Consider the following 46,008-nt stretch of genomic DNA (forward strand, 5'->3'; position numbering starts at 1 on the left):
CAAGTCCGACGTACAGCTGTCTTTTGACTACTCCGGCTACGAGAACGCGTACGGCGGCGACTGGGCCGCGCGGCTCGAGGTCGTCGCACTCCCGGCTTGTGTCCTCACGACGCCCAAGGCACCGGGTTGTGCGACCAGCACGCCGTTGCAGACGTCCAACGATCCGGCTGCGAAGACTGTCACGACGACCGCGCCGTTGAGTGCGCAGCAGTCGGTCTTCGCGATCACTGCCGGTTCGGATTCGAGCGCTGGTGATTACTCGGCGACGAGCCTCTCGGCGTCCTCGAGCTGGTCGGGCGGTGGGTCGAGTGGTGACTTCACCTGGTCGTATCCGCTGCGGGTGCCGCCCGCCGCGGCCGGGCCGACGCCGAGCCTGGCCTTCTCGTACTCGGCGCAGTCGGTCGACGGCCGGACCTCGGCCTCCAACAACCAGGTCTCGTGGGTCGGTGAGGGATTCGACCTGACGGAATCCTTCGTCGAGCGCAAGTACACGAGCTGCGACGAGGACGGCAAGGTCGGCAAGTACGACCAGTGCTGGAAGTACGACAACGCCACGCTGACGCTCAACGGCAAGTCTAACGAGCTCGTCCGGTCGGCCGGTGACGCGATCGGTGCCAGCACGTGGAAGCTGAAGAACGACGACGGGTCGAAGGTCGAGAAGCTGATCGGCACCGACGACAACGGTGACGCGCTCAAGGAGTACTGGAAGGTCACCACCACCGACGGGACCCAGTACTTCTTCGGCAAGCATAAACTGAAGCCCGGCCTGACCGCCGTCACGAACTCGGTCTTCACCGCCCCTGTGTACGGCGACGACGCGGGCGAGCCCTGCAACACCACCGCCACCGGCTGCAACCTGGGCTGGCGCTGGAACCTCGACTACGTGGTCGACCTGCACGGCAACGCCATGTCGTACTGGTACACCAAGGAGCTCAACAACTACGCCAAGAACGGCGTCGCGTCGCCCGGTACGTCGTACGTGCGTGGCGGTTACCTCAACCGGATCGACTACGGCCTGCGGGACGCCTCGCTTGCCGATGGGGTGAAGGCGCCGCAGCAGGTCGTCTTCACCGCGGCCGAACGCTGCCTCGCGAACTGTTCGGTGCTGAACGCAACGACCAAGGGGAACTGGCCGGACGTCCCGTTCGACCAGATCTGCGAGGGGACGACAGCGTGCACGAACAAGGTCTCGCCGACGTTCTTCACGCGCAAGCGCCTGTACCAGATCCAGACCCAGGTGCTGAACGGCTCGACGTACCAGCCGGTCGACTTCTGGCAGACCAACCTGACCTTCCCGACGCCGGGTGACGTCGCCGACGGCAAGCCGATGTGGCTGAACGGCATCTCCCACAGCGGCAAGGTCGGTACGGCGATCGCCGTCCCCGACGTGACCTTCAAGCCGGTCGGTCTGCCGAACCGGGTCGACACTCGGACCGACGGTCTGCCGGGGCTGGTCCGGTACCGGGTCGGTGAGATCAACACCGAGACCGGCGCCAAGGTGATGGTCAACTATGCCGGTAAGGAGTGCATGTCCGGCGAACGCCCGGCCAAGGACACCAACACCAAACGCTGTTATCCCGTGAAGTGGAAGCCGCAGGGTGAGGTCGAGCGGGAGGACTGGTTCCACAAGTACGTCGTCGACAATGTCGTCACCACCGACCAGACCGGCAACGGCGCGCCCATGGTCACGCAGTACGCGTACTCCGGCGGCGGTGCCTGGCACTACCAGCAGTCGCCGATGATCAAGGACGCCGACAAGACCTGGTCGGACTGGCGCGGCTACAGCACAGTCACGACGTACAGCGGCGACCCGGGCGACAACACCCGCCCGCGCAGCCGCTCGGTGACGAAGTACTTCCGCGGCATGGACGGCGACAAACTCGAAGGCACCACGGCCGTCAAGAACGTCGACGTCACCGACACGGCAGGCGGCGTACGGGCGGATGCCGAGGCGCTGTCCGGTAGCCCACGCGAGCAGATCACTTACCAGCACGCGACCTCCAACACCGAGGTCTCCGGCGTCATCACCGACTACCTCATCACGCCCAAGGCGTCGTACGCCGTCCCCGGCGGCACCCTGAAGTCAAACTTCGTAGGCACTTCGGCAACCCAGAACCGGATCGCCCGCGACGGCGGCCGCCCGGACCTCGTCAGCGCGACCTCAACCACGTACGACCCCGACAACAACCTCCCCAACAAGGTCACCGACCACGGCGACGCCGCGAAAACCGGCGACGAGACCTGCACGATCACCAACTACCTCAAGAACACCAGCACCTGGCTGCTCGCCCTCCCCATCCGCATCGTCACCTCTTCCGGCGCCTGCGACTCGGTATCCCCGAATCCGCCGGAGAGCCGCGTCCTGACCGACGTGCGGACGTTCTACGACAGCAAGGCCTACGGAGTCGCAACCCTCGGCGACGCGACCCTGGTCCAGCGCCTGCACCACTACACCGACGGCGTCCCCGTCTACCAGAACGCCGCTACCAAGGTCTACGACGCTCTGGGCCGCGCAACGTCATCGGGCGACGCGCTCGGACGTGTCACCACAACTGCCTACACGCCTGCACTGACCGGTCCGCTCACGCAGACCGTGATCAGGCAGCCGACGGTCAACAACTACAGCGGTGCGCCGGTCAACTTCACCACGACAACGACGTACAGGGCCGAATGGGGCTTGCCGTCCAAGACGTCGGATGTGAACGGCAAGATCACCGAGCTGGCGTACGACGGGCTCGGCCGGTTGACCGGCGTATGGCTTCCGAGCCAGGCTCCGGCCGCGACGAAGCTCGCCAACACCAAGTACACCTACACGATCTCGAACACCGCCCCCTCGACGATCCGCACCGACACGCTGAACATCCAGGCGAACGGCTACAACACGTCGTACCAGCTGTTCGACTCTTTGCTGCGCGACCGCCAGAGCCAGACGCCGGCGGCAGACGGCGGCCGCGTGATCAGCGAAACGCGCTACGACTCGCGTGGTCTCGCGATCTACCAGAACAGCGACGTCTGGAACTCGGCGGCACCGGCGGCGACCCTCGTCGCGATCCCCAACGCCTCAGTGCCGAAGCAGACCTTCAACGAGTACGACGGTTCCGGCCGCACGGTGAAGACCACGTTCATGAGCATGCTGCAGCCGAAGTGGTCGACCACCACCAGCTACGGCGGCGACACGACGACAGTGCTGCCGCCGGCCGGAAGTCCGGCGACCACGAGCGTGACCGACGTCCGCGGTCGGATCATCGAGCGGCGCGAGTTCAAGGGCAACACCGCGACCGGGACCCCGGACCTGACGAAGTACACGTTCGACGTGGCCGGTCAGATGACGCGGATGGACGGCGCCGGTGGAAGCTGGACCTACAAGTACGATCTCCGAGGTCGCAAGGTCGAAAGCACGGATCCCGATGCCGGCAAGACGACCTCGACGTACGACGAGGGCGACCGGCTCGTCTCGACCACGGACTCGGCGAACAAGACAGTTGTCACGACGTACGACGCGCTGGATCGCGAGACCGGGGTCTACCAGACAAGCGTCGCCCCGGAGAACCTGCTGGCCGACTGGAAGTACGACAAGACGGGTCTGCTCGGCCAGGTCGCCGAGTCTGCGAGTTATCCGACGGGTAAGTCGGGACCGGCGTACCGGACGTTGATCAACGACCGGAACGTGCTCTACAAGCCCACCCAGGTCACTCGGGTGATCCCCTCCGTCGAGGGCATCGAGGTCGACGGCAGCTACTGGACCAACTACGGCTATGAGCCCGACGGCAAGACGCTGGAGATGACGTCCCTGTCAGCCGGCGGCGGACTCGGCGCCGAAGACGTCCACTACGAGTACAACGCACTCGGCCTGCCGCTGAAGATGCACAGCGACCGGACGTATGTGAACGGCACCGAATACAACCCCTTCGGTGACGTCGCGAAGATCATGCTCGGCTCCGCGTTCGACATGGAGATCAACAACATCTACGAGGACGGCACCCGCCGCCTCGCCCGCACCACGGCCGGCAAGGCCGACATCTTCTCCGACCACGTCTACACCTACGACCCGACCGGCAACATCACCAAGGACCACAACCTGGTCCCGTCCGCCTCCGGCGGCGACGCCCAGTGCTTCCAGTACGACGGCCAGCGCCGCGTCACCGAGGCGTGGACACCCGCCAACGCCGACTGTACACAGCCTCCGAGCGCGCTCGGGCTGGGCGGAGTAGCGCCGTACTGGCAGTCCTGGACCTACACCGCGATCGGCCTGCGCAAGACCCAGGTCGACCACTCCACCGCGGGCAACGTCACCAGCACCTTCAACTACAACACCGACCAGCCCCACACCCTGGCCAACGTCGCCCAGACCGGCGCCGCGACCAAGGCCTACGACTACGACAGCCGCGGTAACACCACGGTGCGCCCCGGCCAGACCCTGAACTGGAACGTGCAAGGCAAGCTCGAGAAGCTCTCCGGCCCAGCAGGTGACACCAACTACGTCTACGACGCCGAAGGCGCCCTCCTGGTCCGCCGCAGCCCGACCGAGACCACCCTCTTCCTGGGTGAGCTCGAACTAACCCTCGACAAGGCAAGGCGCAAGGTCACCGGCAAGCGCCAGTACGAGTTCGCCGGCCAGACCATCGGCGTCCGCTCAGCCAACGGCACCGCCACCTCGGACATGTCCTGGCTGGTCGCCGACTACCACGGCACCTCCCAGGTAGCCGTAGACGCCGACACCCTGGTCGCCACCAAGCGCTACGCCAAACCCTTCGGCGACCCCCGCGGCACGCCACCCACGGCCTGGCCCGACGACCACGGCTTCCTGGGCAAACCCGAAGACAAGGACACCGGCCTCACCACCCTCGGCGCCCGCGAGTACGACCCCACCATCGGCCGCTTCCTCAGCGTCGACCCCCTGCTGGACGCCGCCGACCCCCAGCAAATGCTCGGCTACACCTACGCCAACGACAACCCCATCTCCGGCTCCGACCCCACCGGCCTGCTGAACCTCGACGACGGCGACGGGGGCGGCGGCTACACCGACGACGACGTAGACACCCAGTACTGCCCCGGCTGCCCCAACGACAACCCCAACCCCAAAGGCCCCAACGGCGGCTACAGCTACGACGACAACGACGGCGGCACCAACCACCACAAAGAAAAGAAGAAGAAGCGCGGCCTAGGCGGCTGGATCAAGAAACACGTCAACGAAGCCAAGGACAAAGTCGACGAAGCCCACGAATGGGCCAAAGACCACGCCTCCGAAATCGGAACCGGCATCGCGATCGGCGTCGCAGTCGTTGGTGCTGCCGCGTTCTGTGTCGGAACCGCGGGCTTGGGATGTGTCGTCATCGCGGGGGCCGTCGCCGGCGCTGCAGGCGCCGGACTCGGCTATGGCGCGGAGGTCGCGCTGGATGACGACAAGTCATTCAGCACTGCCAGCCTCGCCAAAGAAGTCGCCGTCGGTGGCGCTACAGGTGCCGCAGGTGGGGCCGCGGGCAAGCTCGCGGGTGCGCTCGGCGCCAAGCTGCTGGGGAAGACTGCTGCGGCTGCCTGCTCGTTTGCCGGCACAACCGAGGTTCTCATGGCGGACGGCAGCCGCAAGCCGATCCAAGAGGTCCGGGTAGGCGATGAAGTCGTCGCCACAGACCCAGAGACGGGCGAACAAGCCGCGAAGGCTGTCGAGCGTGTCTTCGTACACGACGACACGGTCGTGGACCTCGAGGTTGACGGCGAAACCATCACGACCACCGAGGACCACCCCTTCTGGTCTGTGACCGACCGGCGCTTCGAACGGGCGGACCAGCTCGCGACCGGCGAACAGGTGCTGGGCGCCGAGGGACAGGTCATCACGGTGTCGGGCCTGAAAGCCGGAACGGAGCACACGGCACCGGCCTACAACCTCCGAGTGCAAGGTATCCACACCTACCACGTGGGTGAGCGCTCGGTCCTGGTGCACAACACCTGCGATGGAGTACACCTGAGTCTGACCTACAAGCCAGGCTGGTCGGCGGCTCAGCGCGCGGCGGCCGATGCCAAGGTCGCAGCCCTCAACAAGGCTAGACTCATCGTGACCAAGGTCGAGCGCGCGGGCACGTCGGCCAGTCGTCGTTACAAACAAGCCGGCGGAACGGTGCCCGATGCACACGACGTGGATCATGTCATCGACCTGCAACTGGGTGGAGCGGACGATATTCTCAATATGAACCCGCTGCATTATTCCGTGAACAGGAGTCTCGGTTCTCAAATTCAGCAACAGATCCGCGGGCTGTCGCCCGGGACCCGGGTTTGCAGCATCTCGATCTGTAGTAGGTGAAAAGTATGTTGCTGGACAAGTTCAGAGCTGCCTTTGAGTTGACCGATGGGCAGGTCGCCGGCGCTGCCGAAGGCACCGCTTCCGGGCCGGTTCGAGTGCTACGAACCCGGTTCGGTGGATGTTCCTTCCGGGCCGGGCTGTACCGAATCCATGGCGACTCGTCGGCAGCAGTTGCGAAGACCTGGGTCGACGATGCCTTTCCGGAGTTCGCGGGCCGTCTTGACATCTTCGGGTTCGACTGGCTCGGTCGCCAGTTTGCCGCCGATCGGAACCGGGGCGACGCGCTGGACCCGGAAGTCCTGCTCCTCGAGCCGGGCACCGGCGAGGCGTTGGAGATCCCGGTGCCGGTCTCGAAGTTCCATGACGAAGAGCTCGTCGACTATTCGGAGGAAGCTCTTGCTGTGAGCTTCTACGAACAGTGGCGGTCGCAGACTCCCGAAGCGCTTGGTCTTGACCAATGTGTTGGGTATCGAGTTCCGCTGTTCCTGGGCGGGAAGGATCAGGTCGAGAACCTCGAACTAGTTGACGTCGAGGTCTATTGGGGCATCATGGGCCAGTTGCGGTCCCAGGCCAGGAAGGCCGGCCTCGGCAGCCCGATCTCGGGAGTCGACCTGAGCTAGGCGCCGGCCAGTGCCCGAGGGACGCCACAGATCCGTTGACTCTCTCGGGGCGCGGATGGAGTATGGGTGCTCGGCGACTTCGGGAGGTTTCGGTGGCGGAGGTTGTGCGGGCGGCGTTGGTGCAGACTTCTTGGACTGGTGACAAGGAGTCGATGATCAAGGCGCATGAGGAGTATGCGCGGCAGGCGGCGCAGGCGGGGGCGAAGGTTATTTGCTTCCAGGAACTTTTTTATGGGCCTTACTTCTGTCAGTTGCAGGATCCCAAGTTCTACGAGTACGCCGAGAGTGTGCCGGGGCCCACCACTGAGCGGTTCCAGGCGCTGGCCGCGGAGCTCGGTCTGGTGATGGTGCTGCCGATGTACGAGCAGGAGCAGGCGGGGGTGCTGTACAACACGGCTGCCGTGATCGATGCTGATGGCAAGTACCTGGGGAAGTACCGGAAGAACCACATTCCGCAGGTGAAGGGGTTCTGGGAGAAGTTCTACTTCCGGCCGGGGAACCTGGGGTATCCGGTCTTCGACACCGCGGTCGGGCGGATCGGGGTCTACATCTGTTACGACCGGCATTTCCCGGAGGGGTGGCGGGCGTTGGGGCTCGCGGGGGCGAAGATCGTGTTCAATCCGTCGGCGACGAGTCGCGGGTTGTCGGCGTACTTGTGGCAGCTTGAGCAGCCTGCGAGTGCGGTGGCCAACGAGTACTTCATCGGGGCGATCAACCGGGTCGGGATCGAGTCGGACTACGGGGACAACGACTTCTACGGTACGTCGTACTTCGTGGACCCGGAGGGGAAGTTCGTGGGGGAGGTCGGGCACGACCATGACCCGGAGCTGATCGTGCGGGACCTGGATCTCGGCCTGCTGGACACGGTGCGGGACCGGTGGCAGTTCTACCGGGATCGCCGGCCGGACGCTTACGGGGACCTGACGAAGCCGTAGAGGGAGCCAGAATGACGTTGCTGGTCAAGGGTGGGACCGTGGTCGGGCCGACCGGGACGCAGTTGGCCGACGTGCTGGTGCAGGGGGAGAAGATCGTTGCCCTGCTCGATCCGTTGTTCAGTGCAACGATCACGCCGGACGAGGTGGTCGATGCCACTGGCAAGTATGTGATCCCGGGCGGGATCGACGCGCACACGCACATGGAGCTGCCCTTCGGCGGTACGGCGGCCAGTGACACGTTCGACACGGGGACTCGGGCGGCTGCCTGGGGTGGTACGACGACGATCATCGACTTCGCCGTACAGAAGACCGGTGAGGTGGTGCAGGACGGCCTCCAGGCCTGGCATGCGAAGGCCGAGGGGAACTGTCATATCGACTATGCGTTCCACATGATCCTGGGCGGCGTGGACGGTGATTCGCTGAAGGCGATGGATGCGCTCGTCAGAGACGAGGGGATCACGAGTTTCAAGCTGTTCATGGCTTATCCCGGGGTGTTCTACTCCGATGACGGCCAGATCCTGCGGGCGATGCAGACCGCGCGGGAGAACGGCGCGATGATCATGATGCACGCGGAGAACGGCATCGCCATCGACGTACTGATCCAGCAGGCGCTGGCGCGGGGCGAGACGGATCCGATCTACCACGGGATCACCCGGCCGGCGGCGCTGGAGGCCGAGGCGACGAGCCGGGCGATCGCGCTGGCGGAGGTCGCGAAGGACTGCCCGTTGTACATCGTGCACCTGTCGGCGAGCGGGGCGCTGGAGGCGGTGGCGAAGGCACGAGATGCCGGACGCAACGTTTTCGCCGAGACCTGTCCGCAGTACTTGTATCTGACGCTCGAGGACCAGCTGGGTGCGCCCGGGTTCGAAGGGGCGAAGTGGGTGTGTTCGACCCCGTTGCGAAGCAAGCACGAGTCGCATGCGAAGGACCTGTGGAAGGGGTTGCGGAGCAACGATCTGGCGATCGTGTCGACCGACCACTGCCCGTTCTGTATGAAGGATCAGAAGGAGCTCGGTCTCGGTGACTTCTCGAAGATTCCAAACGGGATCGGTGGGGTCGAGCACCGGGTCGACCTGATCTACCAAGGGGTCGTCGACGGGCAGTTGTCGTTGGAGCGCTGGGTGGAGACGATCGCGACCACGCCGGCCCGGATGTTCGGGCTGTACCCGCAGAAGGGGATCGTCGCGCCGGGCTCGGATGCGGACCTGGTCATCTACGACCCCAACGGTACGACGCGGATCGGGGTCGGGACGCATCACATGAACATGGACTATTCGGCGTACGAAGGGGTCGAGATCCAGGGCCGGGTGGGCACAGTGATCTCGCGCGGCGAGGTGATCGTGGCTGACGGCAACTACCATGGCCGCAAGGGTCGCGGCCGGTACCTGAAGCGCGGCCTGTCGTCGTACCTGGTTTAGGGGGAGTGGCTGTGGACTTCGGAGTGGTGTTCCAGTGTGATCCGCCGGCGTCCGCGGTGGTGGAGTTGTCGGTGAAGGCGGAGGACGCCGGGTTCGACTACGTGTGGACGTTCGACTCGCATCTGCTCTGGCAGGAGCCGTTCGTCATCTACAGCCAGATCCTGGCGTCGACGCGACGCGTGATCGTCGGCCCGATGGTGACGAACCCGGGGACGCGGGACTGGACCGTGATCGCGTCGCAGTTCGCCACGCTGAACGAGATGTTCGGGAACCGCACGGTCTGCGGGATCGGTCGCGGCGACTCGGCCTTGCGCACGCTCGGTGCTCAGCCCGGCACGATCGCCGACATGAAGCAGTGTGTCGAGGTCGTGCGGTCACTCGCGCGCGGCGAGACGGTGACACATCGCGGTCAGGAGCTGAAGCTCGGCTGGGTGAAGGACGGCGCGCTCGACGTGTGGGTGGCGGCGTACGGGCCGCGGGCGCTGGCGGCGACCGGTCAGGTCGGCGACGGCTACATCCTGCAGCTGGCTGATCCGGATATCGCCGCGTGGATGATCGCCGCCGTACGGCGTTCTGCGGAGGAGGCCGGCCGGGACCCGGACGCGATCAAGTTCTGCGTGGCAGCACCGGCGTACGTCGGCGATGACCTCGAGCACCAGCGTGAGCAGACCCGGTGGTTCGGCGGGATGGTCGGCAACCACGTGGCCGATATCGTCGCGCGGTACGGCGACGGCGGCGGCGTACCGAAGGCGCTCACCGACTACATCGAGGGCCGCAAGGGCTACGACTACAGCCAGCACGGCCGCGCCGGTAACACCCACACCGACTTCGTCCCCGACGAGGTCGTCGACCGCTTCTGCATCCTCGGCCCGGTCGAGAACCACCTCGCCCGGCTGGAGGAGCTCAAGGCGCTCGGGGTCGACCAGTTCGCCGTCTATCTCCAGCACGACGCCAAGGAAGAGACGCTCGCGGCCTACGGCAAAGACATCATCCCGGCCTTCTCATGAGTACGGCGCCTCGCCCGGGCATGGAGTCACTCACCCTGATCCTCCTTCGCCGCCCGGCGAATCCGCCCGACCTCTCCGACGACGAGTCCGATGCTGTCCAGGCGGCTCATCTGACCTTCCTCGACAAGCTCCGCACCGAAGGCGTGATGGGCGCGGCCGGACCCTTCCGCGAGCAAACCGACGAAACGCTCCGCGGACTCTGCGTCTACCGAGTAGGCCTCGACGAAGCCCGCCAACACGCGGCCGCAGACCCCGCCGTACAGGCCGGAATCCTGGTCGCCGAGCCCATCACCTGGTGGTTCCGCAAAGGCGAAATCCACCTGGGCGGAAATATGACTGATAAGTTATAGTCTGCTCTATGGGCTGGACGATCAGACTTCACTCCGCAGTTGAGGCGTGGTACCTGGAGCTCTGTGAAGATGATCCGGAGTCCGCCGGCCTGATCGAGAGGGCAGTTGATCTGCTGGCTCATGAGGGGCCGGCGATCGGTCGGCCACTGGTCGACCGCGTGAAAAGTAGTCGGTTTCACAACATGAAGGAACTGCGTCCGGCATCATCGGGTCAGAGCGAGATTCGGATGCTCTTCGCCTTCGACCCGATGCGCGAGGCCATCATTCTGGTGGCGGGGGACAAGTCGGGTCGATGGGACAGTTGGTATCGCGTGGCAGTTCCGCTGGCGGACGAGCGGTTTGCTGAGCATCTGATCGAACTGAAAGTGGAGGAGTGAAATGAATACATACTCCAACTGGGAAGACGTCAAGGCCAAGGCTCGGGCGATTGATTCGCGGACGCCGGCGGAGCGTGCGGCGGCCAAGCAGGCTGCGCGTGAGCGGACCGAGGCGTATGTGCGCGGGCATCAGCTGGCCGAGATGCGGAAGGCCGCGGGGGTTACCCAGGTCCGGCTGGCCGAGTTGCTTCAGGTCTCGCAGGCGCGAGTCTCGAAGATCGAGAGCGGTGAAGTCTCAGGGATCGACATCGTCCGCGCGTATGTGACTGCTCTGGGTGGCACCGTCGAGGTGGTGGCGACTCTCGGTGAGCGCACCTGGAAGGTCGCCTGACCTCACGGAGCCCAGCGGTAGCCGCCGGGGAGTAGGGCGGTGATGGGGGACCAGCCGGGGCCGTCGGGGGTGGGGAGGATGACGCGGATGCCGGGGTGATAGTCCAGTAATACTTGGCGATCTCGGCCGCAGGGGGCCTGGACGCCGCGGTTTTCGTTGCCTACGGCGACGATGGTGGTGAGGTCGCGGGCGCCGGAGGCTCGGGCGTGGCCTAGGGCAACGAGTTCGGCGCAGGGGCCGCCGGTGAAGTGGTAGAGGTTGATGCCTGCGAACAGGCGGCCGTCGGCGTTGCGGACGGCGGCGCCCATCGTGTAGATGCCGTCGGGGCCGTCGGTGTTCTCCTCGACGGTACGGCGGGCCAGGTCGATCAGCTCGTGGTCTTCGGGCGTGAGGGGGCGCAGGTCCATCAGCCGGCGATCCGCTTCAGTTCCGCGTCGACGACGGACTTGACCGCCTTGATCTCGGTGGCCGGGTCGGAGCCGCTGCGGATGATCCGGTTCAGGGCGTCGGAGTACGCCGTACCGGATTTGGGCGACCACAGGATCGGCGTCTGGGCGTGGCCGTTCTCGTTGACGAACTTGGCGGCCTCGGCGGCCGGGCCGGACTTCAGCTTCTCGGCCTTCTCGACGAGCGACTTGCGGGCCGGGATGTGGAAGCCGTAGGCCTGGGCGAAGTCGAGCTGCTTGTCGGTCTGGTCGACCCACAGCCATTTGACGAACTTCTTCGCTGCCTCGACGTTCTTCGACTTCGAGCTGACGCAGGAACCATAGGCGCCGACCGGGACGCTCGGGGCGCCGGTGGTCGCGTTCAGCTTCGGCCAGGGGAGTACGCCGTAGTCGTCCTTGAACGCCTTCTCGATCGCGGGCAGGGTCCACAGGCCGGTGAGCTGCATCGCGGTCAGGCCCTGCGTGAATGCCGACGGGTCGGACCAGTCGGCGGGTGCGCCGAGCAGCAGCGCCTTCGACGTGAACAGTTCGCGGAGCTTCTTCAGGGACTCGGCCGCGAGCGGGTCGTCGAAGCCGAACTTGCCGTCGTCGGTCAGGTAGTCGAGACCGGCCGACCACAGCGCGGGACCACCCAGTACGCCGACGCCGCCGTCGTTGCCGACGAACAGGCCCTTGACCTTGTCGGTGGTCAGCTTCTTGGCTGCGTCGATCAGCTCGTCGACGGTCTGCGGCGGCTGGACGCCGGCCGCGCTGAGCAGGCTCTTGCGGTACACGAGCAGCTGCATGTCTGCGACCTGCGGGATCGCGTACAGCTTGCCCTGGTACGTCATCCGCTTGATCAGGGACGGCGTGAAGTCGGCGGCAGCCTCACCCGGTACGTCGCTCAGGTCGACCACCTGGCCGGCTTTGATCATGTCGATCGTCGGGCCGTTGCCGTACTCGAAAACGTCGGGGCCCTGCTCGGTGAGCAGTGTGGTGGCGACCTTCTTGTCGTAGTCACCCGGCGACCACTGGACCGTCACGGTCGCATCCGGGTACTCCTTCGCGTACCGCTCAACCGCCTGCTGGGTGCCGGCCTCGCCGTACTGGTGGTACCACTGCGACAGCGTCGCCTTCGAGCCGTCTCCGCCGCTGTTGGGACGGCCTGAGTTGGAACCGCAACCGGCCACGGCGACCGCCGCCAGACCGCCGCCAAGCCCCAGCACTTGCCGCCTGCTGAACCCACCCATCACGCCGCCTCCAGAACCGTAGGGTCCCTCGACCCTACGACTCGTGGGGCTCTCGCCGCGGGGATTTCCGCGACTTGGTCAAACGATTGAGGAGTCAGGCGTCGGAGAGGCGGGCGATGGTGGCGGAGGCGCGGCGGACTATCGGTACCGGGCCGGCGGGCAGGACATCGCCGATGAAGGTGTAGTGCTTGAGGATCTCGGGGTCGACGTCGCCGGGGCGATGCCGGCTGTGGTCGCGAACCCAGTCGATGATGTCGCCCCAACCAGGCGCCGCCAGCGAACCGCCGAAGTGCTGGACGGACAAGCCGGCGCAGAGGTTGCCGAAGGCCAGTCGGTGCGCCAGCGGCCAGCCGCGGAGAGTGCCGAGGACGAGCGAGGCGAGGAAGACATCGCCCGCACCGGTCGGGTCGTACGAACGCACCGGCAGGGCCGGGATGTGCTCCTCTTCACCGGTTTCGGAGTCGATCGCCAGTACGCCGTCCGCGCCGTTCGTGACGACCGCGAGGGGAACCCGCTCGGCCAGTTTGTGGAGCGCAGCCTTCGGGGTGTCGGTGCGGGTGTAGGCCATCGCCTCGGCCGCATTCGGGGTGAAGGCGTGGAACCCGTCCAGTACGTCGAGCACGGCCGGAGACCACTCGTCGGTCGGGTCCCAGCCGACGTCGCCGAACAACAGCGCGCCGGACTGCTTCGCCTGCTGAACCCAGTCGGGCAGGTCATCGGCGACCGGGACGATCGCGGAACGGGCCTTGAGGCCGGGACCGACCAATTTGCTCGGATCGCCGGGAGCCTCGTGCGCGTGCGTGACCATGGCCCGGTCCCGGTCGATCGACATCGACACGGTGACCGGGGAGTGCCAATGGCCGATCCGGCGGGAGTGCGAGAGGTCGACACCCTCTTGGTCAGCCAGGGTCCGCCAGCAGAAGTCGGCGTACACGTCATCGCCGAAGACCGCGGCCAGGCCGCTGCGCAGACCGAGCCGGCTGGCGGCGATCGCGAAGTTCGCGACCCCGCCCGGGCACGACCCCATCCCTTCGGCGAAGATCTCGGTCCCGGTCGTCGGCGCGGACTCCAGTCCGGTCAGCACGATGTCCAGGAACACCGTTCCCTGGACGAAGACGTCGTACGCCTCGGACTCGTCGATCACGGTGACCTCGTTTCGTATCATTCTGGGTCATTCTGGGCCCGACCGCGGGGGCGCGCTTTTTGTCGGTGACGGATGGAATGCTTCTACGTAACATCATCGACCGGTCACCGGCGCCGAACAGGGGAGGAACTCGATGGTTTTGGGGGTGTGTCGGTGATTCCGGTCTGGATCTCCGTGGTCGGCGTGGTGATGACGGTCCTCAGCCCGCTGCTGGCGCTCGGCGGCGTCGCGCTGGGCGCCTACCTGACCCGCAAGTCCGATCGCGAGCTGGACACCTGGCGGCACCGCGAGGAGACGATGCGGATGGTGCGCTGGGCGGTCGAGCAGATCCTCGACGGCGACGAAGCCGGCACCGACGCCGGTGTCGTCACGCTCCGCTCACTGATGAGGTCGGAGCTGTTACAACCCGAGGACTACGACCTCGTCGCCGCGCTGACCGCCGCCGTGGCGATCGACCGTGTCGGCGCGGCCGCGTACGCTGAGATTGCAGACGCCGAGATCGAGGTCGTCGAGGGAGACGGTGAAGATGGCTGAGAAGAAGACCGTGACGGTCTCCCGCCAAGCCGTAGAGCTGGCCCGCCTGCACGTCGAAGCCGCCCGCCGAGCCGGCCGCAAACCCGACGCCGCCGTAGCCCGCATAGCCGGCGCCCGCCCAGCCCCCGGCACCGGCGCCTCCCCCGCCCCGGCCTGATCCACCTGCGGAGTCGGCACTTCGCCGTACGGCGCGCGCACGGCCCCGTACGCCGGGTATCGGACTCCGCTGGTGTGGGTGGTCGGCGGCGCGCCGGGGACGGGCTAGGCTGAGCGCGGCCGCTCCGGTGGCGTACGGTGCACCACGTGGTTACCGCTGCGTCGCTTCCTGTTCCCGACCACGGCCGGATGATCCCGTGATCCGCTTCGAGAATGTTTCCAAGACGTACGAGGGCCAGACCAAGGCCGCTCTGCTGAACGTCAACGTCGAGATCGAGAAAGGCGAGTTCGTCTTCCTGGTCGGTACCTCCGGGTCCGGCAAGTCGACGTTCCTGCGCCTGGTCCTGCGTGAGCACCGGACGTCCAAGGGTCACATCATGGTGGCCGGCAAGGACCTGAACCGGCTGGCGAGCTGGCGGATCCCGCAGATGCGGCGGCAGATCGGGACGGTGTTCCAGGACTTCCGGCTGCTGCCGAACAAGACGGTCGCCGAGAACGTCGCCTTCGCGCTGCAGGTGATCGGCAAGCCGCGGTCGCACATCCGCAAGACGGTGCCCGAGGTGCTGGAGCTGGTCGGGCTCGAGGGGAAGCAGGACCGGCTGCCGGACGAGCTGTCCGGTGGTGAGCAGCAGCGGGTCGCGATCGCGCGGGCGTTCGTCAACCGGCCGATGATCCTGATCGCCGACGAGCCGACCGGAAACCTGGACCCGGCGACGTCGGAGGGCATCATGAAGCTGCTCGACCGGATCAACCGGACCGGGACCACGGTCGTGATGGCCACTCACGACGTGTCGATCGTCAACCAGATGCGCAAGCGCGTGATCGAGCTGGAGAACGGTCATGTCGTCCGCGACGAGTCACGCGGCGTCTACGGCTACCAGCACTGACCGCTGCCGAGTACTCCGGCGAATGACAGGGACTGACTGAACAATGCGTTTGAACTACATCCTCTCCGATCTCGGCATCGGCCTGAAGCGGAACCTGTCGATGACGATCGCGGTCGTCGTCACCATCTGGGTCTCGCTGGCACTGTTCGGCAGCGCGCTGCTGGCCAACGAGCAGGTCGGGCTGATGAAGGGCAACTGGTACGGGAAGATCCAGATCTCGGTCTTCATGTGCACCAAGGACTCCGGCGGCCGCGGCTGCTCGGGCGCCGAGGTGACCCAGGACCAGAAGAACCGGATCCGCCAGGTGATCGAGTCGAACCCGGACACCGCGCCCGACGGCGTGTTCGGCGAGTCGAAGAAGGATGCCTTCGCGCAGTTCAAGAAGCTCTACAAGGACTCGCCGATCGCCTCGACGGTCACCGAGGACCAGATGCAGGAGTCCTTCCGGGTCAAGCTCCGCGACCCCAAGCAGTACCAGAACCTGGTCAGTGCGGTCGCCGGCCTGCCCGGCGTCGACAACGTGCAGGACCTGCGGCAGTACCTTGATCCACTGTTCAAGGCCCTCGAAGGCGTCCAATGGGGTGCCTACATCTCGGCCGCCCTGCTGCTGGTCGCCGCGTTGATGCAGATCTCGAACACGATCCGGCTGGCGGCGTACGCGCGACGCCGGGAGATCGGGATCATGCGACTCGTCGGCGCCTCGAACTTCTACATCCAGCTGCCGTTCCTGCTGGAAGCGATCCTGGCCGCGCTGATCGGCGCGGTGCTTGCCTGCGGTACCTTGTGGCTCGGCGTGTACTTCGTGGTGATGCGACGCGCCCAGGAAACCTTCAAGGTCTGGCAGTGGGTCGGCGCCACCGAAACCTTCCGGGCCACGCTCATCATGGTCGTGGTCGGCCTGGTCCTCGCCGTGATCCCGACATTCCTGACGACGCGGAAATACCTCAAAGTCTGACGTCTGTGACTTATCGTGCAGTGGAAGTCTCATTGCACGACAACTCAAGACGCAAGGGGTCGACCTGTGGTCCCGCACTTCCCCGGTGCAGACCCGCGTAAGCGGGCGAGCATCCAGCGAGACGACAGCACCGGCACCTCGGCCACACCGCGCCCGCGGTCCCGCACGAGACCGCAGGCGCGGCAGACGGTCGTTGCCGCATGCTGCCTTGTCCTGTCCCTGTCCGCCGGAGTCCTGGCGGCGGTTCCGTCTGCCCAGGCGGATCCGCCCGATCCAGCCCAGAAGAAGAAGGAACTCGACGCCCAGCTCGGCAAGTCCAAGGCCGAACTGGCCGAGGCTTCCGACCAGCTCGGCAAGTCGGTCACGGCTTACACCAAGGCCGACGCGAAGCTGAAGGTCGTCCAGACCCGGTACGCCGCGGCTCAGGGCCGGCTCGCGGCCGCCAAAGCCGCCGATCTCGTTGCCGCGGGCAAGCTCGCGCGCGCCGAGCGAGCACTGCGTCAAGCGGTGGCCGATGTCGAAGCCGGGCAGCGGGCACTCGCGGAGAAGCGCGCATTGGCCGGTCGCGCCGTACGTTCGGCGTACCAGCAACAGAACAGTCTGGTCGGGCTGAGCATTGCACTGCAAGGCGCGTCGCCGGCAGATGTTGCCACCGGCATCCAGGTGCAGCGGAACGTGTTCGGCATCCAGAGCAACGCGATCACGAACCTGAACAACGCGCAGGCGCAGCTCGCCAGTCGGCAGGTCAAGGTCGCCGCTGCCGAGCAGTCCGCCGAGGCTGCGCGGGCCGAGTCAGCCAAGACGGTCAAGGAAGTGACCGAGCTGACCCGGCAGGTCGCTGCCGACAAGGCCGAGGCCGAGGCGGTCACGAAGGAGAAGCTCGTCCTCTACAAGCGGGCGGAACGCGAGAAGATCGCCGAGCAGACGCAGTACAACGCACTGCTTGCCGAGCGCAACCGGGTCGAGCAGCTCCTGATCGCCCGGGCTCGCGCCGAGAAGGCTGCGGCCGAGCGTCGCCGGGCCGCCCGGGAGAAGGCCGAGCGCGACAAGGCCCGCCGCGAGGGTCGGCCGCCGCGCCCAGTACCGAACGATCCCGAGGACAATGGCGGCCGGCTGAGCAGGCCGATCGACAGCTACATCACGTCGCCGTTCGGGATGCGGTTCCATCCGATCCTGCACTACTGGAAGCTGCACGACGGCACCGACTTCGGTGGCGCCTGCGGTACGCCGATCCGCGCCGCGGCCAGTGGTCGGGTGACCGACAAGTACTACAACGGCGGCTACGGGAACCGGCTGTTCATTTCACACGGAGTGATCGGCGGCTCGTCCGTCACCACCGTCTACAACCACCTGTCCCGCTACAAGGCGCGCGTCGGCGAACGCGTCACCCGCGGCGAGATCATCGGGTACGTCGGTACGACGGGGTACTCGACCGGTTGTCACCTGCACTTCATGGTGTACCAGGACGGCCGGGTGGTTAATCCGATGAAGTGGCTCTAGCCCGTCTGAGATACTGGTCGGATGGTGAAACAGACCGGCCAGCAGAAGCCGATCGCGCAGAACCGGAAGGCGCGACACGACTACCACATTGAGGACGTCGTGGAGGCCGGCCTGGTGTTGACGGGGACCGAGGTGAAGTCCCTGCGGCAGGGCCGGGCCTCCCTCGTCGACGCGTTCGCCGCTGTCCGCGGTAACGAACTGTGGCTGCAGGGAATGCACATTCCGGAGTACAAGCACGGCACGTGGACCAACCACGAACCCCGCCGTACGCGCAAACTCCTCCTGCACAAGGACGAGATGGCGAAAATGGTGAAGGCCGTCGAGCAGCAGGGCGTCTCGCTGATCCCGCTGTCGCTGTACTTCAAGGACGGTTACGCCAAGGTCGAGCTGGCCACCGCCCGCGGTAAGAAGGACTACGACAAGCGGCACGCCCTCGCCGAACGCCAGGCGAGCCGCGAGGCCCAGCGCGCCCTGTCCGACCGCACCCGCCGCCGCGACTAGGGTCCCCTCAGGGGTGTGTCCGGGGCGCACCCGATGGGGTGGAGGCCGCCGGGCGGAGACAGTGGATGCATGTCCACTTCAGAGCTGCGGGTGACGACCGAACAGCGGGATCGCGCCGTCGAAATTCTTCAGGAAATGTACGCCGATGGCCGGGTCGACAAGTTCGAGTTCGACACCCGCCTCGAGCTGGCGTTGAAGTCGCAGACGCGCGCCGAGCTGAACAGCACGTTCGACGGCCTGATGGCGCGCCCGGTCCCGACGTACGTCCCGGCCGCCTTCAGCCGCCCGGCGCCGCTCCAGCGCTACAACACCAGCGACGGCCGCGGCATGGGCACGGTCGCCCACTGGCTCGGCTACCCGACTTTCTTCGTCGGCCCCGCCCTGGTCGTCGCGACCTCGGGCCAGAAGAACCCCGCCGTACGACGGCATGCCGTGGAAGCGCTGAACTTCCAGCTGACCGCGTTCATGGCGTTCGCCGTACTGGGCATCCTGACCGGCGTGGTCGGCTCGTTCCTGGGCTTCGCGTTCCCGATCCTCGGCGTGATGTGGTTCATCCTGACCGGCGTCGGCGGCATCGCCACGGCGGCCGGCTCCAACTTCCGCTACCCCTTCACCCTGCGCCTGATCAAGTAGGGGAATCCCAGGTGCGAGCAGCTTGTTGGACTTGATAGTGTGGATCTTCCACCCGAGGTCTGGGTGGGAGTTTGACAACTCAACAGGGGGTGAACGGTTTCGACTTTGGACGTTAGTGTCAAGGGAAGCGAGCCGAGGATCCAGGGTTATCTCGTAAACGATCTCTGGAAAACAATAACTGCCAATACATCGCGCAGTAGCTACTCTCTCGCCGCCTGACGGCCTGAGAACTTAAAGTAGCGGTCAGCCCGGGAGTGCTTCCGGCCCGGTTCCTGGCCTCAGCTAGGGAGCTTGCTTTGTTAGCCCGGTCACGGGGTTAGCACGGGACATTTACAGTGACTGAGTCTGTCAGCGACATGTCTGTTTGAGCGCTGGGACTGAGAAAACGCCTTAACAGACTGCGCTCGGAGAAGCCTTGAGGCAACGCTGAAGGACGCGGGTTCGATTCCCGCCACCTCCACCCCCGTCGTGAATCCGCAGATCAGAGAACCTCTGGTCTGCGGATTTTGCGTTGGTGCCAGATGAGTCCGGCGGCGATGAGGCCGAGCGCGGTGGCGGCGACCGCGGTGGTCTTCGGGCCGATCGACGGTGCCGGGGCTTTTGCGCCTGCCAGCAGCCTTCGGGCCTGGCGCAGGTTCGGCACGATGCCGAGGATCGCCGTCGGACTGGAAGTCTCGAAGAATCGAAGCAGTCGTGCCACAGTGCACACCACCACCAGATCGTCGTGGCGGCGGCGGATCCCCTGCAGGTTGAACACCACATGGAGCATCACGGGCACCAGCTCCCCGGTCACACCATTGAGGTCCACGATCATGCGGGCGCCGCGGCGACCCGAAACGTTGCCGAGTACCTGGTTCAGGATCCGCCCGTTGCCGATGTCGACCCTGCCGGTCACGGTGATCAGGTGGATGCCTTCCGGCAGCCAGCGGACGGTCACTCGGAGGTCTCCTGCATCGCGACCCGACATGCTGGCAAGTATGGCTGAGCCGGCCCCCTCGTGGGGGCCGGCCTTTGTTGTGTTTACGAGGTGGTGCAGAAGGTGGCGGTGAGGAGTTTGGTGAGGGCCTTCGGGAACTCGGTGGCGGGGTTGATGTCCTGGTCGCCCATGGTGACGGAGGCGGTCAGGGTTTTGGTGCCGTCGGGGGAGCTGTACATGATGGCGCCGTAGCCGGCGGGCGGGCTGCCGTTGTGCTGGTAGACGATGCCGCCGCAGGTGGGGCCGAGGTCCTGGACGAAGAGGCCGAGGCCGTAGCCGAGTTTGCCGTGCGGGTCGCGCATCTGGGCCAGGAGTGGGGCGGGGAGGAGTTTGCCGCTCATCAGGGCGGAGATGAAGGTGCGGAGATCCTTGGTCGTGGAGATCATGTCGCCTGCGCCGGCCAGCAGGGAGAGGTTCATGCGGCTGACGTCGACCACCTTGGTCTCGCCCTTGTCGGTGTAGCGGTAGTAGCCGTGGGCGTGCGGGCCGGGGAGCTGCGTGCGGTTGCCCGGTACGACGGTTCCGGTCAACCCGAGTGGGCGGATGATCCGGCGGCCGACCTCGTCGGCGTACGAGTGGCCGGTGACCTTTTCGATCAGGAGCAGGGCGACGGTGTAGTTGGTGTTGGAGTAGTTCTGGTCGGTGCCGGGGGCGAAACGCGCCGGCTTGGAGAGGGCGAAGCGGACGAGCTCTTCGGGGGTGTAGCGGCGGAAGCGGTTGTCGACCCACTCTTGACCGACGACGGGGATGCCGGGGACGACTGTGCCGTCGTCGTAGTACTCGCCGGTGTACGCGAACAACCCGCTGGTGTGCTGCAACAGCATCCGCGTGGTGATCCGCCGGTCCAGGCCGAGTCGCGGCAGGTAGCCGGCCACTGGAGCATCCAGCTTGACCTTGCCCTCAGCCACGAGCTGCAGGACGACGGTTGCGGTGACGGTCTTGGTGACGCTGCCGACCCAGAACGACCCGTCCGTCGGCGGCTTCGCCGACGACCCGAGCTTCCGCACGCCGGCGCTACCGACCCACTCACCCTGCTTGTCGTGAACCCGCACCTGAACGCCACCGAACCCGGCGTCGACAAACCCCTGCATCGCAGCCTGCACCTCCGGCCGCGCAGCCGGTACGGCGCTCGCCGCGCCCGGCGCCGCCGTACCGGCCAGCACTGCCATCGACACTGCCGCGACTAGCAATCTCTTCACTCGACTGTTCATGTCGACAACCATCGCGAGCCCCGCAGACGCCGCACTGACACCGTCCTGACACCAGGCCAGAGAGCTAGCGGAGGTCCCCGAGGTCGAGGGTGATGGCCATCGGGGCGGTGCTGGCGAAGGTGCCGCCAACGACCTGGTCGTCGAGATAGCCGAACTTGTCGGTCAGATGACAGGCCAGCAGCGAGACCGGGTCCTGAATGTCGACGATCCAGTAGTACGGGATCCCCGCGTCGGCGTACTCGGCCCGTTTCACCACGTTGTCGGTACGACGCGATCCCGGGGAGACGATCTCGACCACGATGAGCACTTCCGAGGCCCGGATCAGTCCGCCCTCGGTCCGCACACGTGGTCGGGCGGTGCGTCGCACGACGATAACGTCAGGTCTGCGCGAGAAGCCGGGTTGGTCCGCTGGAGCGAGCTCGAGGTCGATGTCCACGTCCGTGATGACCTCGAGATCCGAGGACAGTTGCGGCATCAATTGCAGAGCGATCCGCAGCGCAGCCATCTTGTGATCCGGGCTTGGGTTCGGCGAGAGCACGAGATTGCCCTCCATCAGCTCGGAGCGGCCGGTGTCGTCTTCGCCGAGCGCGGCGTACTCACCCACAGTGAGCAGATGGGCGGGCGGCAGCGGGACTGCTGTCATTGTCTCCTCCTCATCTCCGGGGCCATTGTTCCAGGCGCGTCGTCACCTGAGTTGCCAGCTGAAGGGCCGGAACGGCGGATGTCGACGCCCGAGCTGCCCGAAGGGGCTGGGTGGTGGGGCTGAAGAGGAGCGCCTCGACTTGGTGACCTGCTGATCCGCGGAGGCGACCGTAGCGTGGTGCCGTCCGTCGGTGAGGGAGTGGGGTCAGCTGATGCCGAAGATCCTCGAGTATCGAGGTGTGAGCCTCAACCAACGCACCATCGACATGATCGAGGCTGCCGAGTCGATCAGTGGGTTGAGGTTCGAGCTCACCCAGGGCTCTTACAACGCGGGTGGGGTCCAAGCGTCGGCGGGCACTCATGACGGCGGTGGGGCGGTGGATATCTCGCTCAAGGACCGCAAGACGGAAGTGCTGTTCCCGAAGAGCAGGCGGGAACTCGTTCGCGACTCGGCCCGGCAGGTCGGTTTCGCGGCCTGGATCCGCGATCCGTCCCAGTCGAGTCGGCGTTGGGCGTGGCACGTGCACGCGATCGCGATCGGGGACCGGGATCTGTCGGACGATGCGCGTGACCAGGTCACGGCGTACAGGAACGGCCGTAACGGCCTTGCCTCGAACGGCGCGGACGACGGGCCGCGCACGTGGGTCAAGGTGACGTGGGAGCAGTGGGAGAAGGCGCATCCGAACTGGAAGGAGCCCTTCACTGCAGCTCAGTACGAGAACCTGCTGCGGGAGATGAAGACCCAGGACGCGGCGACCCGCCAGGAGGTACTGCGACAGGCGATCTGGATGCTTCGCTTCAACGCGCAGACTGTCGACGAGCGGGCCGCCGCAGGCAAGGCGTTCGATGATGCGATCGCGGCCGGGCAGTCGCTCAAGAAGGCGATGGCTGCCGCGACCGCGGTGATGTCGCCGATCAATGCTGCACTCGCCGAGGCCGCGAAGAAGAACGGCTAGGACTCGCGTCGGCGGAAGGTTCTTCGGAGGTCGGTGGTCCACTCGGTGGGGAGTTCCCACGGGATGAAGTGGCCGCCGTGGGGGTGCGCGGTGAGGTTGGTGTGGTTGTACCAGGAGGCTCGGTCGCTGGCGAGGAAGTGGTTGACGCGGGCTTCGGGGGTGGTGATGCCGGGTGGGTTCTCGTAGCCGACGAAGGTGATGCCGGTGGGTGCCTCGATCGCGGGTTGGCGGTCGTGGGACGGCGTCCAGGGGTAGCGGTTGTTGTTGGCGTACGTGCGGATCGACGTGTCGATGGCGTTGCCGGCCCAGTAGATGGTGGCGTGGGTGAGGATGTCGTCGGGGGTGAAGGGGTCGCCGTCGGACCAGCTCTGCCAGCGTTCGAGGATCCAGGCGAGCATGCCGGCGGGGGAGTCGGCGAGGCCGAAGCCGAGGGTGCTCGGGTGCAGGACGTGGGCGGCGAGGTGGGCGGCGAAACGACGTTCGAAGGCGATGACGCCGTCGTGGATGGCGGGTGGGAGGTTGTCGGGCAGGGGATTGCCGCCGGTGAGGTCCCAGGCGCGGTCGCCGTTGAAGAAGTCCAGCTTCAACCCGGAGCCGATGTGGATGCCGTGCAGCTCGTCGGCGTACTTGTGGCCGAGCTGACCGGTCACCAGCGCGCCGACGTCGCACCCGGCGGCGGCGTACTGCTGGTGACCGAGGATGCCGGTCATCAGGTCGTGCCAGACGTCGGCGATCTTCCAGAAGTTCATGTCCGGGCTGGTCGGGGTCGAGAACCCGAAGCCGGGCAGGGACGGGACGATGACGTCGAACGCGTCCGCTGGATCGCCGCCGTACGCGCCGGGGTCGGCCAGTTGGTCGGTCACCTTCGACCAGTGCCAGAACGTCCACGGCCAGCCGTGGCTCAGGATCAGCGGGATCGGTGCCGGTCCGACGCCGGGCTTGTGCAGGAAGTGCACCGGTACGCCGCTCACGTCGACGCGATAGTTGTCATAGGCATTGATCGCGCGTTCGGCGGCCCGCCAGTCGTAGCCGTCGGCCCAGTATTCGACGAGTTCCTGCAGATCGGTACGGCGGACGCCGTAGAACCCGTCGTCGTTGCCGATGTCTCGCGGCCACTTGGTTGATCGGAGGCGGCGGCGCAGGTCGTCGAGGACTTCGTCGGAGACGTGGATGGGCGCGGGTTCCAGGTGCATGGTTGCCTCAGGCATCTTCGGCTAACTCGGTCAGGCGGGCGAGGACGTCGATCGACCCGGCCAGTACGGCGCGTTCGGCGTCGGTCAACTGGTCGACGAGCTGGGTCAGTTTGGCGACCCGGTTGGTGTGGCGGGAGCGGACGACGCGTTGGCCGGCTGGGGTGAGCGACAGGAGGATCGCGCGACCGTCGGCGGGATCCGGGCGACGTCGTACCAGGCCGTCCTGCTCGAGTTTCGCGACGAGGCTGGTCAGGGCGGGTTGTTTGAGCTGCTCGGTCGCGAGCAGGTCGGTGAGTCGCAATGGGCCGCTGCGGGACAGGGTGTGCAGGACCGACAGCGTGGAGAAGTTGAACCGCTGCACGGAAGGGAGCCGGATGAAGATCGTGTTGAAGTCCACGATCACCCGGGTCAGGCGTTCGGTGTCCACCTCGGTCATCAGGCGAACATATCAAAAATCGATATTCTTTGACTTGGTGCTAGTTGGTGAGGGGGATGCTGCTGATCACGATCGCGGGGTCGCCGGCGCGGAGGGTGAGGACGGCGGTCTTCTGGCCCTTGGGGAGGTGGCCCTTGAAGACGATGGTGCCCTGGGTGGATTCGCCGGCGGCGAACTCGTCGGGCCAGTTGCTGCGGGAACCGTCGGCGCGGATCGAGTTGCCCTCGGCGCTGGTGAAGGTCGCGTTGCCGTCGAGGGGGAGGCTGACGGAGTCCTTGCCCTTGTTGTTGACGGTGAGGCGGATCCGGGTGAAGTGGCTGGTATTGGTGACGTTGTCGACGGTGATCGTGAGACCGGCGGTGGTTTTGCCGACTGGTTTGATCAGGCGGTCCTCGCCGGACTCGTTGCCGGTGAGGTAGCCGGCCGCGTACTCGGCTCCGGAGGTGATCGCGAAGCCGCCCACGCCGACACCGAGCAGTACGGCGATGATCGCGACGATGACCGAGACGTCGAGCCGGCTCGGTTCGCGTTCGGTGGGGCTGACGGCGTCGAGGATCGCGAACGTCATCGCGCCGAGGAGTGCGAGTGTCGGCGCGATCAACCAGCGGAGGAGACCGCCCGGGCCGTCGGCGAGGAACGTCGCGATCAGGTTGATGACGAGGCCGACGGCCAGCATCGCACCGGCGATCGCTAGGACCCGGGCAAGGCGGACCTGGCCTACCTCGACGGACTCGCTGGTACGGCGTTCTGGGCGGTTCGCCGGACGGGGTGTCGGGCGGGTGTTCCTCGGTTCGTCCGGATAGTCGGGGTGGTCCGGGCGCGCGGGGTACGGGTTGCGCGGGGTGTCGGGTTGGGCGATCTGGGCGCGATCGCCGCCGGTGAGCGGGGAGCGGGCCGACTCGAGGTAGTCAGCCGAGGGGTAGCCGGGCCAGGACGCGCTGTTGCTTGCGTCCGCCGGGTTCGGCTGGCTGATGCTCGCGCGGTCCGCCGGGTACGGGTCGTTCCGCGGCGCGGCGTCCGGCTGCTGCGGGGTGTTGGGGGCGAACGGCGAACCGGCGGGCGCGGAGGCGTCCGAGACGGGCGGGTCTGCTGGGGCTCTTGTGGGTGCCGGGCGGGGGGTGAGCGGCCTGGGCGGTGCGGGAGGTGGTGGGGTTGTCGACGCTGGGTTCAGGAAGCCCGAGTCGTCGGGCTCGCTCCAGCGGTTCGGTTCGGGGGCGGCCGGACCTGAACCCGCAGGTGGTTGGTGGGTGGGCGACGTGTTGGGGGCGCCCGGTTGACTGTGGGCGGCCTGTCCGTCCGGTGCACCCGACGGGGTGCTGGAACGCGCGTCGGTCGACTCTGCCTCGGGTGAGGCGGGTGTGGCGGGCGCGTCCGATGCGGGCGGCTGCGGTGTCGGGGAGGGGGCGGTGGCGGGGGCCGGCGGCGTCCCGAGCGGGGCGGCTGCCGGCGGCTGCGGGGTCCCCGAAGCGGCGGTCGCGGGAGGCTGCGGTGTTGCGGCGGGAGGCGGCGGCGTCGCGGCAGAGGTGGCGGGGGCCGAAGGCTGCCGGGGTGCGGGTGAGGCGGCGGACGCCGGGGGCTGCGGCGACGCGGGTGAGGTGGGGGCGGAGGGTTGTGAGGGCTCGGGTGAGGCGGCGGCTGGGGTGGCGTGGAAGGTTAGGACTGAGCGGCCGATGTGGATTTGGTCGTTGTTGGTGAGCGCAGTGGGGGCGGTCAGGCGGCGGCCGTTGAGGCCGGTGCCGTTGCGGGAGGCGTCGTGGAGGGCCCAGGCGGCGCCGGTGCGGACCAGGCGCGCGTGGATGCGCGAGATCTGGTCGTCGGCGGGGAGGCGGACGTCGGCGTTCGCGGCGCGGCCGAGGGTGATCTCCGTGGCCGTGGAGGGCAGGGGCCAGCGTTGCGTGCCGAGCGACAGCGCGAATTCCGTTTCCACCAACACCCCACCCGGCAGCCGACCCCGTCGGCGCGATTCTGCCTTTCCTACCTACATTCGGTCCAGGGCCCCCGCCCTGGTGAGACTCGCAACACTAGTGCACCAAGGAGGTACGGCGACCTCGCGGGTCAGGCCGCCGTACCGAGACTCCTGAGTCCGAAACTAACCAAGTGTCATCCGCGGCTCGCCGTTCGTCAGGCCGGTGCCCGTGATGGCGCAGGTGCCGCCGCGGTTTTGGGTGTAGGTCTGGCGGAGGCAGGAGCGCAGCGCCAGTTGGGCCCAATAGTTGGGGTGCAGCGATTCCTGGATGTAGTAGTTCGAGCCGACCGTGGTGACCGTACGGATCTGGTTGACCCACTCGGTCTTGTCGACGGCGGTGGGTTGGGTCCAGGAGGTGAGGCCGACCTCCTCGTACAGGCCGACGGTCTTCTCGCAGAGGCGGCGGCCGTTGAAGGCGGACTGGAGTTCGAGCAAGCGGGTGTTCGCGAGGCCGGACTGGGTGATGGCCGCGCGGACCGTGCTGTTGATGGTGGTCAGCGCGGTGCTGTTGGCCCAGTCGGCGTCGGCGCTCCAGAAGCCGCAGCCGCCGACGCTCTGCCGGCTGTAGCCGGTCTGGCCGTAGCGGAAGCCGCTCCCGTTCGGAATCGGCGACGGATAGGTCTGTACGACGAGGGTCCAGGCAGTGTCGCCGTACCCGGCGTTGCGCATCGCGGTCCGGACGTTCTGCAGAGCGGTCGCGATCTTGCCGCGGACTGCGGTCACGTTCGCGGTGGTGAAGTTGGCGACCACAGAGGAATCATCGCGACAGTAGTCCGGCGCCCACGACGGTGAGAGCAGGAAGTCCTGCACACACTGCGTGACGATCGCCGCGAAGTTGAAGTCGTTGCCGCCGATCGAGACCGCGACCTGCCGCACGTTGTGGCTGGTCGCGAACTGCTGCAGCGCCTTCGCCTGACCGAGCCGGCCGGCGCCGTTGTCGTAGAAGTCGATACCGGGCTTGAAGTCGTCGCCGGTCCCGGTCGTGGTCCGCGCGCCGGAACACGAGAGGTTGAGGGCGCCGACGCCACCACCGATGAACGCTTCGGCCGAGCGGCTGCGGTGGCATTTCGGGATCGCTTCCGCGGTACCGCTCGCGTTGTCGTGGTAGGCGTGGGCGCCGAGGGCGTCGGCGGGCGCCTCGGAGTTGTTCGAGCTACCGGCCCAGCGGCCGGCCTCGCCGGAGATGTAGGAGTCGCCGAGCGTGACGACGTACGGGGTGCCGGTACCGGGGCCGTCGGCCTGGGCAGGGGCGGCGACCAGGCAGAGCCCGGTCATGGAGAGCGCAAGGATCAGGGCGAGCCGGAGTGAACTGGGCGGATTCTTCACCGGGGGTCCTCTCTTGCCGGAGGGACCTTTATGTACTCACAGGTAACCGGCGAAGAACAGACCGAGAGTGCTGGCATCTTTGCGCACTGTCACCCCTGCGTCAGTCGAACATCTCCAGCCCCTTCGGATACCGCTCCAGCCACCAGGCGCGCCAGCGCGCATCCACCTCGTCGCGGTCGACGTCGCCGTACAGGGACAGCACCGCCATGGTCGCGCCCTCGGGCTTCAGGTCGCCGGGTGGGATGTGGCTGAGTACCAGCAGGCCGTTGCCCCAGGCATCTACCTCGATGCCGACCTGATGGTCGGAGGTGTAGAACGTGTCAGCTTTGACGGTGGCGTCCGGTAGGGCGAGTACGTCGGTCGGGATGCCGAGTTCGGTGATCGGGTTGATCGTGCCGTTTCCCGAATAGAACAAGGTACGGCGGGGTTCGCCCGGATGGCGTTCGACCGCGAACCGCAGCTGGTGCAGGAAGGTGATCCAGCCCTCGGTGACGTCGTCGTAGTAGGCATCCCAGTCCGGGTTCGCGCCCTTCGGCGCCCGGGTGAGGGTGATCCGGCTGCCGCCCTCGACCGGTTCGACGACGAACTCGTCGCCGTTCCCGAGGGTCAGCGTGGTCCCGTCCTCGGAGGTCTCGGTGAAGTAGATCAGGTCGATCTCCTCCTCCAGACCACCCTGCGGCCCCTCGTACTCCCAGCCGTGCCAGTGCCGAATCTTCTCCTTGTCCCGCAGCGCGTCCCAGACAGCTTCCACGGGCGCTGCCACCGTCACCACGATCCCGGTCATGAGGCCCCGTTTCTGGACTGAGGAGCGCAGGGAGCGCAGCGACTGGAGTGACGAGGGAAGAAATGGAACCAGGCCTCAGGACCCGCCGCGCGGAGCGTGGCAATGTGTACAGTCATGACTCTCCTTCGGTACGACGGGGTGCCGGGTGGCCGCCGGCGATCAGGCGATAGGGCCGTCCGCCCTCGGTGTCGAACTGCTCGACGACCTGTCGGACGGCGTCGGTCAAGGCATCGGTGAAGCGGTGGACGTCGCCGGGTTCGGCGAATCGCGCCTCGGCTTCGAGGGTGAACGTCAGGAGCCGTTTGCCCTCGGCCGCGGTCTGCATCCGGGCCACGTCCCGCACGGTTCCGGCGGCGACATCGATCAGGTGCTCGGCGGCGTACTGGTCCTGGATCCCGGTGAACACCTGGCCCATCACGGCTGGATCGATCACCAGGGTCGCGGCGCGGAAGATCCGCTCGGTGAACCCGCGCCGCTGCCGCTCCTCCACGAGTTCCACCAGCCCGGCCCTCTCCAGCTCACGCAGGTGGTAGCCGACTCGCTGCCGCGGCAACTCCAGCGCGGCCGCGAGCTGAGTCGCCGACGACGGCTCCCGGAGCAGTTCCAGCAACCGCCGCCGGATCGGCGACAACGCCACCCGCACCTTCTCCGGCTCCTCGACCAGCATGCCACCAATCTGTCATTAGACAGAAAAATCTGTCAATAGGTCGGCAATCTGCGGAAGGACAGGAGGTCTGCCCGATTTCGGCGCCTCAGGGGTGCGGGCTGAGCCTGCGGAGGCGGGGTAGTAGGCGTATACGTCCTGTCGGTCGGGGGTGGAACCGGGCTGGGGGAGGATGGCGGCATGTCTGTTGAGGGGCCGCAGTTGCCGGTGGGGACTCAGGTGGTGATCCGGGTTGCTGCGCCCGACGACCGGGGCGGTACGGCGCAGCGTGGGGCGACTGGGCGGGTTGCCGGGGTGACGCCGGACGGGCGGTATGCGGTTCGGCTCGTGGATGGGCGGGAGACGGTGGCCCGGCGGGACCAGTTGAGCCTGCGGACGGCGTACCAGGATGAGGCGCTCGAGCTGGCTCAGCCTGATGGCGATCGGCTGGTCCGGGACCACACGATCTTCGCGGCTGTGGTGGGGTCGCGGGCTTTCGGGCTCGACACTGACGCGTCCGACACCGACACCCGCGGGGTGTACGTCGCCCCGACCGAGTCGTTCTGGTCTCTCGCGAAGCCGCCGACGCATGTGGACGGGCCGGAGCCAGAGTGGTTCTCCTGGGAGGTCGAGCGCTTCTGCGAGCTCGCGCTCAAGGCGAACCCGAACCTCCTCGAGGTCCTCCACTCGCCACTCGTCGTGCAACAGACCGAGCTCGGCACCGAGCTGGTCGAGTTGCGCGAGGCCTTCCTGTCCCAGCTCGCGTACCAGACCTACTCCGGCTACGTGCTCAGTCAGTTCAAGAAACTGGAAGCCGACTTCCGCCGCGACGGCGCTCCGAAGTGGAAGCACGTCATGCACCTCATCCGCCTCCTCCTGTCAGCCCGCTCCCTCCTCCTCGACGCCGAACTGATCGTCGACGTCGGCCCCAACCGCGAGCGCCTCCTCGCCGTCAAACGCGGCGAACTCCCCTGGGACGAGGTCGAGAAGTGGCGCCTCGGACTGCACGGAGAGCTGGATGACGCCCTCCGCCGGACGGTATTACCCGCGACACCGGACGTGGCCCGGGTGGACGATTGGCTGCGATCGGTCCGGAGGAGGAGTCTCGATGACGCGTGACATGAGGACGCTCGACTACGCCGAGCTGCGCGAGATCATGGGGGAGCAGCCCTACTCCTTGCTCTTCGCAACAGTCTCCGGCGCACACCTGTACGGCTTCCCGTCCCGCGACTCGGACGTCGACCTGCGAGGCGTGCACGTACTCCCGGCCGCCGAGGTGGTCGGGTTGCGGACCGGGCCGGAGACCCTGGACCGGACCTGGTTCGAGAACGAGGCCGAGGTCGATCTCGTCACCCATGACCTGGCGAAGTTCGCCCGCCTGATGCTGCGGCGGAACGGCTATGTGTTGGAGCAGGTTCTGTCGCCGCTTGTCGTGTTGAGTACGCCGGAGCACGAGGAGCTGGTCGCGTTGGCGGCCGGGTGTATCACCAAGTGGCATGCGCATCACTACCGCGGATTTGCGAAGACGCAGTGGGAGTTCTTCGGCCGAACCGGTGAGCTGAAGCCGCTGTTGTACACGTTCCGGGTGTTGCTGACCGGGATCCATCTGATGCGGACCGGTGTGGTGCAGGCGGATCTGCGGGAGTTGCTCGACGGGGCGCCGGCCTACCTGCCGGATTTGATGGCGGCGAAGGCCGACGCGGAGCACGGTGTGCTGGAGGGGCCGTCGGTCGAGAGGCTGACCGCTGACGTCGATGCGCTGCAGGCGGGGCTGGATGAGGCCGAGGCGGCCAGTCGGCTGCCGGAGAGTGCGGCGGCTGAGGCCGGGCTGCACGAGTTGCTGGTGCGCGCGCGGCTTTCGCGCTGATTGCAGCGTTGTAGAGACCCTGGCGGACGCTTAGGGTACTTACTTCACTTCGTGAAGCATTGACAACGGGGCTGGCGAGGTAAATAGTTTCGTCCTGAAATCAATCAGAAAGCAGAGTGAATCAACAGTGTCGAACATTGAGGTGCTGCAGCTGCGGGCTGCCGGGGTCAGCTTGGTGCTGGACTGCTCAGGGCCGGCGTTGCCGTCCGTGCTGCATTGGGGCGCGGATCTGGGCGAGCTGAGCGAGCGGGCACTGTTGGAACTGCGGCGGGGTGCGGGGGCGGTTCAGGACGGGAACGGCCTGGACGAGAACCGGCCGATCGCGATCGTGCCGGAGTATTCGGCGGGGTGGTTCGGGCTGCCGGGGCTGAGTGGGCACCGGGACGGACAGGACTTCTCGGCGAGCTTCCGGATCACCAGCGTCGCGCAGACGGACAACACGGTCGTCGTTGATGCCGCCGACACCGAGGCTGGGCTGACGATTCGCCTGACCATCGAGTTGACCGACTCCGGGCTGGTCCGCGTCAAGGCGGATCTCACGAACACGGGCGCGACGCCGTACACGGTTGATGGGCTTGTTCTTGCGTTGCCAGTGCCGACCGAGGCGACTGAGTTGCTCGACCTGACCGGGCGGCACATCGGGGAGCGGCACCCGCAGCGGCACGCGTTCACGCAGGGCGCGCACGTCCGCGACAACCGCCGCGGGCGCACCGGCGCCGACGCGACGCTGTTGCTGCTCGCCGGGACCGAGGGCTTCGGGTTCCAGGACGGCGAGATCTGGGCCGTGCACACCGCGTGGAGCGGCAACCACCGCTCGTACGCCGAGCGCGGGATGAGCGGGTACGCCGTCATCGGTGGTGGCGAGCTGCTGCTTCCGGGTGAGGGTCGCCTGGCGCCGGAAGGCACTTACAGCACCCCGTGGCTCTACGGCACGTACGGCGTCGGTCTCGACCGGATCTCGACTCGCTTCCACGAGCACCTGCGGTCCCGCGAGAACCACCCGCAGACCGACCGGCCCGTCGTACTGAACACCTGGGAGGCCGTCTACTTCGACCTCGACCTGGACAAGCTGAAGGGTCTCGCGAACGCGGCCGCCGAGGTTGGCGCCGAGCGGTTCGTGCTGGACGACGGCTGGTTCCGCGGTCGTCGTGACGACCACGCCGGACTGGGTGACTGGTACGTCGACGAGGGGATCTGGCCGAAGGGTCTGCATCCGCTGGTCGACCACGTGCGCGGTCTCGGACTGCAGTTCGGTCTGTGGGTCGAGCCCGAGATGGTGAATCCCGACTCGGATCTGGCCCGCGAGCACCCGGACTGGATTCTTGCCACCGGCAACCGGGTCCCGCCGACCGCGCGACACCAGCAGGGCCTGAATCTCGGCGTACCGGCTGCGTACGACTACATCCTCGAGCGGCTCGACAGTCTGCTGACCGAATACGACATCGCGTACCTGAAGTGGGACCACAACCGCGACTTCGTTGACGGCGGCAACCAGTTGACCGGTACGGCGGGAATCCACGAGCAGACGTTGGCCGTGTACCGGTTGATCGACGAACTGAAGCGTCGCCACCCCGGTCTGGAGATCGAGTCCTGCTCGTCCGGTGGCGCCCGGGTCGACCTCGGGATCCTGGAGCGCACCGACCGCGTCTGGGGCAGTGACAGCAACGACGCGCTCGAGCGGCAGACGATCCAGCGGTACACGCAGCTGCTGCTGCCGCCGGAGCTCATCGGCTGCCACGTCGGTCCGCCGAAGGCGCACACCACCGGCCGCACCCAGGCGCTGTCGTTCCGTGCGATCACCGCGCTCTTCGGGCACTTCGGCATCGAGTGGGACATCACGCTCGCCTCCAAGGAGGAGCGGGCCGAACTCGCCGGCTGGGTGGCGCTGCACAAGGAACTGCGGCCGCTGCTGCACACTGGCCGGGTGGTTCGCGCCGACCGTGGTCCGAACGACTTCCTGCTGCATGGCGTGGTCGCCCAGGACGCCTCCCGCGCTGTGTACGCCGCCGTTCAGCTGACGCAATCCGTCACCTCGGCCGTCGGCCGCGTTCGGCTGCCGGGCCTCGACCCGCAGCGCACCTACCGCGTGACCCGGATTGTGACCCCTGGTCCGCAACCCCGCTCCCTGCCAGCCTGGACCGAACCCGTCGAGCTGAACGGCGCCGCACTCGCAGCGGCCGGCGTACAGCTTCCGGTGCAGTGGCCCGAGCACGCGCTCTTGCTGGACGTGACCGCGATCGACTGATCCGCCTGCCGTACCAAGAAGGAGATCCCCGTGACCGCTGCTACCAACGCACCACCTAACGTAGAACGAAGTCACGGGGAGCAGGCGCCGACGCCACGGAAGCGACGGCGCTTGGGAGACCTGAAGGTCGCCATGTTCTTCCTCGCCCCGGCGACACTCGGGTTCGTGGTCTTCTACATCTGGCCGACCCTGCGCGGCGCCTACCTGAGCTTCACCGAATACTCGTTGCTTGAGGCCCCGAAATTCAACGGGCTCGACAACTACGAGCGGATGATCCACGACAGCTTCTTCTGGAACGCGCTCGGCGTCACCCTCGAGTACGTCGTGATCAACATCGGCGTCCAGACCGTCCTGGCCGTGGCCATCGCGATGGTGATGTACCGGCTGACCCGGTCCATCACGGTCCGGGCCGCGATCCTGCTGCCCTACCTGGTGGCGAACGTGGTCGTCGCGCTGGTCTGGTACTGGATGCTCGACTTCCAGGTCGGCATCGTGAACCAGGGCCTGACCTGGCTCGGGATCGACCCGATCGCCTTCTTCGGCGACTCGAACTGGGCGATCCCGACGATCGCCGGGATCAACGTCTGGCGGCACATGGGCTACACCGCGCTCCTGGTGTTCGCGGGTCTGCAGACGATCCCGTCGTACGTCTACGAAGCCGCCGAGGTGGATGGCGCGGGGGAGATGAAGACGTTCTGGCGGATCACGCTGCCGCTGCTGCGTCCCGTTCTGGTGATGGTCCTGGTGGTCACCATGATCGGCTCGTTCCAGATCTTCGACACGGTCGCGGTCACCACTCAGGGTGGTCCGATCAACTCGACACGGGTCATCTACTACTACATCTTCGAGCGCGCGTTCACCCGGTTCGACTTCGGCTACGCGTCCGCGATGGCGATGGTGCTGTTCGCGATCCTGGCGATCGTCTCGCTGCTGCAGTTGCGGCTGCTCCGCGCCAAGGAGAGTGACCTGGCATGAGGAAACAACTCAATGTGGGCCGCATCCTCGCCTGGGCGTTCCTGATCATCCTGCTGATCCTGACGCTGTTCCCCTTCTACTGGATGCTCCGTACGGCGCTCTCGAACAACACCGCGCTGGCCGGGCACCCGGACTCGTTGCTCCCGGTGGAAACCACCCTCGGCGCCTTCAAGCGGGTGCTCGGGTTGTCGACCCTCGAAGAGGCCCAGGCCCAGGGTGGATCCGGTGCCGCGGTCAACTTCTGGCTGTACCTGCGCAACTCGTTGGTCGTGGCAACGATCACCACGGTCTGCCAGGTCTTCTTCAGCGCGATGGCGGCCTACGCGTTCGCCCGGTTGCGCTGGCCCGGCCGGGACAAGGTGTTCGCGCTCTTCCTGGCCGCGCTGATGGTGCCGCCGATCTTCACCACGCTGCCGAACTTCGTGCTGATCAAGAACCTCGGCCTGCTGAACAGCTTCGCGGGCATCATCCTGCCGGGTGCGTTCATGACGCCGTTCGCGATCTTCTTCCTGCGCCAGTTCTTCCTCGGCATCAGCCGCGAACTGGAGGAGGCGGCGATGATCGACGGCGCCGGGCACCGGCGGATCTTCTTCGGGATGATCATCCCGATGAGCGCCGCGCCGATCGCCACGCTGGCGATCCTGACCTACATCAACTCCTGGAACGACTACTTCTGGCCGCTGCTGGTCGGCCAGCAGGAGAACGTCCGCGTGCTCACCGTCGCCCTCGGCGTCTTCCGCTCGCAGACCCCCCAAGGCGGCCCTGACTGGGCCGGTCTGATGGCAGCCACGCTGATCGCGGCGCTGCCGATGATCATCCTGTTCCTGGCCTTCGCCAAGCGCATCACCAACTCCATCGGCTTCTCGGGGATCAAATGATGAACGTATCCCGCAGGACCTTGCTGAAGGCCGGTCTCGCCGCGCTCGCCGTACCGTCGGTTGCCGCCTGCAACAACGGGGCCGCGGCGCGGGGGCCGGGTGAAGTCATCTACTGGCTCTGGGACTCGGCGCAGTTGCCGATGTACACCGAATGCGCCAAGGTCTTCCACGAGCAGAATCCGCAGTACAGCGTGAAGATCGAGCAGTATGGCTGGGGTGACTACTGGTCGAAGCTGGTCACCGGGTTCATCTCGGAGACCGCGCCGGACGTATTCACCTCACACTCCGCGAAGTACCCGCTGTTCGCGGACAAGGGGCAGGTGCTGGCGATCGACGACTTCGTCACCAAGGACTCCGTTGATCTGGGCATCTATCAGAAGGGTCTGGCCGAGCGCTGGATCGGTGCCGATGGCAAGCGCTACGGATTGCCGAAGGACTTCGACTCCGAGGTGTACTTCTACAACAGTGCGTTCACCGAGGCGGCCGGGATCACACCCGAGCAGCTCAACTCGATGACGTGGAACCCTCAAGACGGGGGCACCTTCGAGGAGGTTGTACGGCGTCTCACCGTCGACTCCAAGGGTCGTCGCGGCGACCAGCCGGGGTTCGACCCGAAGAACGTCAAGGTCTTCGGACTCGGGTACGGCGATGCCGGTGGTGCGGACGGTCAGACCAGCTGGAGTTGGTATGCCGCGTCGAACGGGTGGAAGTACTCCGAGGGTGAACCGTGGGGGACGAAGTTCTTCTACGGCGACCCGAAGTTCACCGACACCATCGGGTGGTGGCGCGGGCTGATCACCAAGGGGTACATGCCGACGTACGCGCAGGCGAAGTCCGGGGTCGACGTGACCACGTCCTTCGGTGCGGGGAAGTACGGGATGACCCCGAACGGCTCCTGGATGCTCGGCACCTACCAGACCCTGAAGGACGTCAAGACCAAGCTGGCCCGGCTGCCGATCGGCCCGATCGGCAAGCGGGTGTCGATGATGAACGGGCTCGCGGACACCATCTGGGCCGGGACCACCCGGCGGGACGCGTCCTGGGCCTGGGTGAAGTTCCTGGGGTCGCAGACCGCGCAGGACATCGTCGCCAAGGCCGGCGTGGTGTTCCCCGCGGTGTCGGCGAGCCTGCCGGCGGCCAAGGCGAAGTTCGCGGCCAACGGGTGGGACGTGACGCCGTTCCTAGAGACGGTCGAGGCGGGGGATGTGTTCCCGTACCCGGCCAACCCGAACGCGGCCGACGTCACTGCCGTCATGACGCCGGCGATGGACGCGGTGATGTCCTTCGAGGCCGCACCCGCGTCATTGGCCAAGGCGAACGACGACGTGAACCAGATCCTCGCCGCAACCGCCTAGGGGCCGGCAGCTAGGGGATGGCCCCGGTACGCCGTACTCCGTGGGGAGTACGGCGTACTGCGTCTTGTGGGGTGTGGTGCGCCTGCTGGGGTAGCTGAGGAGCAGCCGCCGGGCCGACGCGGTGCGGGGTGCTGTCACGACACGATCGGTGCAGTTGACAACTGCGAACACCGAGGAGTGTCATGAGTGACGAGGGACCGATGCGGATTGGGGACGCCGAGCGGGAGGAAGCCGTTCGGCGATTGGGTGAGCACTACGAGGCCGGACGGCTGACCGCGGAGGAGCACGGCGAGCGGGTCGAGGCGGCGTTGCGGGCGCGCACGGGCGACGAACTGGCGGCGATCTTCGGGGACCTGCCGGCTGATCGCGAGCGTCCGCCGCACGAGGCGCGCACGGGGGCTCCGGGCGGGCGTGGGCCGCGAGGTCAAGGACGGCCGGGCTGGGCTGGGCGAGGGCCGTTCGGGCGGATTCCGGTGCCGCTGCTGGTGGCGCTGGGAGTGATTGCGTTGGTGGCGTCGGTGGGGTGTGTGGTCGGCGGCGGGCATCCGCCGGTGTTGCTGATCGCGGCGCTCGTGGCCGGCGTGATCGTCTACCGGAAGAGGCGGATGGCATGAGGAATGTCTATCGGGTGGTCGCGATCCTGATCGCGGTCTCGGTCGCGCTGCAGGTGGCGTCGATCGCGATGTCCGGGTTCACGATGTTGAAGGACGCGAACGACGGTGCCGCGATCGGGGCCGACTACAGCAACTTCGGGCAGATGTACCACAGCATCGGCGGATCGCTGATCGCGCTGCTGGCGCTGATTCTGCTGATCGTTTCGTTCCTGACCGATGTGCCGCGGGGACGCGCGCTGGCCGGGATCATCGTGGGGCTGGTGGCGCTGCAGTTCGCCCTGGCGGCGTTCTCCTTCGGGCTGCCGGCGTTGGGTGTGCTGCACGGCCTGAACGGGCTCGCGGTCGGTGCAGTGGCCGGAAGCGCCATCGGACGGGCCGCCGCGCCGCGGAAGCTCGCGACCCCGACCGGTGGCTAAGAGGCGAGGCCGGCTGGTCGCTCTGGGGCTAGTCATGGCGGTACTCGTACCGCTGGGCTACTTCTGGGCGACCAGTCTGGTCCCTGGCACCTACAACGCGGCCGACATGGGGTACGCCGACTACGGCGGTGGAGCCGCCGGCGGCCACGAGCACCACGGGATGAGCATTGCCGAGCTGACTGGCCCGAAGACCGGTACGCCGGATGTGTCGGTCACTCTCGTTGCACGCAAGGAGAAGAAGGGGCTGGCCGGGTACACGCTGAACGGCACCTCGCCGGGACCACTGATCCGAGCCGAGAGCGGTGATCTCGTCGAGGTGACACTGGTCAACGAATCGGTCCGGGATGGCGCGACTCTGCATTGGCACGGGATCGACGTACCGAACGCCGAGGACGGGGTCGCCGGGGTGACACAGGACGCCGTACCGGTGGGTGGGCGGCATGTCTACCGGTTCCGTGCGGATGATGTGGGGACCTATTGGTATCACTCGCATCAGGTGTCGAGCGATGAGGTGAAGGGCGGGTTGTTCGGCCCGATCGTGATCGCGCCGAAGACACCTGGTGAGGTCCTCGCCACGATCCACACGTACGACGGCAAGCGGACGATCAACGGGCAGACGGGTTCGCAGCGGGTCGACCTGCCGGCCGGGACGACAGCGCGGGTGCGCGTGATCAACGCCGACAACGCGATTCTGCGGGTCGGGCTGACAGGGGCGCCGTACAAGGTGGTTGCGGTCGACGGGCGCGAGGTCAACGGCCCGACCCCGGTCAGCAAGGCGTATGCGCTGGCGGCGGGCGGTCGCGTGGATCTCGAGGCTGTCGTGCCTTCAGGAGGCATGCGGTTGGTTGCCGGTACGGCGGCGCTGTCGCTGGGGATCGGGCCGGTGGATCCGCCGAGCGCGGAGCTGCCGGGTGAGACGGTCGACCTGTTGAGCTACGGGACCGCGAAGGGGATCGGGATGGATCCCGCCAAGGCGGATCGGCGGTTCGAGTACCGAATCGGTCGGCGGATCGGCTTCCTGGACGGCATTCCGGGGTTGTGGTGGACGATCAACGGGCACATGTTTCCCGACGTACCGATGTACATGGTTGCCGAAGGCGACGTTGTCCGGATGAAGATCACCAACACCAGCGGCCAAGCACACCCCATGCACCTCCACGGCCACCACGCCGTAGTCCTGTCCCGCAACAACGTCGCCGCCACCGGCTCCCCCTGGTGGACCGACACCCTCGAAGTAGGCAACAACGAAACCTACGAAATAGCCTTCCGCGCCGACAACCCCGGCGTCTGGATGGACCACTGCCACAACCTCCCCCACGCCGCCGAAGGCCTCATGACCCACCTCATGTACACCGGCTACACCACCCCCTACCAAGTAGGCGGCCACGCTCACAACACACCGGAGTGATTCTCTTCCGCCAGTGCAGGGACTGGGCGGAGGAGTTGGCCGCGGAGCATCAGGGCCAGGTAGAGGACGGCGGCGAAGATGACCAGGGCCATCAGGAGGAAGATCAGGTGGTAGCTGATCAGGGAGACGAGCATGGCGCCTAGGGCGAGGCTGATGGCTTGGGGGCTGCCCATGACTACTTCGGCGGCGGTGGAGACTCGGCCCATCAGGCGGAGGGGGGTTCGGCGCTGGATGAGGGTCATGAAGGAGACGATGATCAGGGGGATGGCGTAGCCGAGGAGGGGGACGTCGATCAGGAAGATCGGGAGGCTCTCGGTGGCGGCGATGACGGCCAGGGAGGCGGCTAGGGCCAGGGCGCCTACGGCGAAGGCGCCTACTTCGCCGATTCGGCGGACCCACCAGGTGGCGGTGAGGCCGCCTGCGAGGGCGCCGATGCCTTGGATGGTGACGATGACGCTGACGAACTCGACCGGTTTGCCGAAGACGTCGACGATGGCGTAGATCGAGGCTTCGGTGAAGCCTAGGACTAGCAGGAGGAGACCTAGGCCTACCAGGGTGTGGCGGAGGATTCGGTCGGACCAGAGGTGTTTGATGCCGCCGCTCAGTTCGTTGAGCCAGTTGCCTTCGGCGCGTTCGGGTTTGCGGTCGGGCAGCGTCATCGAGCCGATGATGATGGCGGCGATCAGGAAGGAGGCGGCGTCGACGAGGGCGACGGCCCAGCCGCCGACCCAGGCGAACAGGCCGGCGCCGATGATCGGGCCGATCAGGCGAAAGCCTTCCTTGACTGTCTGCAGGGACGAGTTGGCCGAGACCAACTGCTCGTCGGTGACGATCTCCTTCAGCAGGCCGTTCAGGGCGGCAGGCAGGACGATCATCGAGATGCCGTAGAGGAACGCGACACTCCAGACGATCCAGACGTCACCCACGTCGCGGACCAGGGTGAGTGGGAGGACGGCGATCGCCGAGGCCAGGCTGCCCCAGGCCAGGACGCGGCGCGGCGGCAGGCGGTCGACGTACAGGCCGAAGAGGGGTGCGAAGAAGGTCGGGACGACCATCCAGAAGAAGGTCAGGCCGGCTTGGGCGTTGGAGCCGGTGAGGCTCTTCACCCACATGCTCAGGACGAGCAGCATCACCGAGTCGCCGAACATCGACGTCGACATGCCGGCGAACAACCGGCGGAAGGCAGGCTGGGCGAACATCGCGCGCATCGGAATACCTCACTCAGCTGAAGGTGTCGGGTCGGCCAGGCCGTAGGTCGGGACGCCCCAGGACAGGAACGCGCACAGCCGGGACCCCGGCGGGCGGAGCGCGGGATCCTGGTGCCGGTCGAAGTGCTTCATCAGGGCTTCGCGGACGGCCTCGTTCGCGGCCTCGAGTTCCTCGGCGGTCAGCCACATCATCGACTGCGTGCTGGTGGCGGCAGAGCGCCATTCGGGCGGCTCGTCGACGGCCCGGGCCTGGCTCTCCATCAACCGGTCGACCTCGCGGGCGACCAGCACCTCGGTCAGCGCCTGGCCGGCGAGTTGGATGTCCGCCCCTTGCGGGCTGTCCGCCTCATCACCCCAGGTCATCCCGATGTGGGTCACCTGCCACGGCCGCTGCCGCCCGGTACCGCCCGGCGCCTCCTCGACGAACCCGTACTCCGCGAGTTTGCGCAGGTGCCAGGAGCAGTTCGCCGGGGTCTCGTCGAGCCGGTCGCCGACCTCGGTCGCCGTCATCGCCCCGTGGATCGTGAGCTGTTCCATGATCGCGATCCGCACCGGATGCGCGATCGCCCGGAGCGTCCGGGCATCGGTGATCCGCCGCTGAGTACTCTCGTCCATGCGTCGAAAGTACTCTTTCGAAAGAGGTGTTGCAATAGGTCAGCCGGCTTGATCCTCCCGGACGGCAGGCTGCCGCCGGCGCATGGCCGCGATCCGCGTGCAGGCGGCGTCGATCGCGGCCCGCTGGCTCGCATACGAACCACACCACAGCGGGTTGTCGGGTTGCGGGAACAGTCCGTCGTCGATGTCCGCGTACCACTCGTCCGCCGTACGGAAGATCCGTGCGTGCAGGTGCAGTTGCTCGTCCGACTCGTTCACCGCATCACTCCTGGAGTGAGAACCGTGTACTTCTCCAGGATGTGACTGCGGTACGCCGGAATTGCCCAGCGACACGCGGTCAGGTGACGAGGACGGTGATCCGCTGCGCGCTGTTGTTCGCGAACCCACCGCGGTTCCAGGGCGCCTCAACTGGTTGCTCACGGCCACTGCTGTCGACGGCGCGGACAGTGATCACATGCTCGCCCGGAGTCGCCGCCCAGTCATGGCTGAAAGATCGCCAGGCAAACTCATCGTTGCCTGGAGCATCGAGTTTGGCGGGATGCCAAGTGACGCCGGCATCGGTGCTCACGTCGACCCGCTCGATAGGCGCCCACCCCGACCAGGCCTTGCCCTCGAGCGTAACGGTGCCTGCGGCAACGAACCGATGGCGGCTCATGAAGTCCGGGAAGCCAGGCGGGACAAGGAGAGCGCGCGGTTCGATCCGGGTGATCGCGGTCCCGAGCTCACCGGCCTCCTGGCGGATCCGATAGGCGACCGCGTTCTGGAAGCCGTCGAACTCGTGGTCGATCAGCTCGATCGACCGCAACCACTTCACGCTGGCCATCCCGTACCAACCCGGTACGACGAGACGCAGCGGATACCCGTGTTGCGGCGGCAGCGGATCGCCGTTCATCTCCCACGCGATGATCGCGCCGGAGCCGAGTGCCTCGCCGAGCGACAGACCGCGCTGGTAGTCCTGTTCGACCCCGCGCTCGACACCGTGATCCGCGCCGGTGAAGACCACGTCGACGGCGTCCGATCGGATCCCCGCATTCTCCAGCAGGTCGGACAACAGCACGCCGGTCCATTCCGCCGTACCGACTGCTTCGTTCAGCCAGGGCTGGCTGATCGGCCGCGGTTGCAACGCCGCGCGTCCGTTGCCCGCGCACTCCAAGGTCACCCGCACCGTACGACGGCCCATCGCGCGCAACTCGGTCAGTCCGAAGGACATCGGTTGATCGACGCATCCGTCGACCTCCAACCGCCAGGTCGCCGCGCTACCCGCCGGGATGTCGTAGTGCACCAACACGTAGTGCAGTCCGGCCGGCGTCACGTCGTACCGCAGCGCCTCCAGTGGAATCCCGTGGTTGCGGGCCGCCAGTTGCAGCTCGTCACCCGTGATCCCCTCACCGGTGTCCGCCAGTCGCCCCCGCACACTGAACTGCTCGATCGACATGCTTCACCCTAAGACGGCAAATCCCTCAGAGCCAGCCATTGTCGAGGGCGATGCGGGCGGCTTCGGCGCGGGTTCGAGCGCCCGTTTTACCGATGGCGGCGGAGAGGTGGTTGCGAACCGTGCCTTCGGAGAGGTGGAGTTCCTTGGCGATGTCGGCGACCGTGCCGCCTTCGCGGGCTGCTCGCAGGACGTCGGATTCGCGCCCGGTCAGCGGGCTGGTGCCGGCTACCAGGGTCTCGGCGGCCAGCGAGGGGTCGACGACGCGGAGGCCTTGGTGCACCCGCCGTACGGCGTCGGCCAGTTGCGCGGCCGGGGTGTCCTTGACGACGAACCCGGCGGCACCGGCCTCCATCGCGCGACGCAGATAGCCGGGGCGGCCGAACGTCGTCACCATCAGGATGCGCACACCCGGTACGGCGCCTCGCAGGGCGGCCGCGGCCTCGATTCCGTCGAGCCCGGGCATCTCCACGTCCAGCAGTGCGACATCCGGCGTACTGGCCTTGGCAGCAGCGACCACCTCGTCACCGCGACCGACCTCGGACACCACCTCGAGATCCGGTTCGAGATCCAGCAAGGCGGCAAGAGCCCCACGAACCAAGGCTTGGTCGTCGGCGATCAGCAGTCGAATACTCACGGTCCTACCTTGACAGCTAGGCGGAAGCCGCCTTCTGGCGACTGGCCGACCTGGACAGCGGCGCCGACTTGGTCGGCTCGTTCGCGGAGGCCCATCAGGCCGTGGCCGGAGGTGCTGCCGCCGGGGCCCTTGCCGTCGTCGCGGACCTCGATCTGGCGGGCGGAGAGTTTGATCGTGCAGCGTTTGGCGCCGGAGTGCCGGATGACGTTCGTGACGCCTTCGCGGATGACCCAGGCGAAGAGTTCGCGGTTCTCCTCCGGGACCTCGTCCATGGTGGTCGGGAGGTCGGCCTTGATCTCGGCCGCCTGCAACGCGGTGCGGGCCGAGACCAGCTCGCCGGCCAGGCTCAGCTCGCGGTAGCCGGCCACGGCGGCCCGGACGTCGCCGAGGGCTGCCCGGGCGAGGCTCTCGACATCGGCGACCTCGGCCGCCGCCTTCTCCGGGTTGACCTGGATCAGCCGCCCGGCCAGCTCGGCCTTGACCGTGATCACGGTCAGGGAGTGGCCGAGGATGTCGTGCAGGTCGCGCGCGAACCGGTTCCGCTCCTCCTGGACGGCGAGCTCGGCCATGTCCTTGCGGGCCCGATCAAGCTCGGAGCCGCGCTGGATCGCCCGGCGCATGGCCAGGACGGCGACGCCACCGAGGAAGATCGCGAACCCGTAGCTGCTGTCGTCCGACCAGCCGGGGACCACCCGCATCGACAGTTCGACGCCGCCGAGGAGCAGCAGGACGACCAGCACGCCGAGGCGCAGGCTCAGCGAGAGCACCGCGGTCGCGGCGATGTAGACCATGCAGGTGAGCGCGGTCTCACCAGCGGTCAGGGTCAGCAACAGCGCCAGGCCTAGCATCACGGCCAGATAGCCGAGTCGCTGCCACAACGGTGACGCACTCGGCCGGAACTCCTGCCAGCGCAGGATGCCGAAGAAACCGACGTACGAGACACCGAAGGCGGCGAGGTTCAGCAGGCCGAGCAGCCGGGTGATCCCGTGCTGGGTCTGCCAGATCTCGCTCAGTGGCTGGGCCAGATAGACCAGCCAGACAGCGACAGCGAGCCAGCCCCACCGGCTGGGCGGCCGATCTTCGGCGGCCAGCGCAGCCGGCAGGGTTCGCTTCATGAAGCTCACGGTATGCGATCAGGCCCGTGCGGTGTCGGCGCGGAACCGGCGCAGGGCGATGAAGCCGAGGGCGACCGTCCAGCCCAGGACCACCAGCAGCGCCTGGGTGTCGACCCCGCCCGCGGTCAACGCGCTCCGCGAGGTCAGTCCGGTCCAGTACGCCGGAGTCAGCTGCGCGATGTGCTTCATCGCCGACGGCATCTGCTCGACCGGGAACCACAGTCCACCGAAGGCGGCGATCAACATGGTCGCGAGTCCGGTGATCGGCTGCACGCTGTCGGGCTTGGCAACGTACCCGATGACGAGCCCGATCGCGGCGAACGGCAGGGCACCGAGCCAGGAGACGAGCGCAACCGTGATCCAGTGGCCGGCGCTGAGGTGGACATCGCCGACGGTCATGCCGAACAGGAAGACCACGATCAGCGGCGGTACCGCGACCAGCAGCGACAGGATCACCTTGCTGATCACGTAGGCCTGCGGTTTCAGTGGCGTGAGACGCAGTGTCCGGTTCCAGCCGCCGTCGCGCTCGGCCGCGATCACGCCGCCGCTGCTCATCGCGGCGGACATCGATCCGAACATCGCCATACTGACCATCACGTAGGCGATCGCGGAGATCCCGCCCTCGGTCGCGTCCTTGGGGATGTTCAGGCCGAAGACGGCGAACAGCACCAGCGGCATCAGGATCGCGAAAATCATCACCCGCTTGTTCCGCAGCGTGCGGCGGATGTCGAACATCAGGTAGTTGCGGTTCATGCGAGGCTCTCCTCTTGCGCGCTGATCGCGAGTACGGCGTCCTCGAGGTCGGCGGATGTCACTTCGATGTCGTGGGCGGCGGTGTTGCTGAGCAGGTAGCGCAGGGTGTTGTCGGAGTCCGCGCACTGCAGCAGTACGACGTCACCTCGGGTCTCGACGTTGCGAACGCCGGGCAGGGACGCGAGCGTGGCAAGGTCTGCGCCCGGCACGGTGGCGCGGATGGTTCGGCCGGACACACCCGCCTTGATCTGCGCAGCGGTGCCGTCGGCAACGATCTTTCCGTTGCGCATCAGTACCACGCGGTCGGCGTACGAGTCGGCTTCTTCGAGGTAGTGGGTAGCGAACAGGACGGTTCGGCCGCGGGCGGTCTCGGCGTGCATCGACGCCCAGAAGTCGCGGCGCGACTCGACATCCATACCGGTCGTCGGCTCGTCCAGCACGATCAGGTCGGGCTGCGGAATGATCGCCATCGCGAACCGCACCCGCTGCTTCTGACCACCGGACAGCCCCTTCATCTTGCGGTCGTACAGGTCGGCGATCCCAGCCCGGTCGAGCGCCTCGGGCACCGGCATCGGCTTGGTGTGCAGACCGGCCACCAGGTTCAGCAGTTCGCCGACCTTGGCGTCCTCGATGATCCCGCCACTCTGCAGCATCACCCCGACCTGCCCCTTGGCGATCGCCTCCTCCGGAGACCCGCCGTACACCTGCACACTGCCCTGGTCCGGTCGCACCAGCCCGAGCAGCATCTCGATCGTGGTCGACTTGCCGGCCCCGTTCGGCCCCAGCAATGCGACGACTTCACCGGCCCGGATACTCAGATCCACCCCGGCGACAGCCTGCACCGCCCCATATTTCTTGGTCACGCCCGTCAGGCTGACCGCAGTCGTTGTCGTCATACCAAGAAGCTTGCTGGCGCAGCCCGTCCCGTCCCTCGGCCAGCCGTCACGACCCGCCCGTGACATCCGTCAGCCGCATCTCAGGGTCACTTCTCAGGGTCCCCCTCAGAGCCGCCCCCGGCCCCCCGGCCCCCGCCCCC

At 66.9% G+C, this 46,008-nt stretch carries 45 protein-coding genes and 1 other RNA gene (1 of these 46 only partly in view); 26 read left to right on the forward strand and 20 right to left on the reverse strand.

Translation table 11 applies throughout. From position 1 onward, the window contains the following. From ABD231_RS27420 to ABD231_RS27455, 8 genes are all read left to right on the forward strand, one after another. Positions 1 to 6,298: the 3' portion of a polymorphic toxin-type HINT domain-containing protein gene (locus tag ABD231_RS27420; RefSeq protein ID WP_344158060.1), read on the forward strand. Its footprint begins 422 nt before the window's first position; the window shows 6,298 of its 6,720 coding nt (coding positions 423–6,720); its start codon lies off the left edge, out of view; its stop codon occupies positions 6,296 to 6,298. A 5-nt stretch (positions 6,299 to 6,303) separates the two neighbouring features. Beyond that, positions 6,304 to 6,918, forward strand: coding sequence for a T6SS immunity protein Tdi1 domain-containing protein (locus ABD231_RS27425; RefSeq protein WP_344158063.1), 615 nt, complete (start codon positions 6,304 to 6,306; stop codon positions 6,916 to 6,918). A 92-nt stretch (positions 6,919 to 7,010) separates the two neighbouring features. Further along, positions 7,011 to 7,853, forward strand: a complete 843-nt coding sequence (locus ABD231_RS27430; RefSeq protein ID WP_344158066.1) for a nitrilase-related carbon-nitrogen hydrolase — start codon at positions 7,011 to 7,013, stop codon at positions 7,851 to 7,853. Positions 7,854 to 7,864: 11 nt separating this feature from the next. Then, positions 7,865 to 9,271: a dihydropyrimidinase gene (gene hydA, locus ABD231_RS27435; RefSeq protein WP_344158069.1), complete on the forward strand. Its 1,407-nt coding sequence runs from the start codon at positions 7,865 to 7,867 to the stop codon at positions 9,269 to 9,271. 11 nt (positions 9,272 to 9,282) lie between these two features. Then, the gene (locus ABD231_RS27440; protein ID WP_344158072.1) at positions 9,283 to 10,278 is read left to right on the forward strand and encodes a TIGR03842 family LLM class F420-dependent oxidoreductase; all 996 of its coding nucleotides are present in this window, start codon (positions 9,283 to 9,285) and stop codon (positions 10,276 to 10,278) included. Then, on the forward strand, positions 10,275 to 10,628 hold the full coding sequence (locus ABD231_RS27445) for a YciI family protein (protein WP_344158075.1): 354 nt from the start codon (positions 10,275 to 10,277) through the stop codon (positions 10,626 to 10,628). The genes ABD231_RS27440 and ABD231_RS27445 overlap by 4 nt, the downstream gene beginning before the upstream one ends. Positions 10,629 to 10,636: 8 nt before the next feature. After that, positions 10,637 to 11,005 (forward strand): type II toxin-antitoxin system RelE/ParE family toxin, encoded by a 369-nt coding sequence (locus tag ABD231_RS27450; RefSeq protein ID WP_344158078.1) that lies wholly within the window; start codon positions 10,637 to 10,639, stop codon positions 11,003 to 11,005. Between the two features lies 1 nt (position 11,006). Next, the gene (locus ABD231_RS27455) at positions 11,007 to 11,336 is read left to right on the forward strand and encodes a helix-turn-helix domain-containing protein (RefSeq protein WP_344158081.1); all 330 of its coding nucleotides are present in this window, start codon (positions 11,007 to 11,009) and stop codon (positions 11,334 to 11,336) included. 2 nt (positions 11,337 to 11,338) lie between these two features. On the opposite strand, the gene ABD231_RS27460 is transcribed toward ABD231_RS27455, so the two are convergent. The 3 genes from ABD231_RS27460 to ABD231_RS27470 form a co-directional block, all read right to left on the reverse strand. Beyond that, complete coding sequence (locus ABD231_RS27460; RefSeq protein ID WP_344158084.1) at positions 11,339 to 11,743, reverse strand: cytidine deaminase family protein; 405 nt, start codon at positions 11,741 to 11,743, stop codon at positions 11,339 to 11,341. Next, a complete protein-coding gene (locus tag ABD231_RS27465; protein WP_344158087.1) occupies positions 11,743 to 13,011 on the reverse strand; it encodes an ABC transporter substrate-binding protein in 1,269 nt (422 codons plus the stop codon). Before ABD231_RS27465 ends, ABD231_RS27460 begins: the two co-directional genes overlap by 1 nt. 94 nt (positions 13,012 to 13,105) lie before the next feature. Next, the gene (locus tag ABD231_RS27470; protein WP_344158090.1) at positions 13,106 to 14,176 is read right to left on the reverse strand and encodes a carbohydrate kinase family protein; all 1,071 of its coding nucleotides are present in this window, start codon (positions 14,174 to 14,176) and stop codon (positions 13,106 to 13,108) included. Positions 14,177 to 14,308: 132 nt separating this feature from the next. Here ABD231_RS27470 and ABD231_RS27475 point away from each other — a divergent pair, with 132 nt between their 5' ends. The 8 genes from ABD231_RS27475 (at position 14,309) to ssrA (ending at position 19,784) form a co-directional block, all read left to right on the forward strand. After that, complete coding sequence (locus tag ABD231_RS27475; protein WP_344158093.1) at positions 14,309 to 14,689, forward strand: hypothetical protein; 381 nt, start codon at positions 14,309 to 14,311, stop codon at positions 14,687 to 14,689. Continuing rightward, complete coding sequence (locus ABD231_RS27480; RefSeq protein WP_344158096.1) at positions 14,682 to 14,846, forward strand: hypothetical protein; 165 nt, start codon at positions 14,682 to 14,684, stop codon at positions 14,844 to 14,846. Before ABD231_RS27475 ends, ABD231_RS27480 begins: the two co-directional genes overlap by 8 nt. Before the next feature lie 196 nt (positions 14,847 to 15,042). Further along, a complete protein-coding gene (ftsE, locus tag ABD231_RS27485; RefSeq protein WP_132407842.1) occupies positions 15,043 to 15,732 on the forward strand; it encodes a cell division ATP-binding protein FtsE in 690 nt (229 codons plus the stop codon). A gap of 43 nt (positions 15,733 to 15,775) precedes the next feature. Continuing rightward, a complete protein-coding gene (gene ftsX / locus ABD231_RS27490; RefSeq protein WP_344158102.1) occupies positions 15,776 to 16,687 on the forward strand; it encodes a permease-like cell division protein FtsX in 912 nt (303 codons plus the stop codon). 66 nt (positions 16,688 to 16,753) lie between these two features. Then, complete coding sequence (locus ABD231_RS27495; RefSeq protein ID WP_344158105.1) at positions 16,754 to 18,187, forward strand: peptidoglycan DD-metalloendopeptidase family protein; 1,434 nt, start codon at positions 16,754 to 16,756, stop codon at positions 18,185 to 18,187. Positions 18,188 to 18,208: 21 nt separating this feature from the next. Next, a complete protein-coding gene (gene smpB, locus ABD231_RS27500; protein WP_344158108.1) occupies positions 18,209 to 18,688 on the forward strand; it encodes an SsrA-binding protein SmpB in 480 nt (159 codons plus the stop codon). A gap of 69 nt (positions 18,689 to 18,757) precedes the next feature. Beyond that, positions 18,758 to 19,321 carry a DUF1707 and DUF4870 domain-containing protein gene (locus ABD231_RS27505; protein ID WP_344158111.1) on the forward strand — a complete coding sequence of 188 codons (564 nt, stop codon included), beginning with the start codon at positions 18,758 to 18,760 and terminating at the stop codon, positions 19,319 to 19,321. An 85-nt stretch (positions 19,322 to 19,406) separates the two neighbouring features. After that, positions 19,407 to 19,784, forward strand: a transfer-messenger RNA (tmRNA) gene (ssrA, locus tag ABD231_RS27510). Between the two features lie 18 nt (positions 19,785 to 19,802). On the opposite strand, the gene ABD231_RS27515 is transcribed toward ssrA, so the two are convergent. The 3 genes from ABD231_RS27515 to ABD231_RS27525 all read right to left on the reverse strand — a co-directional run bounded on the left by ABD231_RS27515 (position 19,803) and on the right by ABD231_RS27525 (position 22,151). Next, complete coding sequence (locus ABD231_RS27515; RefSeq protein WP_344158114.1) at positions 19,803 to 20,258, reverse strand: hypothetical protein; 456 nt, start codon at positions 20,256 to 20,258, stop codon at positions 19,803 to 19,805. An 83-nt stretch (positions 20,259 to 20,341) separates the two neighbouring features. Further along, the gene (locus ABD231_RS27520; protein ID WP_344158117.1) at positions 20,342 to 21,508 is read right to left on the reverse strand and encodes a serine hydrolase domain-containing protein; all 1,167 of its coding nucleotides are present in this window, start codon (positions 21,506 to 21,508) and stop codon (positions 20,342 to 20,344) included. Positions 21,509 to 21,572: 64 nt separating this feature from the next. Beyond that, on the reverse strand, positions 21,573 to 22,151 hold the full coding sequence (locus ABD231_RS27525; RefSeq protein ID WP_344158120.1) for a Uma2 family endonuclease: 579 nt from the start codon (positions 22,149 to 22,151) through the stop codon (positions 21,573 to 21,575). A 211-nt stretch (positions 22,152 to 22,362) separates the two neighbouring features. Here ABD231_RS27525 and ABD231_RS27530 point away from each other — a divergent pair, with 211 nt between their 5' ends. After that, positions 22,363 to 23,106, forward strand: coding sequence for a hypothetical protein (locus tag ABD231_RS27530; RefSeq protein WP_344158123.1), 744 nt, complete (start codon positions 22,363 to 22,365; stop codon positions 23,104 to 23,106). Here the strand turns inward: ABD231_RS27530 and ABD231_RS27535 are convergent. From ABD231_RS27535 to ABD231_RS27560, 6 genes are all read right to left on the reverse strand, one after another. Continuing rightward, positions 23,103 to 24,314 carry an epoxide hydrolase family protein gene (locus tag ABD231_RS27535; RefSeq protein ID WP_344158125.1) on the reverse strand — a complete coding sequence of 404 codons (1,212 nt, stop codon included), beginning with the start codon at positions 24,312 to 24,314 and terminating at the stop codon, positions 23,103 to 23,105. The genes ABD231_RS27530 and ABD231_RS27535 overlap by 4 nt on opposite strands. Continuing rightward, positions 24,307 to 24,735 (reverse strand): MarR family winged helix-turn-helix transcriptional regulator, encoded by a 429-nt coding sequence (locus ABD231_RS27540; RefSeq protein WP_344158128.1) that lies wholly within the window; start codon positions 24,733 to 24,735, stop codon positions 24,307 to 24,309. Before ABD231_RS27540 ends, ABD231_RS27535 begins: the two co-directional genes overlap by 8 nt. A 40-nt stretch (positions 24,736 to 24,775) precedes the next feature. Next, positions 24,776 to 26,662, reverse strand: a complete 1,887-nt coding sequence (locus ABD231_RS27545) for an FHA domain-containing protein (RefSeq protein ID WP_344158131.1) — start codon at positions 26,660 to 26,662, stop codon at positions 24,776 to 24,778. A 162-nt stretch (positions 26,663 to 26,824) separates the two neighbouring features. After that, positions 26,825 to 28,027 (reverse strand): SGNH/GDSL hydrolase family protein, encoded by a 1,203-nt coding sequence (locus tag ABD231_RS27550; protein ID WP_344158134.1) that lies wholly within the window; start codon positions 28,025 to 28,027, stop codon positions 26,825 to 26,827. A 100-nt stretch (positions 28,028 to 28,127) separates the two neighbouring features. Further along, a complete protein-coding gene (locus ABD231_RS27555; RefSeq protein ID WP_344158137.1) occupies positions 28,128 to 28,811 on the reverse strand; it encodes an SRPBCC family protein in 684 nt (227 codons plus the stop codon). A 112-nt stretch (positions 28,812 to 28,923) separates the two neighbouring features. Next, the gene (locus tag ABD231_RS27560) at positions 28,924 to 29,478 is read right to left on the reverse strand and encodes an ArsR/SmtB family transcription factor (protein ID WP_344158141.1); all 555 of its coding nucleotides are present in this window, start codon (positions 29,476 to 29,478) and stop codon (positions 28,924 to 28,926) included. 177 nt (positions 29,479 to 29,655) lie between these two features. On the opposite strand from ABD231_RS27560, the gene ABD231_RS27565 reads away from it, so the two are divergent. From ABD231_RS27565 to ABD231_RS27605, 9 genes are all read left to right on the forward strand, one after another. Then, complete coding sequence (locus ABD231_RS27565; protein ID WP_344158144.1) at positions 29,656 to 30,573, forward strand: nucleotidyltransferase domain-containing protein; 918 nt, start codon at positions 29,656 to 29,658, stop codon at positions 30,571 to 30,573. Continuing rightward, complete coding sequence (locus tag ABD231_RS27570; protein ID WP_344158147.1) at positions 30,563 to 31,321, forward strand: nucleotidyltransferase domain-containing protein; 759 nt, start codon at positions 30,563 to 30,565, stop codon at positions 31,319 to 31,321. The genes ABD231_RS27565 and ABD231_RS27570 overlap by 11 nt, the downstream gene beginning before the upstream one ends. 127 nt (positions 31,322 to 31,448) lie before the next feature. Next, entirely contained in the window at positions 31,449 to 33,566 is a 2,118-nt protein-coding gene (locus ABD231_RS27575) for an alpha-galactosidase (protein WP_344158150.1), read from the forward strand. Between the two features lie 30 nt (positions 33,567 to 33,596). Next, the gene (locus tag ABD231_RS27580; protein ID WP_344158152.1) at positions 33,597 to 34,541 is read left to right on the forward strand and encodes a carbohydrate ABC transporter permease; all 945 of its coding nucleotides are present in this window, start codon (positions 33,597 to 33,599) and stop codon (positions 34,539 to 34,541) included. Further along, a complete protein-coding gene (locus tag ABD231_RS27585) occupies positions 34,538 to 35,419 on the forward strand; it encodes a carbohydrate ABC transporter permease (RefSeq protein ID WP_344158155.1) in 882 nt (293 codons plus the stop codon). The genes ABD231_RS27580 and ABD231_RS27585 overlap by 4 nt, the downstream gene beginning before the upstream one ends. After that, the gene (locus ABD231_RS27590; RefSeq protein ID WP_344158158.1) at positions 35,419 to 36,774 is read left to right on the forward strand and encodes an ABC transporter substrate-binding protein; all 1,356 of its coding nucleotides are present in this window, start codon (positions 35,419 to 35,421) and stop codon (positions 36,772 to 36,774) included. The genes ABD231_RS27585 and ABD231_RS27590 overlap by 1 nt, the downstream gene beginning before the upstream one ends. A gap of 182 nt (positions 36,775 to 36,956) precedes the next feature. Further along, the gene (locus ABD231_RS27595) at positions 36,957 to 37,388 is read left to right on the forward strand and encodes a DUF1707 SHOCT-like domain-containing protein (protein ID WP_344158160.1); all 432 of its coding nucleotides are present in this window, start codon (positions 36,957 to 36,959) and stop codon (positions 37,386 to 37,388) included. Then, the gene (locus ABD231_RS27600; RefSeq protein WP_344158163.1) at positions 37,385 to 37,804 is read left to right on the forward strand and encodes a hypothetical protein; all 420 of its coding nucleotides are present in this window, start codon (positions 37,385 to 37,387) and stop codon (positions 37,802 to 37,804) included. Before ABD231_RS27595 ends, ABD231_RS27600 begins: the two co-directional genes overlap by 4 nt. Positions 37,805 to 37,838: 34 nt before the next feature. Then, positions 37,839 to 39,212 carry a multicopper oxidase family protein gene (locus ABD231_RS27605; protein ID WP_344158166.1) on the forward strand — a complete coding sequence of 458 codons (1,374 nt, stop codon included), beginning with the start codon at positions 37,839 to 37,841 and terminating at the stop codon, positions 39,210 to 39,212. On the opposite strand, the gene ABD231_RS27610 is transcribed toward ABD231_RS27605, so the two are convergent. From ABD231_RS27610 to ABD231_RS27645, 8 genes are all read right to left on the reverse strand, one after another. Next, positions 39,194 to 40,420 (reverse strand): MFS transporter, encoded by a 1,227-nt coding sequence (locus ABD231_RS27610; RefSeq protein ID WP_344158169.1) that lies wholly within the window; start codon positions 40,418 to 40,420, stop codon positions 39,194 to 39,196. The genes ABD231_RS27605 and ABD231_RS27610 overlap by 19 nt on opposite strands. Before the next feature lie 9 nt (positions 40,421 to 40,429). Further along, positions 40,430 to 41,035 (reverse strand): winged helix-turn-helix domain-containing protein, encoded by a 606-nt coding sequence (locus ABD231_RS27615; RefSeq protein ID WP_344158172.1) that lies wholly within the window; start codon positions 41,033 to 41,035, stop codon positions 40,430 to 40,432. A gap of 39 nt (positions 41,036 to 41,074) precedes the next feature. Beyond that, complete coding sequence (locus ABD231_RS27620) at positions 41,075 to 41,293, reverse strand: hypothetical protein (protein ID WP_344158175.1); 219 nt, start codon at positions 41,291 to 41,293, stop codon at positions 41,075 to 41,077. 79 nt (positions 41,294 to 41,372) lie between these two features. Next, positions 41,373 to 42,470, reverse strand: coding sequence for a sulfite oxidase (locus tag ABD231_RS27625; RefSeq protein ID WP_344158178.1), 1,098 nt, complete (start codon positions 42,468 to 42,470; stop codon positions 41,373 to 41,375). 25 nt (positions 42,471 to 42,495) lie between these two features. Beyond that, positions 42,496 to 43,104, reverse strand: coding sequence for a response regulator transcription factor (locus ABD231_RS27630; RefSeq protein WP_344158181.1), 609 nt, complete (start codon positions 43,102 to 43,104; stop codon positions 42,496 to 42,498). After that, complete coding sequence (locus tag ABD231_RS27635) at positions 43,101 to 44,219, reverse strand: sensor histidine kinase (protein WP_344158184.1); 1,119 nt, start codon at positions 44,217 to 44,219, stop codon at positions 43,101 to 43,103. The genes ABD231_RS27630 and ABD231_RS27635 overlap by 4 nt, the downstream gene beginning before the upstream one ends. Before the next feature lie 18 nt (positions 44,220 to 44,237). Further along, the gene (locus ABD231_RS27640; RefSeq protein WP_344158187.1) at positions 44,238 to 44,972 is read right to left on the reverse strand and encodes an ABC transporter permease; all 735 of its coding nucleotides are present in this window, start codon (positions 44,970 to 44,972) and stop codon (positions 44,238 to 44,240) included. Then, a complete protein-coding gene (locus ABD231_RS27645; RefSeq protein WP_344158190.1) occupies positions 44,969 to 45,868 on the reverse strand; it encodes an ABC transporter ATP-binding protein in 900 nt (299 codons plus the stop codon). Before ABD231_RS27645 ends, ABD231_RS27640 begins: the two co-directional genes overlap by 4 nt. Positions 45,869 to 46,008 lie beyond the last annotated feature (140 nt).

Source organism: Kribbella yunnanensis, assembly GCF_039529655.1.
GTDB lineage: Bacteria > Actinomycetota > Actinomycetes > Propionibacteriales > Kribbellaceae > Kribbella > Kribbella yunnanensis.

Coding starts and splice junctions, on each gene's coding strand:
- ABD231_RS27505 (WP_344158111.1), top strand. CDS start 18,758: ATGTCCACTTCAGAGCTGCGGGTGACGACCGAACAGCGGGATCGCGCC.
- ABD231_RS27560 (WP_344158141.1), bottom strand. CDS start 29,478: ATGCTGGTCGAGGAGCCGGAGAAGGTGCGGGTGGCGTTGTCGCCGATC.
- ABD231_RS27605 (WP_344158166.1), top strand. CDS start 37,839: ATGGCGGTACTCGTACCGCTGGGCTACTTCTGGGCGACCAGTCTGGTC.
- ABD231_RS27640 (WP_344158187.1), bottom strand. CDS start 44,972: ATGAACCGCAACTACCTGATGTTCGACATCCGCCGCACGCTGCGGAAC.
- ABD231_RS27450 (WP_344158078.1), top strand. CDS start 10,637: ATGGGCTGGACGATCAGACTTCACTCCGCAGTTGAGGCGTGGTACCTG.
- ABD231_RS27570 (WP_344158147.1), top strand. CDS start 30,563: ATGACGCGTGACATGAGGACGCTCGACTACGCCGAGCTGCGCGAGATC.
- ABD231_RS27595 (WP_344158160.1), top strand. CDS start 36,957: ATGAGTGACGAGGGACCGATGCGGATTGGGGACGCCGAGCGGGAGGAA.
- ABD231_RS27455 (WP_344158081.1), top strand. CDS start 11,007: ATGAATACATACTCCAACTGGGAAGACGTCAAGGCCAAGGCTCGGGCG.
- ABD231_RS27555 (WP_344158137.1), bottom strand. CDS start 28,811: ATGACCGGGATCGTGGTGACGGTGGCAGCGCCCGTGGAAGCTGTCTGG.
- ABD231_RS27525 (WP_344158120.1), bottom strand. CDS start 22,151: ATGACAGCAGTCCCGCTGCCGCCCGCCCATCTGCTCACTGTGGGTGAG.
- ABD231_RS27610 (WP_344158169.1), bottom strand. CDS start 40,420: ATGCGCGCGATGTTCGCCCAGCCTGCCTTCCGCCGGTTGTTCGCCGGC.
- ABD231_RS27625 (WP_344158178.1), bottom strand. CDS start 42,470: ATGTCGATCGAGCAGTTCAGTGTGCGGGGGCGACTGGCGGACACCGGT.
- ABD231_RS27530 (WP_344158123.1), top strand. CDS start 22,363: ATGCCGAAGATCCTCGAGTATCGAGGTGTGAGCCTCAACCAACGCACC.
- smpB (WP_344158108.1), top strand. CDS start 18,209: ATGGTGAAACAGACCGGCCAGCAGAAGCCGATCGCGCAGAACCGGAAG.
- ABD231_RS27590 (WP_344158158.1), top strand. CDS start 35,419: ATGAACGTATCCCGCAGGACCTTGCTGAAGGCCGGTCTCGCCGCGCTC.
- ABD231_RS27425 (WP_344158063.1), top strand. CDS start 6,304: ATGTTGCTGGACAAGTTCAGAGCTGCCTTTGAGTTGACCGATGGGCAG.
- ABD231_RS27465 (WP_344158087.1), bottom strand. CDS start 13,011: ATGGGTGGGTTCAGCAGGCGGCAAGTGCTGGGGCTTGGCGGCGGTCTG.
- ABD231_RS27635 (WP_344158184.1), bottom strand. CDS start 44,219: ATGAAGCGAACCCTGCCGGCTGCGCTGGCCGCCGAAGATCGGCCGCCC.
- ABD231_RS27585 (WP_344158155.1), top strand. CDS start 34,538: ATGAGGAAACAACTCAATGTGGGCCGCATCCTCGCCTGGGCGTTCCTG.
- ABD231_RS27565 (WP_344158144.1), top strand. CDS start 29,656: ATGTCTGTTGAGGGGCCGCAGTTGCCGGTGGGGACTCAGGTGGTGATC.
- ftsX (WP_344158102.1), top strand. CDS start 15,776: ATGCGTTTGAACTACATCCTCTCCGATCTCGGCATCGGCCTGAAGCGG.
- ABD231_RS27535 (WP_344158125.1), bottom strand. CDS start 24,314: ATGCCTGAGGCAACCATGCACCTGGAACCCGCGCCCATCCACGTCTCC.
- ABD231_RS27480 (WP_344158096.1), top strand. CDS start 14,682: ATGGCTGAGAAGAAGACCGTGACGGTCTCCCGCCAAGCCGTAGAGCTG.
- ABD231_RS27540 (WP_344158128.1), bottom strand. CDS start 24,735: ATGACCGAGGTGGACACCGAACGCCTGACCCGGGTGATCGTGGACTTC.
- ABD231_RS27445 (WP_344158075.1), top strand. CDS start 10,275: ATGAGTACGGCGCCTCGCCCGGGCATGGAGTCACTCACCCTGATCCTC.
- ABD231_RS27520 (WP_344158117.1), bottom strand. CDS start 21,508: ATGAACAGTCGAGTGAAGAGATTGCTAGTCGCGGCAGTGTCGATGGCA.
- ABD231_RS27470 (WP_344158090.1), bottom strand. CDS start 14,176: ATGATACGAAACGAGGTCACCGTGATCGACGAGTCCGAGGCGTACGAC.
- ABD231_RS27645 (WP_344158190.1), bottom strand. CDS start 45,868: ATGACGACAACGACTGCGGTCAGCCTGACGGGCGTGACCAAGAAATAT.
- ABD231_RS27615 (WP_344158172.1), bottom strand. CDS start 41,035: ATGGACGAGAGTACTCAGCGGCGGATCACCGATGCCCGGACGCTCCGG.
- hydA (WP_344158069.1), top strand. CDS start 7,865: ATGACGTTGCTGGTCAAGGGTGGGACCGTGGTCGGGCCGACCGGGACG.
- ABD231_RS27600 (WP_344158163.1), top strand. CDS start 37,385: ATGAGGAATGTCTATCGGGTGGTCGCGATCCTGATCGCGGTCTCGGTC.
- ABD231_RS27460 (WP_344158084.1), bottom strand. CDS start 11,743: ATGGACCTGCGCCCCCTCACGCCCGAAGACCACGAGCTGATCGACCTG.